This is a genomic window from Mycolicibacterium fluoranthenivorans, from assembly GCF_011758805.1.
Lineage (GTDB): Bacteria > Actinomycetota > Actinomycetes > Mycobacteriales > Mycobacteriaceae > Mycobacterium > Mycobacterium fluoranthenivorans.
This window is the reverse complement of sequence record NZ_JAANOW010000001.1, coordinates 2,114,770-2,172,440: the sequence shown is the minus strand read 5'-3', so window position 1 is coordinate 2,172,440 and position 57,671 is coordinate 2,114,770. Positions and strand designations below refer to the sequence as shown.

44 protein-coding genes (2 of these 44 only partly in view) are annotated in these 57,671 nt (G+C 67.8%); 21 read left to right on the top strand and 23 right to left on the bottom strand.

All coding sequences use genetic code 11. The features are described 5' to 3' along the window. The 3 genes from FHU31_RS10500 to FHU31_RS10490 all read right to left on the bottom strand — a co-directional run. Window positions 1-298 carry the 5' portion of an enoyl-CoA hydratase gene (locus tag FHU31_RS10500; RefSeq protein WP_167158037.1) on the bottom strand. 515 nt of this gene lie to the left of the window's left edge, so 298 of the gene's 813 nt are visible here — the first part of the coding sequence; its start codon is at window positions 296-298; the stop codon falls past the left edge of the window. 153 nt (window positions 299-451) lie between these two features. Next, complete coding sequence (locus FHU31_RS10495) at window positions 452-1,249, bottom strand: SDR family NAD(P)-dependent oxidoreductase (RefSeq protein ID WP_167158035.1); 798 nt, start codon at window positions 1,247-1,249, stop codon at window positions 452-454. Between the two features lie 45 nt (window positions 1,250-1,294). Then, the gene (locus FHU31_RS10490; protein WP_208410190.1) at window positions 1,295-2,062 is read right to left on the bottom strand and encodes a crotonase/enoyl-CoA hydratase family protein; all 768 of its coding nucleotides are present in this window, start codon (window positions 2,060-2,062) and stop codon (window positions 1,295-1,297) included. 171 nt (window positions 2,063-2,233) lie between these two features. On the opposite strand from FHU31_RS10490, the gene FHU31_RS10485 reads away from it, so the two are divergent. Next, window positions 2,234-2,971 (top strand): TetR/AcrR family transcriptional regulator, encoded by a 738-nt coding sequence (locus FHU31_RS10485; protein WP_208410840.1) that lies wholly within the window; start codon window positions 2,234-2,236, stop codon window positions 2,969-2,971. Window positions 2,972-3,005: 34 nt separating this feature from the next. Here the strand turns inward: FHU31_RS10485 and FHU31_RS10480 are convergent, their stop codons facing one another. The 3 genes from FHU31_RS10480 to FHU31_RS10470 form a co-directional block, all read right to left on the bottom strand. Further along, entirely contained in the window at window positions 3,006-4,181 is a 1,176-nt protein-coding gene (locus FHU31_RS10480; protein ID WP_167158031.1) for a thiolase family protein, read from the bottom strand. 74 nt (window positions 4,182-4,255) lie between these two features. After that, the gene (locus tag FHU31_RS10475; RefSeq protein ID WP_167158030.1) at window positions 4,256-5,131 is read right to left on the bottom strand and encodes an enoyl-CoA hydratase/isomerase family protein; all 876 of its coding nucleotides are present in this window, start codon (window positions 5,129-5,131) and stop codon (window positions 4,256-4,258) included. Further along, window positions 5,124-5,870, bottom strand: coding sequence for a FadR/GntR family transcriptional regulator (locus FHU31_RS10470; RefSeq protein ID WP_167158028.1), 747 nt, complete (start codon window positions 5,868-5,870; stop codon window positions 5,124-5,126). The genes FHU31_RS10475 and FHU31_RS10470 overlap by 8 nt, the downstream gene beginning before the upstream one ends. Before the next feature lie 109 nt (window positions 5,871-5,979). Between FHU31_RS10470 and FHU31_RS10465 the strand changes: the two genes are divergently transcribed. Genes FHU31_RS10465 through FHU31_RS10435 form a run of 7 tightly spaced genes read left to right on the top strand, consistent with a single transcriptional unit; the run spans window position 5,980 to window position 13,014 of the window. Beyond that, window positions 5,980-6,762: an enoyl-CoA hydratase/isomerase family protein gene (locus tag FHU31_RS10465; RefSeq protein WP_167158026.1), complete on the top strand. Its 783-nt coding sequence runs from the start codon at window positions 5,980-5,982 to the stop codon at window positions 6,760-6,762. A 30-nt stretch (window positions 6,763-6,792) separates the two neighbouring features. Next, window positions 6,793-7,608: an enoyl-CoA hydratase/isomerase family protein gene (locus FHU31_RS10460; protein ID WP_167158024.1), complete on the top strand. Its 816-nt coding sequence runs from the start codon at window positions 6,793-6,795 to the stop codon at window positions 7,606-7,608. A gap of 6 nt (window positions 7,609-7,614) precedes the next feature. Beyond that, window positions 7,615-8,388 (top strand): enoyl-CoA hydratase/isomerase family protein, encoded by a 774-nt coding sequence (locus FHU31_RS10455; RefSeq protein WP_167158022.1) that lies wholly within the window; start codon window positions 7,615-7,617, stop codon window positions 8,386-8,388. Beyond that, window positions 8,388-9,857, top strand: coding sequence for a class I adenylate-forming enzyme family protein (locus tag FHU31_RS10450; RefSeq protein WP_167158020.1), 1,470 nt, complete (start codon window positions 8,388-8,390; stop codon window positions 9,855-9,857). Before FHU31_RS10455 ends, FHU31_RS10450 begins: the two co-directional genes overlap by 1 nt. Further along, window positions 9,850-11,289, top strand: a complete 1,440-nt coding sequence (locus FHU31_RS10445; protein WP_167158018.1) for a class I adenylate-forming enzyme family protein — start codon at window positions 9,850-9,852, stop codon at window positions 11,287-11,289. The genes FHU31_RS10450 and FHU31_RS10445 overlap by 8 nt, the downstream gene beginning before the upstream one ends. Next, entirely contained in the window at window positions 11,282-12,736 is a 1,455-nt protein-coding gene (locus FHU31_RS10440) for a class I adenylate-forming enzyme family protein (RefSeq protein WP_167158017.1), read from the top strand. The genes FHU31_RS10445 and FHU31_RS10440 overlap by 8 nt, the downstream gene beginning before the upstream one ends. Beyond that, complete coding sequence (locus FHU31_RS10435) at window positions 12,733-13,014, top strand: alcohol dehydrogenase catalytic domain-containing protein (RefSeq protein ID WP_167158015.1); 282 nt, start codon at window positions 12,733-12,735, stop codon at window positions 13,012-13,014. The genes FHU31_RS10440 and FHU31_RS10435 overlap by 4 nt, the downstream gene beginning before the upstream one ends. A 7-nt stretch (window positions 13,015-13,021) precedes the next feature. Here FHU31_RS10435 and FHU31_RS10430 read toward each other — a convergent pair whose 3' ends face one another. Next, window positions 13,022-14,209: a CaiB/BaiF CoA transferase family protein gene (locus FHU31_RS10430; protein ID WP_167158013.1), complete on the bottom strand. Its 1,188-nt coding sequence runs from the start codon at window positions 14,207-14,209 to the stop codon at window positions 13,022-13,024. Window positions 14,210-14,286: 77 nt separating this feature from the next. Between FHU31_RS10430 and FHU31_RS10425 the strand changes: the two genes are divergently transcribed. Then, window positions 14,287-14,721, top strand: coding sequence for a VOC family protein (locus FHU31_RS10425; protein ID WP_167158011.1), 435 nt, complete (start codon window positions 14,287-14,289; stop codon window positions 14,719-14,721). A gap of 1 nt (window position 14,722) precedes the next feature. On the opposite strand, the gene FHU31_RS10420 is transcribed toward FHU31_RS10425, so the two are convergent. The 7 genes from FHU31_RS10420 to fabG are packed head-to-tail and all read right to left on the bottom strand — an operon-like array spanning window position 14,723 to window position 21,471. Then, window positions 14,723-15,619, bottom strand: coding sequence for an alpha/beta hydrolase (locus FHU31_RS10420; RefSeq protein ID WP_167158009.1), 897 nt, complete (start codon window positions 15,617-15,619; stop codon window positions 14,723-14,725). Then, window positions 15,616-16,239: a TetR/AcrR family transcriptional regulator gene (locus tag FHU31_RS10415; RefSeq protein WP_167158007.1), complete on the bottom strand. Its 624-nt coding sequence runs from the start codon at window positions 16,237-16,239 to the stop codon at window positions 15,616-15,618. The genes FHU31_RS10420 and FHU31_RS10415 overlap by 4 nt, the downstream gene beginning before the upstream one ends. Continuing rightward, window positions 16,236-17,561, bottom strand: a complete 1,326-nt coding sequence (locus tag FHU31_RS10410) for a flavin-containing monooxygenase (RefSeq protein ID WP_167158005.1) — start codon at window positions 17,559-17,561, stop codon at window positions 16,236-16,238. The genes FHU31_RS10415 and FHU31_RS10410 overlap by 4 nt, the downstream gene beginning before the upstream one ends. Window positions 17,562-17,613: 52 nt before the next feature. Continuing rightward, window positions 17,614-18,327, bottom strand: coding sequence for a GntR family transcriptional regulator (locus FHU31_RS10405; protein WP_167158004.1), 714 nt, complete (start codon window positions 18,325-18,327; stop codon window positions 17,614-17,616). Further along, window positions 18,311-19,504 carry an acyl-CoA dehydrogenase family protein gene (locus tag FHU31_RS10400; protein ID WP_167158002.1) on the bottom strand — a complete coding sequence of 398 codons (1,194 nt, stop codon included), beginning with the start codon at window positions 19,502-19,504 and terminating at the stop codon, window positions 18,311-18,313. The genes FHU31_RS10405 and FHU31_RS10400 overlap by 17 nt, the downstream gene beginning before the upstream one ends. Beyond that, window positions 19,501-20,730: an acetyl-CoA C-acetyltransferase gene (locus FHU31_RS10395; protein ID WP_167158000.1), complete on the bottom strand. Its 1,230-nt coding sequence runs from the start codon at window positions 20,728-20,730 to the stop codon at window positions 19,501-19,503. The genes FHU31_RS10400 and FHU31_RS10395 overlap by 4 nt, the downstream gene beginning before the upstream one ends. After that, window positions 20,731-21,471, bottom strand: coding sequence for a 3-oxoacyl-ACP reductase FabG (gene fabG, locus FHU31_RS10390; RefSeq protein WP_167157998.1), 741 nt, complete (start codon window positions 21,469-21,471; stop codon window positions 20,731-20,733). It lies immediately after the preceding gene. A 102-nt stretch (window positions 21,472-21,573) separates the two neighbouring features. Here fabG and FHU31_RS10385 point away from each other — a divergent pair, with 102 nt between their 5' ends. Beyond that, window positions 21,574-22,764, top strand: a complete 1,191-nt coding sequence (locus FHU31_RS10385; protein ID WP_167157996.1) for an acyl-CoA dehydrogenase family protein — start codon at window positions 21,574-21,576, stop codon at window positions 22,762-22,764. Here the strand turns inward: FHU31_RS10385 and FHU31_RS10380 are convergent. Beyond that, window positions 22,757-23,212, bottom strand: a complete 456-nt coding sequence (locus FHU31_RS10380) for a MaoC family dehydratase (protein ID WP_167157995.1) — start codon at window positions 23,210-23,212, stop codon at window positions 22,757-22,759. The two genes, FHU31_RS10385 and FHU31_RS10380, sit on opposite strands and share 8 nt — an antisense overlap. 400 nt (window positions 23,213-23,612) lie before the next feature. Here FHU31_RS10380 and FHU31_RS10375 point away from each other — a divergent pair, with 400 nt between their 5' ends. From FHU31_RS10375 to FHU31_RS10365, 3 genes are read left to right on the top strand one after another with little or no spacing between them, the layout of a single operon-like run. Next, complete coding sequence (locus FHU31_RS10375; RefSeq protein ID WP_167157993.1) at window positions 23,613-24,356, top strand: hypothetical protein; 744 nt, start codon at window positions 23,613-23,615, stop codon at window positions 24,354-24,356. Then, a complete protein-coding gene (locus FHU31_RS10370; protein WP_167157991.1) occupies window positions 24,353-26,476 on the top strand; it encodes an Rv1355c family protein in 2,124 nt (707 codons plus the stop codon). The genes FHU31_RS10375 and FHU31_RS10370 overlap by 4 nt, the downstream gene beginning before the upstream one ends. Further along, on the top strand, window positions 26,473-28,347 hold the full coding sequence (locus FHU31_RS10365; protein WP_308206729.1) for a putative bifunctional diguanylate cyclase/phosphodiesterase: 1,875 nt from the start codon (window positions 26,473-26,475) through the stop codon (window positions 28,345-28,347). The genes FHU31_RS10370 and FHU31_RS10365 overlap by 4 nt, the downstream gene beginning before the upstream one ends. Before the next feature lie 15 nt (window positions 28,348-28,362). Here FHU31_RS10365 and FHU31_RS10360 read toward each other — a convergent pair whose 3' ends face one another. Further along, window positions 28,363-29,109, bottom strand: a complete 747-nt coding sequence (locus FHU31_RS10360) for an FAD-binding protein (RefSeq protein WP_167157989.1) — start codon at window positions 29,107-29,109, stop codon at window positions 28,363-28,365. Between the two features lie 396 nt (window positions 29,110-29,505). Between FHU31_RS10360 and FHU31_RS10355 the strand changes: the two genes are divergently transcribed. Both FHU31_RS10355 and FHU31_RS10350 read left to right on the top strand, forming a co-directional pair. After that, window positions 29,506-30,738 carry an acyl-CoA dehydrogenase family protein gene (locus FHU31_RS10355; RefSeq protein WP_167157988.1) on the top strand — a complete coding sequence of 411 codons (1,233 nt, stop codon included), beginning with the start codon at window positions 29,506-29,508 and terminating at the stop codon, window positions 30,736-30,738. After that, window positions 30,739-31,845 carry an acyl-CoA dehydrogenase family protein gene (locus FHU31_RS10350; RefSeq protein ID WP_167157986.1) on the top strand — a complete coding sequence of 369 codons (1,107 nt, stop codon included), beginning with the start codon at window positions 30,739-30,741 and terminating at the stop codon, window positions 31,843-31,845. On the opposite strand, the gene FHU31_RS10345 is transcribed toward FHU31_RS10350, so the two are convergent. Beyond that, the gene (locus tag FHU31_RS10345; RefSeq protein ID WP_167157984.1) at window positions 31,846-33,438 is read right to left on the bottom strand and encodes an FAD-dependent oxidoreductase; all 1,593 of its coding nucleotides are present in this window, start codon (window positions 33,436-33,438) and stop codon (window positions 31,846-31,848) included. A gap of 180 nt (window positions 33,439-33,618) precedes the next feature. Between FHU31_RS10345 and FHU31_RS10340 the strand changes: the two genes are divergently transcribed. Together FHU31_RS10340 and FHU31_RS10335 are read left to right on the top strand one after the other, a co-directional pair. Further along, on the top strand, window positions 33,619-34,212 hold the full coding sequence (locus tag FHU31_RS10340; protein ID WP_234901181.1) for a TetR/AcrR family transcriptional regulator: 594 nt from the start codon (window positions 33,619-33,621) through the stop codon (window positions 34,210-34,212). Window positions 34,213-34,382: 170 nt separating this feature from the next. Beyond that, entirely contained in the window at window positions 34,383-35,840 is a 1,458-nt protein-coding gene (locus tag FHU31_RS10335) for an AMP-binding protein (protein ID WP_167157980.1), read from the top strand. 6 nt (window positions 35,841-35,846) lie between these two features. Here FHU31_RS10335 and FHU31_RS10330 read toward each other — a convergent pair whose 3' ends face one another. Both FHU31_RS10330 and FHU31_RS10325 read right to left on the bottom strand, forming a co-directional pair. After that, window positions 35,847-36,614 (bottom strand): DUF2127 domain-containing protein, encoded by a 768-nt coding sequence (locus FHU31_RS10330; protein ID WP_167157978.1) that lies wholly within the window; start codon window positions 36,612-36,614, stop codon window positions 35,847-35,849. Window positions 36,615-36,624: 10 nt separating this feature from the next. Beyond that, window positions 36,625-37,680: a LacI family DNA-binding transcriptional regulator gene (locus FHU31_RS10325; protein WP_234901180.1), complete on the bottom strand. Its 1,056-nt coding sequence runs from the start codon at window positions 37,678-37,680 to the stop codon at window positions 36,625-36,627. A gap of 180 nt (window positions 37,681-37,860) precedes the next feature. Between FHU31_RS10325 and FHU31_RS10320 the strand changes: the two genes are divergently transcribed. Beyond that, window positions 37,861-38,781: a sugar phosphate isomerase/epimerase family protein gene (locus FHU31_RS10320; protein WP_167157976.1), complete on the top strand. Its 921-nt coding sequence runs from the start codon at window positions 37,861-37,863 to the stop codon at window positions 38,779-38,781. Window positions 38,782-38,794: 13 nt separating this feature from the next. Further along, complete coding sequence (locus FHU31_RS10315) at window positions 38,795-39,826, top strand: Gfo/Idh/MocA family protein (RefSeq protein WP_167157974.1); 1,032 nt, start codon at window positions 38,795-38,797, stop codon at window positions 39,824-39,826. Window positions 39,827-39,866: 40 nt separating this feature from the next. On the opposite strand, the gene FHU31_RS10310 is transcribed toward FHU31_RS10315, so the two are convergent. Then, window positions 39,867-40,130: a hypothetical protein gene (locus FHU31_RS10310; RefSeq protein ID WP_167157972.1), complete on the bottom strand. Its 264-nt coding sequence runs from the start codon at window positions 40,128-40,130 to the stop codon at window positions 39,867-39,869. A 200-nt stretch (window positions 40,131-40,330) separates the two neighbouring features. Here FHU31_RS10310 and poxB point away from each other — a divergent pair, with 200 nt between their 5' ends. Together poxB and FHU31_RS10300 are read left to right on the top strand one after the other, a co-directional pair. Continuing rightward, window positions 40,331-42,061: a ubiquinone-dependent pyruvate dehydrogenase gene (gene poxB, locus FHU31_RS10305; RefSeq protein WP_167157970.1), complete on the top strand. Its 1,731-nt coding sequence runs from the start codon at window positions 40,331-40,333 to the stop codon at window positions 42,059-42,061. A 191-nt stretch (window positions 42,062-42,252) separates the two neighbouring features. Beyond that, the gene (locus FHU31_RS10300; RefSeq protein ID WP_090355121.1) at window positions 42,253-42,402 is read left to right on the top strand and encodes a hypothetical protein; all 150 of its coding nucleotides are present in this window, start codon (window positions 42,253-42,255) and stop codon (window positions 42,400-42,402) included. A 52-nt stretch (window positions 42,403-42,454) separates the two neighbouring features. On the opposite strand, the gene FHU31_RS10295 is transcribed toward FHU31_RS10300, so the two are convergent. The 3 genes in view from FHU31_RS10295 to FHU31_RS10285 are tightly spaced (at most 10 nt apart) and all read right to left on the bottom strand, a layout consistent with a single transcriptional unit that may run on beyond the window. Next, complete coding sequence (locus FHU31_RS10295) at window positions 42,455-43,267, bottom strand: hydroxypyruvate isomerase family protein (RefSeq protein WP_167157968.1); 813 nt, start codon at window positions 43,265-43,267, stop codon at window positions 42,455-42,457. A gap of 3 nt (window positions 43,268-43,270) precedes the next feature. Continuing rightward, entirely contained in the window at window positions 43,271-44,005 is a 735-nt protein-coding gene (locus FHU31_RS10290) for an SDR family oxidoreductase (RefSeq protein ID WP_263987945.1), read from the bottom strand. A gap of 10 nt (window positions 44,006-44,015) precedes the next feature. Next, window positions 44,016-57,671, bottom strand: partial view of a non-ribosomal peptide synthase/polyketide synthase gene (locus tag FHU31_RS10285; RefSeq protein ID WP_263987946.1) — the 3' portion only. Its footprint extends 8,886 nt past the window's final position; the window shows 13,656 of its 22,542 coding nt (coding positions 8,887-22,542); its start codon lies off the right edge, out of view — the gene reads right to left on this strand; its stop codon occupies window positions 44,016-44,018.

Below are 57,671 nucleotides of genomic sequence, written 5' to 3'. Positions count from 1 at the left end.
AGTGTGGATGACGCTCCCCGACGATCTTGCTGACGTCGGTGTCGCCGCTGATCGATGCACCCAGATCCTGCATCGCACCCATGTGCGCGCCGGCACAGAACCCGCGGCCGGTGCCGGTCAGCACGATCACCCGGACCGCCGGATCGGCCTCGGCGCGGTCGAACCTGGCGTACACCCCGGCGGAGATATCGGCACCCCAGGAGTTCAGCCGCTCGGGCCGGTTCAGGGTGATGACCGCGACGCCGGTATCGGTGACCTCATACAGGACCGCATCACTGTGCGACGTCTCACTGGCCATAGATACTGTATACCTATCGGTAATACATTCCGCAAGCCGCTGCATGCCCCGCTACCAGCGGAAAACTCCCGTCATGCCGGGGCTTCGCCACGACCGGAGGTTTGGCTTGGAGCGGGCGCGAACACGGGTGGTCACCGCGTTGGGTGTGCCCGGTCAGACGAAATCGCTGCCACCGTCGACGTTGACGTTCGCCCCGGTCATGTACGAGTTGCGCTTTGACGCCAGAAAGGCTGCCACCGGGCCGATTTCGTCGGGCAGGCCCGCGCGCGGCAGGTGCGCCGGGTGGCCGAAGTGCTCGTCGATGGCCGACATCAGCCGGTAGGGGTCGGTGCCGTCGATCCCCACCGAATCGGCCCAGTGCAGCAGCGCTTCCGACGAGATACTGCCCGGGGACAGCACATTGACCATGATCTCGTCCTTGGCCAGCAGCAACGACAGGTTTTTCGACACGCTGTTCACCGCGGCCTTGGCCGCGGTGAAGGCCGGCAGCCGGGTGCTCTGCCGCTGTGTGGAGTGTGCGGAGAAGTTGACGATACGAGCCCACTCGGCACGGCGCAGCAATGGCAGGGCGGCCCGCACGCAACGCACCATGCCCATCACGCCGGCGTCGAACGCGGCCTGCCACTCGTCATCGGTGAGTGCCTCGAAATCGCCTGCCGCAGCAGGGCCGACGGTGTTGATCAGAGCATTGAGCGTGCCGTCCCAGCGTCGGCCGATCTCGTCGAAGGCCCGATGCACATCGGTGTCGTCGCCGATATCGGCGACGACACCCACCGCATCCGGACTGCCCAAACGAGTCAGCTCGCGCGCGGCGGCATCGAGGACGTCCCGGGATCGCCCGACGATCGCGACCTTCGCGCCGTCCTGCGCCAGGCACCTGGCCGTGGCCAGCCCCATGCCGCGACCGCCGCCGACGACGACAGCACTCGCCCCGTCAAACCCGAGATCCACGTTGAACCGATCCCCTGGTCGCTTCGCTCCCGCCCGCCGGCGGCGCTAGCTACCGGTCCAGTTCGGGGCGCGCTTCTGCGCGAACGCGGTGGCACCCTCGATGGCGTCCTTGGACCCGAACACCGGCGCCATGATCTCGTTCTGCTTCTGCCACATCTCGGCCCGGCTCCACTCGCCCGACTTGACGATGATCTCTTTGGTGGCCGCCACCGCCAGCGGGCCGTTGGCGGTGATCTTCTCCGCCAACTCCAGCGCCCCGGCCAGAGCCTGGCCGGGTTCGGTGAGCTTGTTGACCAAGCCCCACGCGGCGGCCTCCTCGGCGGTGAAATTCTCGCCGGTGAGCGCCAATTCGAGCGCCTTCTGATACGGGATGCGGTGCGGTAGACGAAGCAGTCCGCCGCCGCCGGCCACCAGACCGCGCTTGACCTCGGGGATACCGAACTTGGCGGTGCGCGAGGCCACGATCAGATCGGTGGCCAGCACCATCTCGGTGCCGCCGGCAAGCGCGTAGCCCTCCACCGCGGCGATCACCGGCTTGCGCGGTGGGCGTTCGGTGAAACCGATTCCGCGACCCTCGACGTAGGGCAGCTCGCCGGATGCGAACGCCTTGAGATCCATACCCGCACTGAAGTTTCCGCCTGCTCCGGTGAGGATCGCCACCGACAGCTCCGGGCTGTCGTCCAGCTCGTCCATCGCCGCCGCCAAACCCTGGGCCACCGCCAGGTTGAACGCGTTGCGCGCCTCGGGCCGGTTGATGGTGATCACCAGGGTGCGCCCCTGCCGTTCGGTGAGGATCTCGTCCGCCACGCTCATCCCTCGCTTATCGCCTTGATTCGGTCACCGAAAATGCCGGCTCAGCCGACACCCGGAAAAACTTACTATAGCCATTTCGGTAACCGGGCCGGAAGTGTGCGAACCCCGCATCACGGTATGCCTACCGGTAAGCTTGACGGTCTCGCACCGCACGTGGTGGCGGGAAAACAGATGGAGGTGTCTGCGGTGGCAAAGCAACCGGTGGCCGAGAAGCGGCAACGACGGGAACGCGGGTCCATCAATCCGGACGACATCATCAAAGGCGCCTTCCAACTCGCCGAGCAGGTGGGCATCGACAACCTGAGCATGCCACTGCTGGGCAAGCACCTCGGCGTCGGCGTCACGAGCATCTACTGGTACTTCCGCAAGAAGGACGATCTGCTCAACGCCATGACCGACCGGGCACTGAGCGAGTATGTCTTCGCGACCCCGTACGTGGAGGCCAAGGATTGGCGCGAGACGCTGCGCAACCATGCCCACACCATGCGGAAGACGTTCGTGGGCAACCCGATTCTGTGCGACCTCATTCTGATTCGGGCCGCGCTGAGCCCGCGCGCGGCCAAGCTCGGCGTGCTGGAGATGGAGAAGGCGATCTCCGGCCTGGTCGAGGCCGGCCTGAGCGCCGAAGAAGCCTTCGACACCTACTCCGCGGTGACCCTGCACGTTCGCGGATCGGTGGTACTGCAGCGGCTGGCCGAGAAGAATCAGGCCGACGAGGAGGACGGACCGGGAGCCTTCGACCAGGCGTTGATCATCGATCCCGAGGTGGCGCCGCTGTTGGCGCAGGTCACCGGCGAGGGACACACCTTCGGTGCCGCCGACGAAGGCAACTTCGAGTACGGGCTCACATGCATCCTGGACCACGCCGCAGCCAAGCTCAGCCCGCCGAAGGCGAAACGTCGAACGTGAACTCCCGTGCGAGTTCACGTTCGACGTCCGGTGCCTAAACTTCGATGACGAGCCCGCCGCCCTGACCGCCGCCGGCGCACATCGCCGCCACGCCGATACCGCCGCCGCGACGCTGCAGTTCGTAGATCAGCGTCGTGATCATCCGGGCACCGGAGGCCGCGATCGGGTGGCCCAGGCTGCAGCCGCTGCCGGAGAAGTTGACGAGTTCCTCGTCCAGACCGTATTCACGCACCGCCGCCAAGGGCACCGACGCGAAGGCCTCGTTGATCTCCCACAGCGTGACATCGGAAGGCTTGAGGCCGGCGCGGTCGAGCACCTTGCCGATCACCTTCACACCGCCGAGTCCGGTGTCTTTGGCGGGCACACCGACCGAACCCCAGGCCCGGACCTTCGCCAGCACGTTGAGGTTTTCCGCGGCCGCGTAATCGTCGGCGACCACCGCGACAGCAGCGGCAGCATCATTGGTGCCACTGCTGTTGCCCGCGGTGATGGAGAATCCTTCGATCTCCGGGTGCAGGACCTTGAGGCCGGCGAGCTTCTCCACGGTGGTGTCCCGGCGCGGATGCTCATCGACGCTGAACTCGATGACCGAGCCGTCGGCCTGGGTGATCTTGAGCGGCACGATCTCATCGGCGAACTTGCCTGCATCCTGCGCGGCGACGGCGCGCTGATGGGAGCGCGCCGCCCAGGCGTCGAGCTCCTCGCGGGTCAGGCCGTACGTCTGTGCGGTGTTCCATCCGACCGTGATGGACATATCGCGCGCCGGCGCATCCGGGGCCTCCGGGTGGATGGGCGGTAGCCAACGCTCTTCGAACTTCAGTTCCGGGCCGGGAATGCGCTGGTTCATCAGCGGCGTCATCGACAACGACTGCACGCCACCGGCGATCAGCGAGCGCTCCATCCCCGAGCCGATCTGGGCCGCTGCATTGCCGATCGCCGTCAGGCTGCCTGCGCAGTGCCGGTTCACCGCCTGGCCGGGCGCATTTTCGAACCCCGACAACAGTGCGACGTACCGTGCGAGGTCGCCACCGCCGTAATGCGATTCGGCGATGATGATGTCGTCGATGACCGATGGATCGATACCTGCGCGCCGGACCACCTCGGGCAGGACCGCGCCGAGCAGTGCCTCTGGCGGCGTGTTGACCAGCGTCCCCTTGAAGGACCGGCCGATGGCGGTGCGGGCAGCACCGACGATCACGGGTTGGGGCATATCTGTCCACCTTTACGATATCCGTTGGTTATGTAAACGTAGCACCCACTGTAGGTGCCCCGATGCGAGGTTCGCTACTGCGGTTCGGGCACGTGAAAATGCTCGTCACGCAGCCGGAACGCCTCCTTGGTCCCGTGCTGGGCCCGGGTCTTGACGAAGTTGAACTCCCCCGGCGAGAACTGCAGGTTGGTGCCGTAGGCGTGAAACACGTAGCTGGCCACCTCTTCGCCCTGATAGGCCTGACTCTGCTCGACCCACCGGAAGGCTTCCTTGGCGATGACCACGCCGTCGGCCGGCATCTTGGCAGCTTTCTGCGCCCAGTACTGCGCCCGGGCGTGCACCTGGGTGGCGTCGCAGGTGTCGGTGAAGATGCCGAGGTGTTCGATCGAACCCGCGTCGATGATGTCGCCGGTGAGCAGCATCCGGCGTGCCAGCACCGGGCCCAGCCGGTGGAAGAACATGTGCAGACTGCCCAGCGCCGGACCCAGGAAGCGGGTGGCGGGCATACCGATCTTGGTGTCGCGGGCGATGACCGAGATATCGGTCATCAACGCCATCTCGAAACCGCCGCCGAGGGCGTAGCCGCTGATCTCCCCGACCGTGACCTTCGGGAAGCCCAGGAAGTTGTGATAGAAGTCGAACGACTTGCGGTCCACGGTAAGTCGGCGACGTTGGCTGGGCCGGGACTTCTTCGGCGTCTCGTCGGTTCCCTCTTTTTGCCCGTACCAGCCGTAGGCGTTGTTCATGTCCGCACCAGTGCTGAACACACCCTCCGCGCCGCGCAACAACACCACGGTGATGTCATCGTCCTCGGCGACGATGTCGAGGTAGCGGGCGATCTCGTCACGCATCGCGGCATCGTAGGAGTTGCGCTGCCCGGGGTTGTTGAAGGTGATGGTCGCGATACGGCGGTCCGCATCGACCTCGAAGAGCACCCTGTCATCAGTCATGCGAAATCAGCCTCGCTTCAATGGTTTTGTCGGTTCCGGCGGCGAGCGTGGAGCGCCGAGCCGCCGCGAGATGGTCGGCGGCGAGTTTGGTGGCCCTGGCCACGTTGCCATCGGCGATGGCGTCGAGCAGACGCTGATGGTCACGCAGGGCGGCTCGCATGGTGCCCTCGTGCACATCGTCACCCCATACCTGCGATTCATGGGTGGACCAGATGAGTTCCAGGGACCCGATGAGCAGGATCATCGGCTCATTGCCGCAGCGCGCCACCAGCACCTCGTGGAATCGGCGGGCATTGGGCACATACTGGGCCGGGTCACCGAATTGCGCAGTCTGCAGTGCGATCTCGTCCTGTAGGTATGGCACCACCTCGATGCCGCGGTCCGGGCGGGCGGCGCACATCCCCGCGCAGATCGGCTCCAGATGCAGCAGCGCGCCACTGACGTCGGCCGGGGTGGCCGCGCGGGTCTGCAGCACCATGCTGATCATCTGGGCGGTGCGCTCCGGGGACGGCAACCGAACCACCGCGCCGCCCATGTTGCCGCGGCGCACCGTGATCAGGCCGTCGGTCTCCAGCAGGTGGACGGCCTCCCGAAGGGCGGGCGGGCTGACCCCGAACTCGGCGAACAGGCTCTCCTGAGTCGGCAGGATGTCGCCCTCACGCAGCCGCCCGGACAGGATGTCATCGCGCAACTTGGCCGCGACGATCTCGGCGACCCTCGGCTGGCGGATGCGTGGCACCGAACTCTCCTGTTCCCCTTGGAGGCTTTCCTTGCTAACTTGTACAGGATAGTAACCGGATGACCTACTGTATGGTCAACTGTATATACCTTGAAAGGCCGGACCCCAGGTGCTCACCACCTCTGTCGACAACGCGGTCCTGCGGATCACACTCGACCGCCCCGACCGGCGTAACTCACTGAGCCACAGCATGATCGACGATCTGGTCAGGCTTCTGGGCGCCGCCGCCCATGACGACGCGCTGCGCGCCATCGCGCTCACCGGCGCCGGCGACCACTTCTGCGCCGGTGCCGACTGGGTGGCCACCAACACCGACGGCAAACGGCCCCGCACCGGCGACCTGGTGCGCCGAATCCCCCATACCGCCAACCGGCTCGTCGAACTGATCGCGACCATCCAGCTGCCGGTGGTGTGCGCGGTACGCGGCTGGGCCGTCGGACTGGGCTGCAATCTGGCGCTGGCCGCCGACTTCACCCTCGCCGACACCGCGGCCACCCTGTGGGAGCCGTTCGTCCAGCGCGGGTTCAGCCCCGACTCCGGCGCGACCTGGCTACTGCCGCGACTGGCCGGTGTCGCCCGCGCCAAACGCATGCTGCTGCTCGGTGAGAAGGTCACCGGCGCCGACGCCGCCGACTGGGGGCTGATCCACGCCGCGGTCCCCGCCGACGAACTGACCGCGGCCGCCGACGAGTTGGTCGCCCGGCTGGCCGCCGGCCCCACCGTGGCGATCGGGCTGGCCAAGCAGGCCATCGCCTACGGCCAGTCCGCGACCCTGTCGCAGTCCATGAACCAGGAACTGTCCAACCTCGAGCTGTCCTGCCGTACCGCCGATTTCAAGGAAGGCCTGGCTGCCTTCCGGGAACGCCGCGACCCCGCCTACAAAGGCCTCTGAAAGCCCAGAAAGCCCCTGAAAGGGAACGACTTGTCACCCACACTCTCGTTCGACACGATCATCTACGAGGTGGACGGCCACAAGGCCACCATCACCCTCAACCGCCCGGACGCCCTCAACGCGCTGTCGCCGCACATGATCACGGAGTTGCGGTCGGCCTACGATGCCGCCGAGAGCGACGACGACATCTGGCTGACGATCGTCACCGCCACCGGACGGGCGTTCTGCACCGGCGCCGACGTCAAGGAGATCCCCGGTGACGGCAAGGTCGTCAACGAGCGGCCCTACCTGTCCACCTACGAGCAGTGGGAGGCGCCGCAGGAGGGCACCCCGCCGTTTCGCACCATGACCAAACCCGTCATCGTGGCGGTCAACGGAATCTGTTGTGGCGCAGGCCTGGACTGGGTCACCACCGGAGACATCATCATCGCCTCGGATCGCGCGACGTTCTTCGATCCGCACGTCAGCATCGGCCTGGTGGCGGCCCGTGAGATGGTGCGACTGGCCCGTGCACTCCCCCGGTCGGTGGCCCTGCGGATGGCCCTGATGGGCAAGCACGAGCGGATGACGGTGCAGCGCGCCTACGAACTAGGGCTCATCACCGAGATCGTCGAACACGCTCACCTGCTGGAACGCGCGCACGAGATCGCCGACACGCTCAATCTCAATGCGCCGCTCGCGGTCCGCGGAACGCGGCTGGCCATCCACAAGACCCTGGACCTGCCGCTGCACGAGGGCGAGATCCTCGCCGAGACGTTCCGCGAACGGGTCACCCGCACCGAGGACGCACTGGAGGGACCGCGGGCGTTCGTGGAGAAGCGCAAGCCCAACTGGCAGGCGCGGTAATCGACGATGGACACCATCCTGCTCGATCTCGATCACGAGGCCCGGGTCGCCACCGTCACCCTGAACCGCCCCGAGGCGATGAACTCGTTCAACCGGGCGATGTGCCACGAGATGCGCGACGCCTGGCACACCGTCAAGGAGGACGACGGCGTCAACGCCGTCGTGTTGCGCGCCGCGGGCGACCGCGCGTTCAGCGCGGGCCTGGACGTCAAATCGTCCTATGGGCAACCCGAGATCGTCTGGAACCACGAGGATCCCGGTGAGCTGCTGAGCCCCAAATGGCAGAAGATGTGGAAGCCGGTGGTGTGCGCCGTCCAGGGCATCTGCACCGCCGGTGCCCTGTACTTCGTCAACGAATCCGATGTGGTGATCTGTTCGCAGGAGGCCACCTTCTTCGACTCGCATGTGAGCGCCGGCCTGGTGTCGGCACTGGAGCCGATCGGGTTGATGCGTCGCATCGGCCTGGGTGACACGTTGCGGATGGCCTTGATGGGCAACGACGAACGGGTCGGCGCCGACACCGCACTGCGAATCGGACTGGTCACCGAGGTGGTAGCCCGCGCCGACCTGTGGGCCCGCGCCCACGACATCGCCGCCACCATCGCCGCCAAACCACCAACCGCGACGCAGGGCACCGTGAAGGCCATCTGGGAGTCACTGGACAAGCCCTACCGCGCGGCGATGGACCAGGGTCTCATCTACACCCGGCTGGGCAACCCGATCGCCAAGGACGAACTGGCCGCCCGCCCGGTCGCCAAGACGACGCCGCGGATCCGCTGATGCCCCATCCTCTTTCCCGGCGCATCGGTCAGGTTCTCGACCTCGACTCCGCTGCCCGGGCCATCCAGTACGACGGTCAGTGGGCCAGCTGGGGGCAGATCGGCAGGGCAGCACGGCGGATCGGCGCACTGACCGGCGCGCGCCGGATCGGGGTGATGCTGCGCAACACACCGGCGCACGTGGCGGCACTGCTCGGCATCCTGGAGGCCGGCGGCACCGTTGTGGTGATCAACCCCTCCCGCGGTGACGAACGCACCCGTGCCGATATCGCCGCGCTCGCCCTGCCCGTCATCGTTGGGCTCGCCGATGATCTGGCCAACCTGGCCACCCCGACCGACGGCACCATGCTGGTCACCCTCGCCGGTCTCGACGCGCAGCCGTCCGTTACCGGTGCGCCCGCCGCGGACCCCGGCCGCCCCGGCGTCGCGGTGTGGATGCTCACCAGCGGGACCACCGGACCGCCGAAGCGCGTCGACCTGACCTACACCATGCTGGCCCGCAGCGTGATGGGCCGCGATCCCGAGAACCTGCCCGCCCCGACTCGACTGCGCACCGGCGTGGCGATCGTGAACTCACCGCTGGTCCATGTCGGCGGCGTGTTCCGGATCCTGTTGTGCATCGCCGAGGCCAGGCCGTTCGTGCTGCTGCCGAAGTTCGAACTGGACCGGTGGGCCGAAGCGGTACGCGCGCACCGGCCCCGCGCGGTGTCCCTGGTACCCGCGGCCCTGCGCATGGTGCTGCACTCCGATCTCACCCGCGATGATCTGGCCGGTGTCCGTGCCGTCACGTCGGGGACCGCTCCGCTGTCGGCCGACGACGCCGACGCGTTCACCGCGAAGTTCGGCATCCCGGTGCTGACGTCGTACGCGGCCACCGAGTTCGGCGGCGGGGTGGCCGGCTGGACCCTGACCGACCACCAGCAGTACTGGGCGGCCAAGCGGGGCAGCGTGGGCCGGGCCAACCCGGGTGCTCGACTGCGGGTCGTGGACGACGACGGCACGCCGGTGGGACCCGACGAACAGGGTCTGCTGGAAGTCATTCCCGCCCAGATGGACACCGCGGACTGGCTGCGCACCACCGACCTCGCGCGTATCGACGCCGACGGCTTCCTCTGGATTCTCGGTCGCGCCGATCAGGCCATCATCCGCGGCGGATTCAAGGTGATGCCCGACGATGTCCGCACCGCGCTGGAGGCCCATCCCGCGGTGCGCGGTGCCGCAGTGATCGGGCGCCCCGACGAACGGCTCGGCGAGACACCCGTGGCCATGGTCGAACTGCACGGGCAGGCCACCACAGCGGACCTGTCCGAATTCCTCGCCACCCGGTTGGCCCGCTACGAGATCCCCACCGATATCGCCATCGTCGACGTGATCCCCCGCACCCCGTCCGGCAAGGCCGATCTCGGTGCCGTCCGAGAGCATTTCGCAGGCACACATCCCGTCGCTCCGCCCGCCCCGCATCGTGCCTAGCTCGCTGGTCGAACTGCTCCGCCGACGCGCGGACCACCCCCTGCTGGTCTGTGACGATGAGCGACTCGGCTACGTCGAGGCCGATCGGCGCTCCGCAGCGGTCGCACGCGGACTGGTCGGCATGGGCGCCGGCAAAGGTACCCACATCGGGTTGCTGTACCCCAACGGCGCGGACTTCGTGGTGGGCATGCTGGCGGCCGCCCGGATCGGCGCGGTGGTGGTGCCGTTCTCGACGTTTCTCACCACGGCCGAACTGCGAACGCAGCTGATCGACAGCGATGTGTCGATCCTGTTGACGGCGCGCTCTTTCCGCGGCCACAACTACGTCGAGCGGCTGGACGGCGTGCAGACGCCCTGTCTGCGGCAGGTGCTCTTCGAGCCACCCACGGCCGACGAGCCGGATCTGACCGGTCTGGAAGCCGATGTCGACCCCTGTGACCCGCTGGCCGTCATCTACACCTCCGGATCGACGGGGCCGCCCAGGGGTGCGGTCCACACCCATGGAGCACTGCTGGCGCAGCAGCGCCATCTCAACGCAATCCGCGGGCTGACCGCCATGGACCGGTTGTACTGCAATTCGCCGTTCTTCTGGATCGGCGGATTCGCCTTCGGCCTGCTGGCCACCATCACCGCGGGCGCCACCCTGATCTGCTCCAACACTGCCGACGCGGCCGCCACCCTGGACCTCCTCGACGCCGAAGCGCCCACCGTGACCAACGGATTCGTCTCCGGTGTCACCCACCTGACCCGGCATCCGAGCTATCCCACCCGCCGGTTCACCGCGCGGCGGGGCAATCTCTACCCCATCATGGCGTCCGACGTCCAGCCCGCCGATCCGGAACTGCGCCACAACATGCTGGGCATGACCGAGGCGGGAAGCGTGCTGCTGCTCGACGGTGACGAGACCGATCAACCCCCGCACCGGCGCGGCTCCTACGGACGGCCCGCCCCCGGTTTCGAGACCAGGGTGCTCGGCAGTGGCGAACTGTGCATCCGGGGCCCCTTCCTGATGCAGCACTATCACGGGCACTCGCGCGAGGACTGCTTCGACGCCGACGGCTGGTTCCACACGGGCGACATCGTGCGGATCGACGACGACGGCTACGTCTACTTCCAGGGCCGGGCGGGCTCGATGATCAAGACCGCAGGCGCCAATGTGACACCATCCGAGGTGGAAAAGGCCTTGGCCGCACTGGGGTTGACGGCGCATGTGCTGGGCCTGCCCGACCGCGAACGCGGGGAGGTGGTTGCCGCGGTGATCGTCACCGACGGCGACGTCGATGCCGGCGCGATCCGCACCGCGCTACGGGACACGTTGTCGGCGTTCAAGATCCCGCGGGTGGTCACCACCTGCCGGGCATCGCGGGTCCCGATGCTCGCCAGCGGCAAGGTCGATCTCGGCGGCCTGCGGAAGTTGTTCACCGATGTCTGACACCATCGGCACCGTCCTGCGGACCCGGGCCGGACTCGACAAGGCCATGGTCGTCGACACCGCCACGGCCCTGACCTACGCCGAACTCGACTCCGGCACGGCGACGGTGGCCGCCGGTCTGGTCGGCACCGGCATCACCAAGGGAACCCGGGTGGGCCTGCTCATGCCCAATGGCACGGACTGGGTGCTGCTGGCGCTGGCAGTAGCCCGGCTCGGTGCAGTGCTCGTGCCTCTCAGTACCCTGCTGACGCCGGACGAACTGCACGCCCAGCTGCGGATGGCCGCCGTCGAACACCTGATCGCCGTCGAGGAGTTCCGGGGCCGTCGCTACCCGATTCGGCAGGAGACGCTCCCCGCGCTGCGTCGCATCTGGGGTGTGCGGGATGCGTTGACCCTCAACGGTACCGGCCCGCTACCGCAGGTACGGCCTGCCGATCCACTGGCCATCATGTTCACCTCGGGCAGCAGCGGCGCCCCCAAAGGGGTGCTGCACTCGCACGGCAACGCCCTGGCCGCCGTGCGCTCCGGTCTCGCGGCGCGATGCGTGACCGCAGACACCCGGCTGTATCTGCCCATGCCGTTCTTCTGGGTGGGTGGGTTCGGGGCCGGGATCCTGTCCGTGCTGCTCGCCGGTGCGACGCTGGTGACCGAGGCGCTGCCGACTCCGCAGAGCACCCTGGCGCTGCTGCAGCGTGAGCGGGTCACCCTGTTCCGCGGCTGGCCCGATCAGGCCGAAGCACTGGCCAGGCACACCGGTCCACTGCCCACCTTGCTGCCCGGCAGCCTGGAGGCACTGCTGACACCGGACCTGCGGTCGCGGCCGGGCGCGCGGGCGTCGCTGTTCGGGATGACCGAGTCCTTCGGCCCGTACTGCGGATACCCGGCCGACACGGATATGCCGGAATCGGCGTGGGGCAGTTGCGGGAAACCGTTCACGGGCATGGACGTCCGCATCACCGACCTGGACACCGGCGCCCCCGCGCCCGTCGGAACAGTCGGGCAGATCCAGATTCGCGGGCCGCATGTACTGCGCGGCATCTGCCGGCGCAGCCGGGAGGACACCTTCACCCCGGAGGGCTTCTACCCCACCGGCGATCTCGGGCATCTCGACGCAGACGGGTTCCTCTTCCACCACGGCCGCTGCGATGACATGTTCAAGGTCAGCGGGGCGACGGTGTACCCCAGCGAGGTGGTGCGGGCGCTGCGGGGCATCGACGGCGTACGCGCCGCCCACGTCACCGAGGTGCGCGGCCGTGTCGGCGCCGCGGTGGTGACCGACCGCACCGTCGAGCACCTGCGCTCCGCGGCGCGGGACATGCTCAGCCACTTCAAGATTCCGACAGTCTGGCTGGTGCTGACCGATGAGGACGACCTACCCCGCGGCGCCACCGGCAAGGTGGACGTCACGGGCCTGCGCGCGCTGCTGAGCAAAAGCCAGGAACCGTGAAGACAAAAGGCGCCCTGGTATGGGACTTCCACACGTCGTGGTCGGTGGAGCCGATCGAGATCGGACCGGGGGTGGACGATCTGGTGGTCGGTGACCACGTGGCGATGTCCGTCATCCCCTCCTGCGGGACCTGCCCGGCCTGCCAGTCCGGCGTACGCAACCTGTGTGACCTCGGCATGGGGCTGCTATCCGGGCCCCCGGTGTCCGACGGTTCGTTCGACATGCTCGAAGGCAGGAATCTTCGTGGCGTCATCCGGTTCACCGAAGCCGACCGGTGACCCGGTCCTAGACGATGCCGCCGGCCCGCAGCCGATCGATTTCCGCAGCGCCGTAGCCGATCTCACCGAGCACCTCATCGGTGTGCTCACCGAGCAGTGGCGCGCGGCGCCGGATGGTGCCGGGGGTGGCCGACATCCGGAACGGGGTCTCGATGATCGGCACCTCACGGGAGGCCCCCGGGAATGGCACGCGCTGCAGATATCCCATCGCCCGGATGTGCGGATCGTCGAGCACCTCTTGGGGAGAATAGAGCGGCGCGGCAGGCATTTTCGCCTTCTCCAACAGCCCGAGCACCTCGGCCTTCGTCTTGTCCGCGCACCAGTCGGCCATGATGCCGTTGAGCACGTCGCCGTGCTGCCAGCGGGAGTCGTCGTCGGCGAAGCGGGGATCGGTGAAGAGCTCCGGGCGATCGACCAACCGGCACCAGCGTTTGAACATGGGTTGGCCGGCGACCTGCAGCAGCACCCATTGCTCATCGGCGGTCTTGTACAGGTCACAGGGGGCGACCGAGGCTCCCTGGTTACCCATCCGGGGTTTGTCCACCTGCAACAGTTCACGCTCGATCAGGAAGGCGTTCGACAGCATCAGGGCGGTCGGCAGCAGCGCGCCCTCCACATGTTGGCCCACCCCGGTGCGGTCGCGGTGATACAGCGCCATCATCACCCCGATCGCCAGCGTCAGCGCAGTGCCGAAGTCGGCATATGGCACCACCGTGCGAATCGGCATGTCGGGCAGGCCCTGTCGGTACACCGCGCCGGACATCACCTGCCCGGCCCCGTCGAATCCGATCCTGTCGCTGTAGGGCCCACCCTCGCCGTAGGCGGTGGCACTGGCCAAGATGATGTCGGGTTTGACTGCACGCAAGGTCTCGTAATCCAGACCATTGGCTCGCATCCCCGCGGCGGGCATATTGGCGAGGACGATATCGGCCCGCGCCACCAGACGGCGGGTGATCTCCGTTCCCTCGACCGTGGTGGAATCCAGCGTGAGGGAGCGCTTGTTGCGGTTGCATTGCAAGAACGTGCCGCCCTCCCCGCTCTCGGTGACGGCTTGGACCCAGCGATCCTCGCCGCCTTCGCGCTTTTCCACCCGTAACACCTCGGCGCCCATATCGGCCAGGATCGCGCTGCACCAGGGCGCGGCGATGAAGCGCCCGTAGTCGAGCACCCGGATCCCATCCAGCACACCTGGCATCGCGCCGTCACCTCCATCGAAGTACAGACTGTAAGTATTACAGTACGGTCTCCCCGGCCCCGCGCTACCGTCGTGCCATGGATCAGCAGCTCAATTTCGTCACCATTGCCGCCGCCGACCTGGACGCCACCCGCCGCTTCTACGGCGCACTCGGCTGGCTTCCGCTGCTGGACGTGGCGGGCGAGATCGTCTTCTATCAGACCGCGCCCGGTCAGGTGCTCGGATTCTTCCTCGCCGAGAAGTTCAACGCCGACCTCGGCCTTGCACCCGATGACGCGGCCGTTCACGTCTCGGGAATCACGTTGGCGCACAACGTGGCCAGCCGCGCGGATGTGGCAGATATCGTCGCGGTGATGGCAGGGGCCGGCGGCACCGTCCTGAAACCACCCCAACCCGGACAGTTCGGTGGCGTCTTCCACGCGCACGTCCGCGACCCCAACGGAGCGATCTGGGAGATCGCCCACAATCCGGGCTGGCGTGTCGAGGCGGACGGCACGGTCCGCCTCGGCTGATTCACACGGTACGGGCCAGAAACGCGAGTTGGTCACCCACCGCGTGGTCGAACCAGTCATTGCCCGGCCACACGTCGAAGTGGTCGCACGGATAGTGATGCACCTGGGCGCGGGCCTGCTCCGCGGTCTTGGCCGCCGCCGATGCCGGGGCGAACCGGTCGAAGTCGCCGATCTGCACCAGCACCGGGACTCCCAGCCTACGGGCCGCGGCCTTGGTGCTCATCCGGCTCAGTTCCAGTCCGACCGAGGCGTCGATCTCATTGCGCCACGTCGGCCCGGCCATCGCCAGGTAGCTCTCGTAGGCTCCGGCCAGGGTCAGGGCTCCGGCCTCGCCGGGCCTGCCGACGATCGGCATGAACGTCGCTGCCGCGCCTCGGGTCACCGCGACCTTGTTACGCAGTCCGGCCGCGGTCCAGCGCACCACGGGCAGCAGGTCCTTCGGCCCGGCGATCGCGGTTCGCCCCGCGGCCAGGCCGTCGGTCATCGGGGTCAGCGCGATCACTGCGGCGATATCCTCGCGCTCGGCTGCCACCCGCAGCACATGGCAGCCCGACATCGACACTCCCCACAGCACGATGCGGTCCACGTTCGGCAGCGCAACGGCTGCGTCCACGGCGCGGTGGTAATCGCGCACCTGCCGCTCCAGTGAGATCGTCTGTCGTGGGTCGCCCCCGGACGCACCGAATCCTCGGTAGTCAAAGGCCAGCGCGTCGATACCGGCTGCGGCGAACCGTTCCGCGAACTGCTGCAGACCCGAATCCTTGGTGCCCCCGAAACCATGGGCCATCACCACGGCCGGCCGCGGCGCGGAACCTTCTGCCGGGAAATGCCAAGCGCTACAGGACGTTCCCTCAGAGTCGAAGGTCAACTCGCGAAAGGACGTCTCCTGGACGGTCACCGGCCCACTCCGTACACCGTGGACAGCCACACCGCGGCAGCCGCATCCGTCAGCTCCTCGCGCGACAGCGGACCACCCAGGATGAACCGTTCGATGAGCCGGTCGTTGAACTCCAGCAGCACCAACGCGAGCACCCGCGGGTCCGGTGCGACCTCCAGGGGCGAGCGAAACGACGGGGAATGACGCTGTGCGGCGATCAGATCGGCCACCGACGGGCCGAACGATTCCCGCGCCGAATCCCAGATCTCGCGCACCGCCGCGCTGGAACCCCGGGCCTCCAGCATGGCGGCGAACACGTGACGGTACCGGTCGCAGGTATCGAACAACCCGTCCAGCATGGCGTTCACTCGGTCCCTGGGGTTCGCCTCACCCGCGACGAATTCGGTGTTGACCATGTCGACTTCGTCGATGATCCGCTCCATCAACGCCGCGACGGCGGCTGCCTTGTTCTCGAAGTAGAAGTAGAACGCCGACCGCGACACCCCGGCCTGTTTGGCGATCTCGGCGATGTTGACGGTCTCCAGGCTCGATGCCCGCAACCATTCGTCCAGCGCGTCGAGGATGGCCTCGCGGCGCATATCGCTGCGCACGGCGGGCCTGCGGTCGGTCGGTGATCTCATACTCTCGCAGCCCGTTTCATCCCCGCGGGCAGCTCCCGCGTACGCAGATCATGTTCATAGACGAAGTAGTCCACCTGCTGGGTGTGCCGGGGGCGATCGGTACAGTGCCCCGCGTGCAGCTGCTGATCGGCATCGATGACCCGCTCCATCTCGTCTGTGGGCGGGAGGGTGTAGCGCCCCACCGCGTAGGCGGCCAGGAGCCGAGCCTGGCATTCGACGAAGGGGAACAGGGTCGGCACCGCCTGGGCGAAACCCATGAAGACCACATCGTCGAATCCCGGCTTGAACATGCGCTTGTAGAGCCGGATCTGGTTTCCGGGGGCGCTGATCACCTCCGGGTCGAAGAACGGAAAGGTGATGTTGTAACCGGTCGCATAGACGATGACATCGAACTCGTCGAAGGTTCCGTCCTCGAAATGCACGGTGGCGCCGTCCAGTCGCGACACATTCGGCTTGGGGATCACGTCTCCGGAGCTCAGCCGCAGCGGGAGTTCCACCGATTGGGTGGGATGCGCCTCGAACAGCCTGTGATTGGGTGCGGGTAGCCCGTACTTCGTGGGGTCGGCGCCTACCAGCGGTACCAGCAGCTGTGCCATCTTGCGCTGCCAGGACAGCGGCAGGTGCGGTGAGGTCTTGAAGATCTTGTCACCCGGTACGCCGGCGAGGAACTTCGGCACGATCCAGGCACTCGACCGGGTCGACAGGGTGACCTTGTTCTGCAGTGTCTTCGACGAGAGTTCGACGGTGATGTCGGCGGCGCTGTTGCCGATACCGACCACCAGGATCCGCTTGCCGGTCAGCGCCAGCGGCGTCTGCGGGTCGATGTAGTGGTGCGAGTGAATCGACTCGCCGGCGAACGTGCCGGGGAATTCCGCCCACCGCGCGTCCCAATGATGGCCGTTGCCCACCACCAGCAGATCGAATTCCCGACTGTTCCCGGCCTGGTCCTCGATCAGCCAGCCGCCACCCGGGCGCCGTCGGGCCGACACCACCGCATTGGTGAATTCGATGTGCTCCAACAACCCGAATGCGTCGGCGTAGGAATCCAGGTAGGCCTTGATCTGCGAATGATGGGGGAAGGCCGGGTAGTCCCGCGGCATCGGAAAGTCTTTGAAGGACAAGCGATGTTTGGACGTGTCGATGTGCAGCGAGCGGTAGGCGCTGGACAGACCGTTCGGATTGCCGAACGCCCAGTTACCGCCGATGCGATCGGAGATCTCGAACGTGGTGTACGGGACGCCGTAGTCCTTGAGCATCTTGCCGGCCGTCAAGCCGCTGATGCCCGCACCGATCACCGCGGTGCGTGGCTGCGCTCGCTGCATGGCGGGGACCCTACCCAGCCACCTGACACACGTCAACGACTTCTGACACTTGTCAATCGGGTGCGATGACGCCCCGTCCGATCAGATGCTCGATCAGCGGCTGCACGCCGATGGTGAAGTGCTCGGCCATCGCCACCCGGACCCGTTCACCGTCCCGGAGTCGCAGCGCGGCGATCACGTTGCGGTGGTCCTTGATCGACTGGGCCGGCCAGCCCTCCAGCGTCGGGAACACCGACTCCGGTGCGTAGCGGGTAACCCCGGACATCACCTGGGTGAGCTTCGGCGAATCGGCGACGACGTTGATCAGCCGGTGGAACTCATGGTTGAGCCGCACCGTCCGGTCCAGATCGTTGTGTTCGTAGGCCTTTTCCAGCTCGTCCTGGATACCAGTGAGCTCGGCCAGCTGTTCATCGGTGATGTTCGCGGCCGCCCGCGCACCGAGCTCCCCACCGACGTAGGCCTGCACGTCGGCCACATCGGCGATATCGCGAGCGGTGACCTCCAGCACCATGAACCCGCGCCGCGGGTGCTGCACCAGCAGTCCCTCGGCGCGCAGGTTCAGCAGCGCCTCGCGCACCGGCGTGACGCTGATCCCGAGGTCGTCGGCCAATTGATCCAGGCGCAGGTACATCCCGGCTGGATAGGTGCCGTGGAAGATACGGCGCCGCACCACCCGGGCCACATCGTCGGACAGCTGCGGGCGGACCGCGAAGTCCGGTTCGCCCCGTCGCTTCGCTCGCCCGCCGGATTCAGATGCGGTACTCATCGAGCAGATTCTTGCTGATGATGGTCTTTTGGATCTCGCTGGTGCCCTCGCCGATCAGCAGGAACGGAGAATCCCGCATGAGCCGCTCGATCTCGTACTCCTTGGAGTAGCCGTAACCCCCGTGGATCCGGAAGCTCTGCTGAGTCACCTCCGAACAGAATTCGCTGGCAAGGTATTTCGCCATCCCGGCCGCCACGTCGTTGCGTTCACCGGAATCCTTGAGTCGCGCGGCATTGACCATCATCAGATGCGCGGCCTCGACCTTGGTGGCCATCTCGGCCAGCTGGAAGGCAATCGCCTGATGCTCGGCGATCGGCTTGCCGAAGGTGGCTCGCTGCTGGGCGTAACGCGCCGCCAGTTCGAAGGCCCGGATGCCCACACCGCAGGCCCGCGCCGACACGTTCACCCGACCCACCTCGATGCCGTCCATCATCTGGAAGAAACCCTGCCCGGGCGCCGCACCGAGCACGTCCTCGTCGGAGGCGACATAACCGTCGAAGATGAGCTCGGTGGTGTCGATGCCCTTGTAACCCATCTTGTCGATCTTGCCGGGGATGGTCAGGCCCGGCTTCACCTCGCCGAACCCGGCCGGCTTCTCGATCAGGAAGGCCGTCAGGTTGCGGTGCGGTTTGGCCGCTCCCTCATCGGTTTTCACCAGCGCGGCCACCAGTGTCGAGCTGCCCCCGTTGGTCAGCCACATCTTCTGGCCACTGATGGTGTAACCACCACCTGGATTGCGCACGCCCTTGGTGCGGATCGCCGCGACATCGGAACCGAGCTCGGGCTCGGACATCGAGAAGGCACCGCGCACCTCGCCGGTGGCCATCCGCGGCAGATAGCGCTGCTTCTGCTCGTCGGTACCGTGCTGGCGCAGCATGTAGGCGACGATGAAGTGGGTGTTGATCACCCCGGAGACACTCATCCAGCCGCGAGCCAGCTCCTCCACGCACAGCGCGTAGGTCAGCAGGGACTCCCCCAGCCCGCCGTACTCCTCCGGAATCATCAGTCCGAACAATCCCATCTCGCGCATACCATCGACGATGGCCTGCGGGTAGGTGTCGGAGTGTTCCAGCTCCTGGGCGTTCGGGATGACCTCCTTGTCCACGAACTGCCTTACCGTGGAAACGATTTCGGCCTGCACCTCGGTCAGTCCGAGGGTCTGTGCGAGTTTGGTCATGACGTGATCCGTTCGAATACGGCGGCCAGCCCCTGCCCGCCTCCGATGCACATGGTTTCCAGTCCGTAGCGGGCACCGCGGGCGTCCAGTTCCCGCGCCAGCGTGGCGAGCATGCGGCCGCCGGTGGCGCCCACCGGGTGCCCGAGCGAGATTCCGGATCCGCGCACGTTGGTGCGCTCCAGGTCCGCCTCGGTGAACTTCCATTCCCGCAGCACCGCCAGTGCCTGTGCGGCAAAGGCCTCGTTGAGCTCGATGATGTCGATCTGCGAAAGACTCAGCCCCGCCTTGCGCAACGCCACCTCGGTGGCCGGTACCGGCCCGATACCCATCACCTTGGGTGCGACCCCGGCCACGCCCCAGGAGACCAGCCGGACAAGAGGTTTGAGGCCCAGTTCGGCGGCCCGCTCGGTGGTCGTCACGATGCACATCGACGCCGCGTCGTTCTGCCCGCTGGAATTACCCGCGGTGACGGTGGCGTCCGGGTCGGTCTTGCCGAGAACGGGACGCAACGTGCTCAGCGTCTCCACCGAGGTGTCGGCACGCGGATGCTCATCGGTGTCGATGACCTGCTCGCCGGACCTGGAGCTCACGGTGACCGGAATGATCTCCTCGGCGAGTACCCCGCTGGTCTGGGCGGCAACCGCCTTCTGGTGCGAGCGCACCGCCAGCTCGTCCTGTTCCAGACGCGAGATGCCGTACTCGCGGCGCAGATTCTCGGCGGTCTCGAGCATGCCTCCGGGCACCGGGTAGTTCTTGCCGCCGGCGGTGACCCGCCCACGGGCCAGGCCGTCGTGCACGGTGACACCGCCGCGCGATCCGCCCCACCGCATATCGGTGGAATGGAACACCACATTGCTCATCGACTCGGTGCCGCCGGCGATGACGAGTTCATGTGCGCCGCTGCCGACCTGCAGACACGCCTGGATGACGGCCTGCAGGCCCGATCCGCAGCGACGGTCGAGTTGCATGCCGGGCACCGTGATCGGCAGACCGGCGTCCAAGGCGACCACCCGGCCGATGGCCGGTGCTTCGCTGGACGGATAGCAATGGCCGAGAATGACGTCCTCTACCGCGTCGGCGGGTACCCCGGTGCGCTGCAGCAGGCCCTGCAATGCCGCCACGCCCAGGTCCACGGCCGTCAGCGACGCGAACATCCCGCCGTAGCGGCCGATCGCGGTGCGCACCGGTTCACAGATGACCACCGTGTCATTGAGCGAGTGCGCCATCTAGATATGCCGCCCGCCGGTCACTTCGAGCACACAGCCGGTCATGTAGGAGGACATGTCCGAGGCCAGGAAGGCCGCCACCGACGCCACCTCGCTGGGCTCCGCGGCGCGTGCCATCGGAATCTCCGCCAGCTTCTGATCCCAGATGCGTTGCGGCATGGCCTCGGTCATCGCCGAGCGGATCAGTCCGGGCTGGATCGCGTTGATCCGGACGCCCAGATGCGCGACCTCCTTGGCCGCAGCCTTGGTGAGGCCGACGATGCCGGCCTTGGCCGCCGAGTAGTTGGTCTGACCGATCAGGCCGACTTTGCCCGAGATCGACGAGATGTTGATGATGGCGCCGCCCTTGGCCTCACGCATGATGTTCGCGGCCAGCCGGGTACCGTTCCAACAGCCCTTCAGATGGACGTCGATGACCTGATCGAACTGCTCCTCGGTCATCTTGCGCATGGTGGCGTCCCGCGTGATTCCGGCGTTGTTCACCATGATGTCCAGGCCACCGAAGGTGTCGACCGCGGATACGACGAGCGCCTGCACCTCGGCCGCCGAGGTGACATCGGCACGCACCGCATGTGCGACAGCGGTGCCGCCGAGCCGCGCCACCGCCGCTTCGGTCGCTTCGAGATCGAGGTCACCGAGGACCACGCGGGCCCCCTCGGCGATGAATCGTTCCGCGATTGCGTATCCGATCCCCTGAGCACCACCGGTGATCACCGCGGTGCGTCCGTCTAACAGGGCCATCGCGCCCGCTCCTTCCTCTGCAGCTGTCGAACTCAACATAAAATATGATATTTCTTGCATCGAGTCCGAGTTACCCCGGGTAGCAGTCAAGGAGATCGACCCATGTCATCAGCCGTCACCAGCGAGGTCAGCGACAAGGATTTCGCGGATATCCATACCGCCACCCGGCAGTTCATCCGCACTCAGGTGGTACCCCGCGAGCTGGAGATCATGGCCGCCGACAAGGTGCCGGACGATATCCGCCAACAGGCCAGGGACCTCGGCCTGTTCGGCTACGCCATCCCCCAGGAATGGGGCGGCCTGGGGCTGAACCTGGCCCAGGATGTCGAGTTGGCGATGGAGTTCGGCTATACCAGCCTGGCGCTGCGGTCGATGTTCGGCACCAACAACGGCATCGCCGGACAGGTGTTCGTCGGCTTCGGCACCGACGAGCAGAAGACCCGCTGGCTGGAGGACATCGCTTCCGGTGCGGTGGTGGCCTCCTTCGCCCTGACCGAGCCCGGAGCCGGGTCCAACCCGGCCGGCCTGCGCACCAAGGCGGTCAAGGATGGTTCACAGTGGGTGATCAACGGCCAGAAGCGATTCATCACCAATGCTCCGACGGCTGACCTGTTCGTGGTCTTCGCCCGCACCCGTCCGGCCGATGCCGACGGCGCCGGGATCGCGGTATTCCTGGTCCCCGCCGCCACACCGGGCGTGGCGATCGGGGCCAAGGACGCCAAGATGGGCCAGGAGGGCGCCTGGACCGCCGACGTCAGCTTCGACGACGTCCGTGTCGGTGCGGACAGCCTCGTCGGCGGCAGCGAGGACATCGGCTATCGCGCTGCCATGACGTCACTGGCCCGCGGCCGCGTTCATATCGCCGCACTGGCGGTCGGCACCGCCCAACGCGCACTCGACGAATCGGTGTCGTACGCCGCCACCGCCACTCAGGGCGGGACGCCGATCGGCAATTTCCAACTGGTACAGGCGATGATCGCCGACCAGCAGACCGGCGTGATGGCCGGCCGTGCCCTGGTCCGCGACGCCGCTCGGCTGTGGGTATCCGGCGAGGACCGACGCATCGCACCGTCGGCAGCCAAGTTGTACTGCACCGAGATGGCCGGACAGGTCGCCGACTCGGCTGTCCAGATCCACGGTGGCAGTGGCTATATGCGCGAGGTGGCAGTGGAGCGCATCTACCGCGAGGTGCGGTTGTTGCGCCTGTACGAGGGCACCAGCGAGATTCAGCGGCTCATCATCGGTGGCGCCCTCGTCAAAGCCGCCGCTCGTCGGCGCGCCTCGCTCAGCTGATGTAGCGGACGATCGACTCGACCACCGCGGCAGGCTTGTCCGACCCCTCGATCTCGATGGTGACGGTGACCGTCGCCTGCGCGGTGCCCTGGGCGGGTACGGCGACATCGGTGAGCACGCCACGCGCGCGGATCTTCGCACCCACCTTCACGGGGCTGATGAAGCGCACCTTGTTGTAGCCGTAGTTGACCGCCAGCTTGACACCCTCGACGCCGTAGAGCTGATGGGAGAAGTGCGGCAACAGCGACAGCGTCAGCAGGCCGTGGGCGATGGCCCCGCCGAACGGCCCGGCAGCAGCCCGCTCCGGATCGACGTGGATCCACTGATGGTCCTCGGTGGCGTCGGCGAACAGATTCACCCGGTCCTGGGTGATCTCCAGCCATTCGGTGGGCCCGAGTTCAGTGCCGACACCGGCCACCAACTCGGCGAGATCCTTGAAGACTTTCACTATTTCTCCTCTCGAGTAACGCTTCATACATAGCCTCTTGTGAGGACGGCCCGACCACCGGGTCCGAAGCGCGAACTCGTCGCCTTCGGCCAAATACGGCAATCCGGGCCCCGAGACGGCCAGCCGGCCGCGATCACGCAGGCAATTATTGACACAATGCGAAATTTTTGCCGTATCCTATGCTTCGTCCCCATTAATTGACGCAAAACATAATAAATAGCCATGGCCGGGTCATTGCTGTTCAGTCCGGGTTTTCGCTACAGCAAATGGTTGGCATTTACGGTCAAAAGATTCCTCTGGAATAACCCCAGGATATGGCGATACTTAATCGACCTATTTGAAATGGCATGAAAATGCACGCATCGCAGCAGCGATGCCGGCTACTCGATCGGGGTTCACGATGAGCACTTCCTTGGCCGAGGTGACTACCGCACCGGGCGCAGTCGAAACCGCGCAATGGTGGGACGTCGGCACCGACTGCACCCTCGTGATGAGTACGCCCGGAGCCGAGCCCGAACTGTGGGACGACTTCATCGACGGCGCGCTGTACAGCTACCGGGAGCACGGTGCCGAACGCGCGATCGACGAAGATGTCCTGCGTGATCCGGCCATGACGTCGCTCTTCCTCACCGCACTCGACTCCACCGGCACGGTCGTGGGTGGGGTGCGCGCCCAGGGTCCCTACGGTGCGGTCGAAGAGTCGCACGCCGTCGTGGAGTGGGACGGCCAGCCCGGGCTGACGGCCGTCCGCAAAATGATCGGCGACCGCCTACCGTTCGGCGTCGTGGAGATCAAGACGGCCTGGACCGCCAAGCACGACCGAGGACGAAATCTGACCGCCGCGCTCGCACGGATGCCGCTACACGCCACCGCGATACTGGGAGCCAAATTCGCCATGGCGACGGCCGCGGCGCATGTACTGGACCGCTGGCGGTCCTCCGGCGGTATCGTCGTGTCTCGCATACCCGCCACCCCCTATCCCGATGCCAGGTACCAGACGAAGATGATGTGGTGGGATCGCGCCGAGTTCGCCCGCTCGGCCGAACCGCAGCAGATTTCGACGATCTTGGCCGAGTCGCGAATTCTGTTGCCGCTCATGGCCGGGCTGGATGCCGACGACACCGCAGCTGGGAGCGACGCGTGACGGAAACGGGCAATGCGATCATTCTGTCCGATGACGAGGCCGGCCATGCCGAGTTGCTCTGGCAACTGCGCGCCAGGCCGGATATCGAGTTCATCGACAATCTGGCCGGACAACGCGCCGCTCTGCTCAAGCTGACGCCCGAACCGACCGAGGACATCCTCGCCGAGTCCCCGCACTGGATCTACTTCCCGTGGCGACGATCAGTGTTGGCGATGCTCGGCCCGCGGGCGTTCCGCCGGCTCCGGCTGGACCGTAACCGCAATCTCATCACCCTCGACGAGCAGAACCGGCTCGGGGAGCTGCGCATCGGCATCGTCGGACTCAGTGTCGGTCACGTGATCGCGCACACTCTTGCCGCTCAGGGCATCTGCGGCGAATTGCGGCTCACCGATTTCGACGATCTGGAGCTCAGCAATCTCAATCGGGTGCCCGCCACGGTGTTCGACGAAGGCCACAACAAGGCGATCGTCGCCGCGCGCCGGATCGCCGAACTGGACCCGTACCTGCCCGTGCGCGCCGAAACCTCCGGGCTCACCCCCGAGACGATCGACGCCTTCCTCGACGGCCTCGACATCGTCGTCGAGGTCTGTGACTCCCTGGACACCAAGGTGCTGCTGCGCGAGGCTGCGCGGGCCCGCCGCATCCCGGTGCTGATGGCCACCAGCGATCGCGGTCTCGTCGATGTCGAGCGTTTCGATCTGGATCCGGCCCGACCGATTCTGCACGGGCTGCTCGGTGACGTGCAGACCGCTGGCCTGGCGGGTCTCACCAGCGCCGACAAGGTGCCCCATGTGCTCGGCATCCTCGATGCCGGCCAATTGTCCGCGCGGATGGCGGCGTCGTTGTGCGAGGTGGGCGAGACCCTGTCGACCTGGCCGCAACTGGCCGGTGAGGTGACGCTCGGCGCGTCACTCGTCACCGAAGCGGTGCGACGGATCGGCTTGGGTGAAACCCTGCCGTCGGGCCGGGTGCGCATCGATATCGGGGCGGAGATGACGCACTCCACCGACCCCTATACCGCCCAGCGGGATCACGTCGACGAGGTGGTCCCCGACCTCGACCAGGGCGAGTTCGCGTCCGTTCCGACCGTCATGGCGGCGGCCGCCACCCGCGCCCCGTCCGGCGGCAATGCGCAACCCTGGCAGATCGAGACGGGGCGGGACACGCTGACGGTGCGCATCGATCCGGCCCGGACCACCATGATGGACGTCGAATTCCGCGGCAGCGCGGTCGCCCTCGGCGCCGCGGTGTTCAACGCCAGGGTGGCCGCCGCGTCGCGCGGCCACGGCACCGAGGTGACCGTTACCGGCGGCGGCAAGAGCTCACCGCTGGAAGCAGTCGTGTCTCTGTCCGGCGCGGCCGACCCCGAGCTGGCGGCGCTGTACGCACCGATGCTCGACCGCGCCACCAACAGACATCGGGGCTCCGGCACCGAGATCTCGCCGCACGTTGCAGAACTGTTGCGGGCCAAGGCTTCCCACTTCGGCGTCCGGCTGCACCTGCTCACCGCCAGAAGTGAAATCGAAGCGGGCGCAGCGGTTCTGGCCGCCGCGGACCGCCTCCGGTATCTCACCCCGACATTGCACGCGGAGATGTTCTCCGAGCTCTGGTGGCCGGGGGATCCCGCTCCGGAGTATGGGATCGACGTGCGCGGCCTGGAGTTACCGGCGTCGGATCTAGCGGTTCTAGACGTGCTGCGCCGCGCGGACGTAATGGCACAGCTGGCCCGCTGGGACGCCGGTGGTGTGCTCGGCACTGACACCCGCGACCGCGTCGTCGCCGGTTCGGCCCTGGCGGTGGTGTCGTTCGCCGGAGGCACGCTGGCCGATTACGCCCGGGCCGGCGAGGCCGTCGAGGCGGTCTGGATCGCCGCCCAACAGCACGGACTGGCGGTGCAACCCGTCTCCCCCGCCTTCCTCTACGCCCACGATGACAACGAACTGGCATCCTTGACCCCCACCTTCACCGGTGAACTGCGTTCCCTGCAATACACTTTCCGCAAGCTGATCGGCGCCGAACCGCAGGAGGCACAGGCATTGGTGTTGCGATTCACCGAGGCCCCGCCTCCGTCGGTGCGGAGCCGCCGTCAGAGTCCACCCCGCCAGACCGTGTCGCCGTGACGGCGACGCCCGGACAAGAGGTAGAGGTGTCGCCCCCCAGTCTGGAGCTACTCGTCACAGCGGTCGCCACCCGACTGATCGCCGTCGACGCCGCTACCGCCGCCTCGGTCAGCAGGCAGGTCCTGGCCGAACTGGTCAAGTACTTCGACGTCGACTTCAGCTTCCTGCGGCACAACGACCACACGATTCATGCGACCCGCTTGATCGCCGAATGGCCGCCGAGGCCGGAGAGCGAGGGGCCCGATCCCCTCGCGCTCGTCTACTTCGCCGATGCCGACCCGGTGTTCAAGCTCGCCGAAACCCTCAAAGCGCCCAAGGTATTCGATCCCAACAGCACGCTCGACTACCAGCGGACCATCGAGTCGGGGCGGCATATCCCCACCACGTCGATGGCGTGCGTGCCGTTGCTGTCCGGCGAGGTGACCACCGGCGTCCTCGGCTTCGTCAAGATCGGTGTGCGGCAGTGGAGTGACGAGGAACTCAATGCCCTGATGGCCATCGCCTCGCTGTTCGCGCAGGTGCAGGCCAGGGTCGCCGCCGAGGACCGGCTGCGCTTTCTCGCCGAACACGACGACCTGACCGGGTTGCACAACCGGCGGGCCCTGACCGCGCACCTGGACCAGCGGCTACGAGCCCGACGACCGGGTCCGGTGACAGCGCTGTTCCTGGATCTCGACCGGCTCAAGGCGATCAACGACTACCTCGGCCACATCGCCGGTGACCGGTTCATCCGGGTGCTCGCCGAGCGGCTGGCCGCGGCAGTCGGACCCGCCATGATCGCGCGGCTCGGCGGCGACGAGTTCGTGGTGATCCCGGCGGCGGCGATGTCCACGGTCGAGGCAGAAGAGCTGGCCTACCGGCTGCAAGCCGTGTTGGGCGAACGGGTACCGATCGACGGTGAAATGCTCACGCGCACCGTGAGCATCGGCGTCGCGCTCGGCTTCCCGGGTCGCGACACCACCTCGGATCTGCTCCGACGCGCCGATCAGGCGGTCCTGACCGCGAAAAACTCCGGCGGCAATCAGGTGGCGGTGTTCTCCGACGCGATGGAACTGGAAAACGAGTTCCGCAACGATATCGAACTGCACCTGCAGAACGTGGTCGAGACCGGCGCACTGTTCCTGCGCTACCTACCTGAGATCGATATGCGGACCGGGAGGATTCTCGGCGCTGAGGCGCTCGTGCGCTGGCAGCATCCGACGCGTGGTTTGCTCGCCCCCGACTCGTTCATCGGGGTCGCCGAATCCATCAATCTCGCCGGCGAACTCGGCCGCTGGGTGATGCGTACCGCGTGCGCCGACTTCGCCCGATGGCAGGCCAACGGCGTCGGCCAGGACACCGTGTTGCGGATCAACGTCTCACCGGTGCAGTTGGTCGCCGACGGGTTCATCGAATCGGTCGCCGGCATCCTGCACGAGTTCGGACTCGAACGCAGCTCGGTGTGCCTGGAGATCACCGAGAGCGTCGTCGTCCAGGACATCGATACCGCACGGATCACCCTGGCCGGACTGCGCGATGTCGGGGTGCAGGTGGCCATCGACGATTTCGGGACCGGTTACAGCGTGCTGTCGCTGCTGAAGTCGCTGCCGGTGGACGCGCTGAAGATCGACAAGAGCTTCGTCCAGGACCTCGGCGCCAGCCCGGGTGACCTCGCCATCGTGCGCGCCATCATCGCGCTCGCGGAGGCGTTCGGGCTCGAACTGATCGCCGAGGGGGTGGAGACGGATTCGGCCGCGGTGACGCTGCTGCGCCACGGTTGCCACCGCGCGCAGGGATTCCTGCTCTCGCGCCCGATCTCCAGCGACGCCATGGAGGCGCTGCTGCGCCAGCGCCGGGTCTCGGTCGATTTCTCGACGGGCCTGCGGCCCTAGACGCTAGCTGCGGCCTCAGTCCGGGGCATCCTCGGTGTGCACCAACTCAACCCGCACGAATCGACTCCCCGCCAGCCCCACCAGCGCGATATCGCCGCCGGCGGGGACCGGCGCGGTCGGCGTCGGCTCGGTCGGCGTCAACACCACGCCATGGCGGGCCTGCACCGCGTACTCGCCGTCAGGCGTGTCGAAGACCACGCCGATCACCCGGCCGTCCTCGAACACCAGGCGCTGCAACGTCGCGTCGTCGAGGGTGGAGATCTCCCGCTCGTGCACCGCCTCGGCCAGCCAATCGTCCAGTGCGCGGCCGTCCGCCGCGCCGATCGGGGCGACTCCCACCGAGAGACCCTCGGCTGTGCGCATGGTGGCCGGCCAGTGGTCCACCGTCGTCAGCACCGCGCCGAACGAGGACGCCAGGCAGGCGCCGGCCCAGACGGACAGCCGAGGACCGACGAAGGTCTCCACGACGGATTTTCGCGTGCGCTGCACGGGCGGGCTGTACAGGGTGCGCACCGGCAGATCGGGAGCGCCGGCAACGGCCGGCGGAGTCGCCCCGGCGACCAGTTCGGCCAGGTACTCGTCGGTGGCAGGATCGCCGACGGTGGGCAGCCAGCCGCGCGCAGCGTCACCGGCGTGGACGTCCGTGCGCCGCGGCGGCGCCGCGATCAGGACGTCCAGCCCGGCGTCGGCGGCGGCCGCCACGTAGGCCAGGCCCCCCGGACCCGCACCTACCGAAATGACTTCGACCTCGTCGTCCCACATGGCTCGTTAGTGACCTCACCGTTGCTCAATCTTGAACCGCCGCGTACGCAGTGTGGCTGTGAGCAACAGAGGCGATGCGTTCAGGCAGACCCGGAAGTCGGGGCTCCCCACAGTATTGACACTTGTGGAAGTAATCAACCGAGACGCACACAGCCCCGCACCAGCACACTTTCGCAAAGAGGAGCCGCGGTCCACGCGAGGGATCGAGGGGGTTTGCCAGCATGGACCGCGGCAACCAGATGAAGATAGCACCCGACCCATCGGAACAGCTGTGCAGAATTCTGCGCCGACCCGTGTCCGCAACCCTGTCGACCCGATCACACCCTTCGGTACCGTCCGGGGCGAAGGCTCCAGTTATATTACGTAGTTAGATAGCCGAGGGAAGGTTACGCAGATATGGACCTGAGTTGGTCGGAGGCGGATGCCGCCTTCCGGGACGAGGTGCGCGAGTTCCTCGCGGCCCGGCTCACACCCGAACTACGGCGGGCCGGCCGCCTGATGACCAGCGTTTACAGCGATCACGAGGCCAGCATGGAGTGGCAGCGGATCCTGCACGAACGCGGCTGGGCCGCTCCCGCCTGGCCCGTTGAGCACGGCGGGTGCGACTGGACGCTGACCCAGCACTACATCTTCAGCCGGGAATCCCAGCTCGCCGGTGCGCCGTCGTTATCCCCGATGGGAATCCGCATGGTGGCCCACGCCATCGTCAAGTTCGGCACCGACGAACAGAAGAACTTCTTCCTGCCGCGCATCCTCACCGGCGAGGTGTTCTTCTGCCAGGGCTATTCCGAACCCGAGGCCGGCTCCGACCTGGCCGCACTGACGATGGCCGCCGTGCACGACGGCGACGACCTGGTGTGCACCGGCAGCAAGATCTGGACCACGCACGCCACCGAGGCCAACTGGATGTTCGCCCTGGTGCGCACCTCACGCACCGGCAAGAAGCAGCAGGGCATCACGTTCGTGCTGATCGACATGACCACCCCGGGGATCGAGATCCGGCCGCTGGTGATGACCTCCGGCGAGGAGGTACAGAGTCAGGTCTTCTTCGATGAGGTCCGGGTTCCGAAAGCCAACGTCATCGGACAGATCGACGACGGCTGGACCGTCGCGAAGTATCTGCTGGAGTTCGAGCGCGGTGGCGGTGCCACCGCACCGGCGCTGCAGGTGATGGCCGAACAGGTGGCCGAGGCAGCGGCCACCCAACCCGCGCCGGCCGGAGGCTCACTGATCGACGACCCGTCCTTCTCTCGCAAGCTCGCCGATGCCCGGATCCGCACCGAGGTGCTCGAGATCCTGGAGTACCGGGTCCTGGCGGCGCTGGCCGGTGGCGGGCATCCCGGTGCGGCGTCCTCGATGCTCAAGATCATCTCGACCGAACTGAGCCAGATGCTCACCGAACTCGCCATGGAGGCGGCCGGGCCGCGAGGCCGGGCCTACCAGCCGCACGGAACCTGCCCGGGCGGACCCATCGCCGACTTCCTCGTGCCCGAGGACGGCTACCTCACCGGCGAGCCGTGGCAGGCGGTCGCACCGCTGCGCTACTTCAACGATCGGGCCGGCTCAATCTATGCCGGTAGCAACGAGATTCAGCGCAATATCCTCGCCAAGGCAGAGTTGGGACTGTAGATGGACTTCACACTGACCGCTGAGCAGGAACTCCTGCGCGACGGCCTGACCAAATTCCTGTCGACCCGTTACCAGCTGGAGTCCAGCCGGGCTGCGGCGAAGATCGGAGCCGGTTGGCAACCCGAGATCTGGCGCGCGTTCGCCGACGAACTCGGCATCCTCGGCGCCGCGCTGCCCGAGGAGGTCGGCGGAATCGGCGGCGGCCCGGTCGAAGTCATGGTGATCGCCGAAGCGCTGGGGCAGGCACTCGTCGTCGAACCGTACGTGGACACCGCGGTGGTGGCGGGCGGGCTGTTGCTGCGGGCCAGGGAACGTGCGCTGCTGGAGCAACTCGTCGCGGGTGAGGCTGTCATCTCGCTGGCCGCCACCGAGGCACAGTCCGGGGAACGTTGGCAGGACGCAGCCACCACGGCCCGCCCCGACGGCGACGGCTGGGTGCTCGACGGCGCAAAGATCATGGTGCTGGGGGCACGGCTGGCGACACACCTGCTGGTCACCGCGACGACGACGGCGGGGCTGTCACTGTTCCTGGTCGACATGGCCGACCCGGCGGCCGGTCTCACCGTGCACGGGTACCGCACTGTCGATGACCGTTGGGCGGCCGATATCGAGTTCGACGGGGTTCCGGCGACTCTGCTGGGCGAGGACGGGGCCGCCTGGCCGTCGTTGGCCCAGGCCCGTGACGAGGGCGCGGCCGCGGTATGCGCCGAAGCGGTGGGCAATATGCGCAAGGTGCTGGCCGACACCGTCGAATACAGCAAGCAGCGTCAGCAGTTCGGGACCGCGATCGGCAGTTTCCAGGCCCTGCAGCACCGCATGGTCGACATGCACATGGAGCTCGAGCAGTCGGTGGCGGCGGTGTATCTGGCCGTGCTCAATCTGACGGCCGACGCCGACCAGCGGGCCCGGGCGGTATCGGCGGCCAAGGCCACCATCGGTCGCGCCGCCCGGTTTATCGGCCAGAACGCGGTGCAGTTACACGGCGGGATGGGCATGACCGAAGAACTCGCCATTGGCCACTACTTCAAGCGGCTCACCGCGGTGCAGTACGAGTTCGGCTCCACCGACTACCATCTGGCGCGCTACGCCGAGCTCACGAGGCGCTGATCAGCTGTCGGCCAGCGCCGCGGCATGCAGGTCCTCGATGGCGATGAACTTGACCCGGGGACGTGATGCCGCGGCGCCGCGGTCACGTTCGGCGCCGTCGATCGCCCGCCATCCCGACCAGTCCAGGGGCCGGATCCCGCGGTCCGCCAGCAGCTTTCGCAGTGCCGCCGGTTCGGCCACATCGCGTGGCAACGCACCGTCGAGGTGGTCCTGCCAGAGCGCGTCCACGGTTTGCACCGCGCAGGTCCGGTTGGTGCCGATGACGCCCCGCGGACCGCGTTTGATCCAGCCGGTGACATAGCTTCCCCGCACACCGGACACCCGACCGTCCTCGTTGGGCACCACGCCGGCGGCCTCGTCGAACGGGAGCCCGTCGACCGCGAGCCCGCGATAGCCGATGGACCGCAGGATCAATCCGGTCGCCAGTGTCTCGGTGCTGCCGCCACGGGCGACCCGCAACCCCTGCGCGACGCCGCTACCGAGGATCTCCTGCGGAGTCGTGTTGAAGCGGAACATGATTCGCTTGTTCCCAGGTGTCTGTGCCCGACCCGCGTATTCGCGGGCGATGTCGAGCTTCAGCGCCGCGCCGAATCTCTCTCCGTCGCTTCGCTCGCCGTCGGCCGGATCGGAGAGGTCGCCGTCGATGACGATATCGACCCCGTCGAGGTGCCCGAGCGCGAGGAACTCCCCCACCGAGAAGGCGGCGTCGGCGATTCCACGCCGTCCCAGAATCACCACTTCCCGGATCGCGCTGGTACGCAGGACTTCCAGGGCGTGCTCGGCGATGTCCGTGGCCGCCAACGCGTCCCGGTCCATCAGCAGCATGCGTGCGACGTCCAACGCGACATTGCCGTTGCCGACGATCACGGCACGTTCGGTGTCGAGATCGAAGACCCGGCCGGCGTGATCGGGATGGCCGTTGTACCAACCCACGAAATCGGCGGCCGGGTGGCTGCCGGGAAGGTCCTCACCGGGGATACCGAGCGCACGACTGGTCGCGGCACCGACCGCATAGATGACGGCGTGGTGATGCGCCAGTAGATCCTCATGGGTGAGGTCACGGCCGATCTCGACGCCGAGATGACAACCGAACCGCCGATTGGTGAAGACCCGCTCGAAGAGGTTCACCACCGACTTGGTGTGCTGGTGATCGGGCGCCACCCCCGCCCGGATCAGACCGAACGGTGTCGGCAGTCGTTCGAAGAGGTTGACCTCGACACCGTCGATGGCGATCAACTCGGCCGCGGCGTAGCAGGCGGCCGGCCCGGCACCCACGATCGCGACCCGCAGAGCGCCGGTCGGGACGGCGGGCCGGGAAGGCCGCAGCGGCGCGGTGTCGGGCTGCAGCGGATACCGCTCGAAGTACGCGGCGTTGATCTCCCGGAAGCGCTCCTGCCCGGGCGGCAGGTCGTCTTCGTAGTGGATGGCATCGACGGGGCACTCGTCGAAGCATGCGCCGCAGTCGATACACGAGTCCGGGTCGATGTAGAGCATGTCCGTGTCATCGCCCTCGACGGGACGGATGCAGTCGACCGGGCAGACCGGTATGCAACTGGCGTCCTTGCAGCAGTTCTGCGTGATCACGTAGCTCATGGCATCCCCTTCAGCGTCACCCGAATGTTACTGGACACTTGTCCGGTAATCCTAGCTGGATGTCACCTACGACACGGCGCAGCAGAGTCGAGATAACAAGAGGGGTGCCTAAAGAGGCACGTAAGGATGTCTTTTTGGCCAGCGATTGCTAATCAGACGGTGCGCCTATACCCTGGACACATGTCCAGCCCAGCGGTGGCTGATGTCACCTTCCTGCAGGATCGCGTTCACGATCCGGTCGTTCGGCTCAAGCAGACACACCAGCAGGTGTTCGGCGCCGCTGCCGCGATCCTCGATGCGCGCGCCGAGCTGTCACTCAGCGAGCTGGCCACCCGCGCCCGCATCGCGCCGTCGGCGGTGTCCGCACATTTCCCGTCGGTCGACGCGATGTTCGCCCAGCTGTATCTCGCCCGGGTGTACGAACTGCCGCTGATCGTCGATCCCGACGCCGACGTCCGGACCCGGGTCGGCACGCAGCTGCGCGCGCTCACCTTGGTGCTGGCCGAGGAACCTCTGTTGGCCTCGGCCTGTGCCCGCGCTTTGTTGCGCGATGACGACGATGCGGTGGCAGCTATTCGCACCCGTGTTGCCGCCGAAGTGCGCCGGCGCACGGCCGCGGCCCTGGGGATGGGCGCGTGGCCGGAGGTCATGGACACCTGCGAGACGCTCTTCTGGGGCGCGCTGCTGCAGGTGCAGACCCGCGTCATGAGCTATCACGCCATGGCGGACCGCCTTGACACCATGCTGTCGTTGCTGCTGCCCGACAGCGACTGACGAGCCCGATTGCCCCTGCACCCGAGCTCCGGCTCCGTCAGAATGCAGCGCAGCATGGACACCTCATTCGAGAGCAAGGATCTGGTCGCCGGTCGACTCAACATCGCCCCGGCCAAGGCCGTGTTGGCGGCCCGCGCCGTTCAGGACAGCATCATCAGCATCGGTGACCTGTGACCGCCCTCCTGCACGAACTGATCACCGCGGTCGCCGCCGAGACACCCGACCGGCCCGCCCTCATCGGCCCCGACGGGACCTCGATCAGCTTCGCGCAGTTCGACACCCAGATCTGCCGCACCGCGGCGTGGGTGGCGGCCCACAGCAGCTCCGGTGACCGGATAGCCGTCATCGCCGACAACGGCGCCGACTATGCCAGGGTGTACTACGCGGTCCCGCGCAGCGGTCGCGTGCTGGTGCTGATCAACCAACGGCTCGGCAGCACCGAACAACTCGACCAGCTGGCATCGGTCCGGCCGGCCCTTGTGCTCGGCGATCCCGGCTACCTGGCACCGCTGGCCGGCAGCGGACACCGGTTGGTGCCGTTCGACAGCATGCGGTGCCACGATCTTCCGGATCCGCCGGCCACCCCGGTGGTCGCGCCGGACGACGCCGCCTGGCTGCTGTTCACCAGCGGCTCGACCGGAAAACCCAAGGGTGTCATACATACCCACCGTTCACTGCTGGCCGCCGCGCGCGGGACCATCGCCGGTCGGTCGGTCCGTGCCGACGGGGTCTACCTGTTGCCCTTCCCCATGTGTCACATCGCCGGCTACAACATGCTGGTGCACCATGCGGCCGGCTCGACAGTGCTCCCGGTACCGGCGTTTCGGCCGGACGCCTTCACCGATGCGGTCAACACCCACGGTGTGACGTCCTGCTCGCTGGCCCCGACGATGCTGCACGCCCTGCTGGCCCATCTCGAGGACACCGGGACCGAGCTGCCCACCCTGCGCGATATCGCCTATGGTTCGGCCGCGATCCCGGCCGACCTGTTGCACCGGGCCGTCGCCCGCCTCGGGGTGGGATTTCATCAGGGTTACGGGATGACCGAAACCGGCGGCAACATCACCTTTCTCGGACCCGACGAACACCGGTCCGGGGACGCGGCGATTCTGGCGACCGCCGGCCATCCGCACTCCGGGGTGCAGATACGCATCGCCGGCCCCGGGCCGATCGGTGAGATCCTGGTGCGCGGCGAACAGGTCGCCGCGGGTTACTGGCCGGATCTGCCGGCCACGGTCGACGGCTGGTTGCACACCGGGGATATCGGCCGGCTCGATGAGAATGGTCGCCTGGTGGTATCCGATCGCCTCAAGGATGTGATCATCACCGGTGGGGAGAACGTGTCCTCCCGGGAGGTCGAGGACGTGCTGTCGCGGCATCCGGACGTGGAGCAGGTTGCGGTGGTCGGCGTACCCGATCCGTATTGGGGCGAGGCGATCTGCGCGGTGGTCGTGGCCCGGTCCGGCAGCCCGGTGAGCGCCGCGGATCTCGTCGAGCTGGTGCGCGGCAGCCTCGCCGGATTCAAACGCCCCCGACATGTCCTGTTCGTCGAGGCCCTACCGTTGACCAGCAACGGCAAGATCGCGAAAGAAGCTGTGCGGCAGTATGCGCGGCGCCAGATGGGCTGAGCCCTGCTACTGCGTCGCACCTTCCAGGCCGGCCCGCTCCACGCTCATCAGGCTCTCGGTGTGGTGCTCGGCCCAGTACGCCGCGGCCCCGCCGTTGAGGCCGAACAGCCGCTTGCTCCACAGCAGCCACACCACTGCGATCACGTTGATGACCACCGCCGCCACCCGCAGCACGGTCACCTTCTCGGTCAGTTCATAGATCTCCAGCGGCAGGAAAGCACTGGTCGCCACGACCGCGAAATACTCACCCCAGCGCTTCATCAGCCACAGACCGGTCGCCTCGACCAGTTGGGTGCCGGCGTAGGCGGCCAACCCGATCGCGATCCACAACAACGTGGTCGACGACAGGGAGAACGCGTCGCCGATATGACGGATGATCTTGGAATCGTCCAGATTCCAGCCGATCTGATCGGCCAAGGGGCGCAGCAGCGGAAGCTCGTCCTCGAAGGCCTGCTTCAGGTGCTCCCGTTCACCGCGAACCTTGAGCACCCCACCCGCGGCCAGGAGCAGCAGCAGCGCGCGGATCACCCGTTCGGCGGCCAGAATCCGCATCAATGTCCGGTCCCGGAGCAGGCGGCCACGCGGCACCTCGGGCGCGGTGTCGGCGGGACCGTGCCCGCGCGGCGGGCCGACCACGAACGTCTCGCAGCGCAGGCATCGCCAGGCCTCACCGACCGGGGTGTCCACCCGAAGCCGTTCCCGCAATTCGGGCTCATCGGGCGCGAACGTCGCGTGCCCGCGCAGGCCACAGGACCGCAGCGCGAAGTTCACCATGGCAGGGACACTACCGCCGGGCTCGCGAGCGCGGCACGCCGCTGGTACCGCGGACGACGAGTTCGGCTTCCAGCACAATCTCTTTGGGCCCGCCACACCGCTGCTCCAGGAGCTCGACCGCCAGCCGCACCGCGTGCCGGGCCAAGCCGGGGGCATCCTGATGCACCGTGGTCAGGTCGATCCGCGGATAGTCCGAGAGCCGGCTGTCATCGAATCCCACCAGTGAGAGATCGCCGGGGATGTCGACGCCGGCGCGGGTCAGGACGTCGAGCAGGCCCAGTGCACTGCGGTCGTTACTGGCCAGCACGGCGGTCGGCAGGTCCGGGCGGGCGAGCAGTTCCCGCGCGGCGGCGGCGCCCCCCTCCTCGGTGTGCGCGCCGGCGATGACGTCGATTCGGTCGCCGAGACCGTGCGCCTGCATGGCGGCACGGTAACCACGGCGACGCTCAGGCGAGCCCGCGTCCTCGCCGCCGTCGACATGCACGATGTCCTTGTGCCCCAGGGCGACCAGATAGTCGACCGCTTCCCTCGTCCCCTGGGCGTCATCGGTGCGCACCGAGGCCAGATTCAGCCCGTCGCGCAGCGCTTCGGCAGGAAGCCGGGGGCCCACCACGACGACGGGCACCTCGGACGCCAGGGTGGTCAGATAGTCGACTCCGGACGTGGGCGCCAGTAGCACCAAGCTGCCGCACCGGTGACTCAGCAGCGCATTCACCGGGACCGATTCGGGGCGGTCGGACAGGTTCGTCGTCAGCAGCACCTCATAGCCCAACTCTTCGGCGGCCGGGTAGATACCGGTCACCAACTCGGCCTGGAACAGCTGACGGACATCGGTCAACACGCCGAGCGTGCGACTACGCCCGAGGGCGAGGCCGCGGGCCGCCGAGTCGGGCCGGTAACCGATCTCCTCGGCGATGGTGAGCACGCGCTGCCGGGTCTCCTCGCTGGCGCCCGGTTTGCCGTCCAGGATGAAGGACACCAGAGTCCGGGACACACCGGCGCGAGCGGCGACCTCGGCCATCGTCGGGCGGCGCGGCGATGCGCCGTGGCGCGGCGCAGTGGGCATCGCACCTCCTATCCGACGTGACGGTTGACACACCCCCATCGAAGGACCCATAGTAGCCCTAACGCGCGTTACTAACGCGCGTTAGATCGGCGCAGCGCGGCGCCCCGCAAGCCGGCCACAGACGATCGCCTCCTGGGCCGGTACACCCGCCGCGACTGATCAGCGAAAGGACATTCCCCGATGGGCACGATTCTTGTCGGCTCCGCACCGGATTCCTGGGGTGTGTGGTTTCCCGACGACCCGAATCAGACGCCGTACACCCGATTCCTGGACGAGGTCGCCGAATCCGGTCACCAGTGGATCGAGCTGGGCCCGTTCGGCTACCTGCCCACCGACCCGAAGCGGCTCTCCGACGAACTGGCCGAGCGCAACCTGAAGCTGTCCGCCGGCACGGTCTTCGAGCATCTGCATCGGGACGGACCTCGTGCGGCCGAGAATTGGGACTCGGTCTGGCGCCAGGTCGAGGATGTCGCGAAACTGACCGCCGCCGTGGGCGGTACGCACGTCGTCGTCATTCCCGAGATGTGGCGCGACCCGGCCACCGGAGCGGTGCTCGAGGATCGCCACCTCACCCCCGAGCAGTGGCACCAGAAGACCCGCGGAATGAACGAGCTGGGCAAGGCCATGTTCGAGAAGTACGGCGTGCGTGCGCAATACCACCCGCATGCCGACAGCCACGTGGACACCGAGGAGAACGTCTACCGCTTCCTCGACGGCACCGACGGCGAGTTCGTCAACCTGTGCCTGGACACCGGGCATATCAGCTACTGCGGCGGTGACAACATCGCCATCATCCGGCGAGCCCCGGAGCGGATCGGCTACCTGCACCTCAAGCAGGTCGACCCCGAGGTGCGCGCCAAGGTCGAGGCCGAGGACCTACCCTTCGGCGAGGCCGTCAAGCTCGGCGCCATGACCGAACCACCGCTGGGCATTCCGGAGATGCCACCGCTGCTCGCCGAGATCGACAAGCTCGGTATCGACGTCTTCGCGATCGTCGAACAGGACATGTACCCCTGCGAGGTCGACGCTCCCCTGCCCATCGCCACACGCACCCAGAGCTATCTGAGCACGTGTGGCATTCCCTCCGTCCGTTTCCGCTAGGAGTCGAAAGATCGTGTCCGATATCAAGATTGCCGTCCTCGGCGTAGGGATCATGGGCGCCGACCACGTCGCGCGGATCACCTCCCGTATCTCCGGGGCCGCGGTGGTCGTGGTCAACGACTACCTCGCCGAGAAGGCCGAGACCATCGCCGCAGGCATCCCCGACTGCCGTGCAGTCGGCGATCCCCTGGACGCCATCGCCGACGCGCAAGTCGACGCGGTCGTGATCGCCAGCCCGGGACCCAGCCACGAGAAGCAACTGTTGGCGTGCCTGGAGCATGGCAAGCCGGTGCTGTGCGAAAAGCCGCTGACCACCGATGCGGAGACCTCGCTCGCCGTGGTCAAGCGCGAAGCCGAACTGGGCAACCGACTGATCCAGGTCGGCTTCATGCGCCGTTTCGATCGTGAGTACGCGCAACTGAAGTCCATGCTGGACGCCGGCGAGTTCGGCCGCCCACTGGTGCTGCACTGCGTGCACCGCAATCCCGCGGTTCCACCGACTTTCGATTCGGCGATGGTGGTCCGCGATTCACTGGTGCACGAGGTGGACGTCACCCGCTTCTTGTTCGACGAGGAGATCACCTCGATCCAGATCATCCGCCCGGCCACGAATCCCGGAGCACCCGAAGGTATCCAGGATCCGCAGATCGCCATCATGCGCACCGCATCGGGAAAGCACATCGACGTCGAACTGTTCGTCACGACCGGGGTGGCCTATGAGGTGCGCACCGAACTGGTCGGCGAAAAGGGTTCGGCGTTCATCGGTCTCGACGTCGGCCTGGTCCGCAAGACGGCCACCGGTATGTGGGGCGGGCAGATCACCCCGGGCTTCCGGGAGCGGTTCGGGCAGGCCTATGACACCGAATTCCAGCGCTGGGTCGATGCCGTGCACGCCGGAGCGACCACCGGTGATTACACCGACGGGCCGGTGGCGTGGGACGGTTACGCCGCGGCCGCGGTCTGCGAAGCGGGCGTCCGGTCACTGAACAGCGGTGAGCCTGTCGACGTCCGCATGGTCGCCCGCGAGTCCATCAAGGGAGCATGACGGTGAAGATCGCGCTGGATCAGCGTCGACCTGACCGGCGTTACTCGGGTTGCTTGTAGCGATTCAGGAACGCCAGGGCGGCGATCGCCGCGGTGACGCCGATGGCTGTCCACAGAATGAACGGGAAGACCAGTGCGATAGGCGACCAGCCGACACCGGCCAACACGGTGGCGGAGTAGACCAGCCAGACGAGCCGGTAGACCGACCACAGCACGGTCAGCCCGGCGACGATGCCGAGCACCATGGCCCGGGAGCGGTCGACGCGGTTGATCTGTTCCTGGATACGGGCGGGCACGATGTTCATGTCTTCGGACTTCCTCTCACGTTGCGCCGCCCCGATGGCGTCGCTGTGAGACCAAGTACAGGGCGCGCCGATCGCTACCGATCCCAAGATTCGTCCGCCGAACGGCGGGATATCGCGCGTGTGCGCTGCTCGGCGCAAGCGATGGACCGGCTCCGAAGTGGCCCGCCCGTCAGGTGCGCACGGCACCTAGGGTTGACGCCATGACCACCGTCGCCGATCACGTCATCACCACCCTGCGCGCCAGCGGCGTGCAACGGGTCTATGGATTGCCTGGAGACAGCCTCAACGGATTCACCGATGCGATCCGGCGCTCGGAGGACTTCACCTGGGAGCATGTGCGGCATGAGGAAGCGGCCGGATTCGCCGCCGCCGCCGACGCCGCGCTCACCGGACGACTCGCGGTGTGTGCGGGCAGTTGTGGTCCGGGCAACCTGCATCTGATCAACGGGCTGTTCGATGCCCAGCGCAGCCGCGTTCCGGTACTGGCCATCGCCGCGCACATCCCTCAGGCCGAGATCGGGTCACAGTATTTCCAGGAGACCCGCCCGCAGGAGCTGTTCCGAGAGTGCAGCGTGTACTGCGAGCTGGTCACCACCGCCGAGTCCGCACCGCGTGTCCTGGAGATGGCGATGCGGGCGGCGGTCGAGGAGAACGGGGTGGCCGTCGTGGTCGTCCCCGGTGAGATCTTCCTGTCCAAGATCGGCGATGTGCGCGTCACCCCGGTGTTGCCCACACATCCCGTGATCCGGCCCTCCGACGACGAGCTGCGCCGCGCGGCGGCAATCCTGAACGGCGCCAACAACATCACCATCCTCGCGGGCGCCGGTGTGCAGGGCGCCCACGATCAGCTGGTGGCGCTGGCCGAGACCTTGCAGGCACCGGTGGTGCACGCCCTGCGCGGCAAGGAGTTCGTCGAGTACGACAACCCGTACGACGTCGGGATGACCGGCCTGCTCGGGTTCGCCTCCGGTTACAAGGCCATCAAGGAAGCCGAAGTGCTTCTCATGCTCGGCACCGACTTTCCCTACCGGCAGTTCTATCCGGAGAACGCCACCGTCATCCAGGTGGACATCCGCGGCCGGAACCTGGGCCGGCGCACGCCGATCGATCTCGGCCTGGTTGGCACCGTCACCGACACACTGGCCGCGCTGGCGCCGCTGCTCACCGCCCGGCACGACCGCACCCATCTGGACCGGTCTCTGAACCATTACCGCAAGACCCGGCGCCGGCTCGACGAGTTGGCGGTCAACGACCGGGACCGCACCCCCATCCGCCCCGAGTACGTGGCGGCGGTGGCCGACCGGCTGGCCGCCGACAACGCGGTGTTCACCGTCGACGTCGGCTCGCCGGTGGTGTGGGCGGCGCGGTACCTGACCATGAACGGCAAGCGCCGGCTGCTCGGGTCCTTCAACCACGGCACCATGGCGTGCGCACTCCCGTTGGCGATCGGCGCGCAGACCGTCAACCGGGACCGCCAGGTGGTCGCGTTCGCCGGTGACGGCGGGCTGACCATGTTGTTCGGCGAGCTGATCACGCTCGTTCAGAACCGGCTCCCGGTCACACTCATCGTGTTCAACAACTCGTCGCTGAACTTCGTGGAACTGGAGATGAAGGCCGCGGGCATCGTCACGTTCGGCACCGACCTGAAGAACCCCGACTTCGCCGCGGTGGCCGAGGCGCTGGGACTGTTCGCGCGCCGGGTGGAGCACCCGGCAGACCTGGAATCCGCCCTGGAAGCGGCGTTGGCTTACGACGGCCCGGCCCTGGTGGATGTGGTGACCGCCCGCCAGGAACTGTCGATCCCACCGGCCATCACCGTCGAGCAGGCAAAGGGCTTCTCGCTGTACGCCATCCGCACCATCATGGCCGGGCGCGCCGACGAACTGCTCGACCTGATGACCACCAATGTGGCGCGCCGCATCCTCGACTGAGGATTGTGGCGGGCGCCACGTTTTCGCACCCAAATCGCCTGGGCTGTAGCGAATCTCACACCGAGAAAGTTGCGTTACACAGAATTAACAAGGAGCATCGAGGTGTTCCACATATCGGGTGATCCCCGACCGGTGGGCACCGACAACAACTGAGTCCCCGCGACCCGGGGAACTTTCGAGGAGTGAAGAAAATGTCTTTCGCGCAGTTTCGCGCCGATGTGAAGCGGGCCAACAGCCGGCGACGCCTCTACGCGCGGATCAACGCAATGCCCGATTCGACGGTTCGTGAAGAACTGATCGCCGTGGCTCAGCGGTACGAGTTCGAGGACTCGCTGCGCTGATCCGATTTCACAGAACAGAGCCGGTGGCCTTCGGGCCCCGGCTCTGATTTCTTCAGCGCTGGCCCCACGGGCTACCGCCACGTCGGGCGGGCGGCAGCCACCCGAAGGGGTCGGGGCCGTCCGCGCGGTATTCGAGGCTGACGTGTCCGCGGTAACCGCGGGCGGCAAGGTGCGTCAGGTGACCGTGAAAGTCGATTCCACCCGTTCCGGGAGCGCCGCGGCCGGGGGCATCGGCGATCTGGACATGCCCGATCCGCTCGGTATACGCCTCGATGACACGGGCGAGATCATCACCGTTGACGGTCAGGTGGTACAGATCCGCCAGCATTCGCACCGTCGGCATGCCGACGCGGTCGAGGACCGCGATCACGTCGGCGGCCGTCCGCAACGGGTAACCGGGCACACCGCTGAGCGGTTCCACGAGGATGTCCGCACCGATCGGGCCTGCCCGCTGGGCCGCATGGGCCAGGTTGGCCGTCGCGTTCTCGTCTTGAATCGCGGGCGGGACACCGTCGACACGGTTGCCGTAGAGCGCGTTGAATGCCTTGGTGCCCAACCTTTCCGCAATACCGACGGCCACATCGACGTTGTCCCGGAACTCCTGTCCACGGCCGGGAACGGATAACAGCCCACGCTCCCCCGCCGCCATGTCACCGCCGGCGAAGTTCAACGCGACCAGCCGCACCCCGGCGTTGGCGACAGCCCGGACAAAGGCGTCGACCTCGGCATCGGCCGGCACGGATTCGGTGAACGGCCACCAGAATTCGATCGCCTCGAAGCCCGCGTCCCGGGCCGCCTGCGGGCGGTGCAGCAGCGGGTGTTCGGTGAGCAGTATCGAGCAGTTCACGACGTAGCGCGCCGGCATGGTTCACCCCCGCCCGAAATACGGCATGGCGCGCGCCATCACGGTCAGCTCCGGTACCGACACCTCGAGCGGCAGATCGACGATATGCGCCACGGCCCCCGCCACGTGCTGCACATCGAAGGTCGGCTCGGCGGCCAGCCGTCCGTCGGCCTGCAGTGTCTCGCTGAATCCGGCCGTCATATCGGTGGCCGCGTTGCCGATGTCGAGTTGCGTCACACAGATATCGAGGGCACGTAGATCCAGCAACATCGAGGCGGTCAAACCGCTGATGGCGTGTTTGGTGACGGTGTAGGCCAGGCTGTGCGGGCGTGGCCGGTGTGCGGACAACGAACCGTTGTTGATGATCCGCCCGCCCCGCGGCAGCTGCGCGGCCATGATGCGGGCGGCCTCGCGCGCGCAGAACACCGACCCGTCGACATTGGTCCGCCAGACCGTGTGCCACTGCTCGACGTCGATCTCGGTGATCGAGGCCGCGGGCCCGAACACTCCGGCGTTGTTGAACAGCACATCGACCCGTCCGAAGGTGGCGACGGTGTCCCCGAACAGCGCCCGCACCGACTCCGCGTCGGTGACATCGGTCGGCACCACCCGGGCGTTCGGCCGGCCGGCGGCCGCCTCGGCCAGCTGTTCGGGTCTGCGACCGGCCAGCACGACCTGATGACCGGCGTCCAGCAGCACCCGCGCCGTGGCCCGGCCGATACCGCTACCGGCGCCTGTGATGACGACTACTTTCCCCACCGGGAGATTGTCACACGTCCCGATCGCCGTGCAGTCGCGCCGCGATCAGCGGACCGAGATGTTCCAGCGTGTCGGCGTCCAGCAGCTCGGAATGCCGGCAGTTCAGCGACACCACCTCCAACCGCCCACCGACGTGCGCGAACCAGCCGTGTGACGCGACGCCGTGCAAGTCCATCTCCAGGATGGCGGCATCCACGAAGAACACGTCACCGTCGAACCGGCCGTAATCGGCTCCGGCAGTGAAACGCTCTGCGGCGACGTAGTTCTCGATCACCTGCGCGATCCGCGTGTCATCGAGCATCGCGATGGCGTCACCGCTCTCACGTACCAGCGTCACCGCATCGGCCACCGTCAGCCGCACACCGGGTGCAACGGCGAAGCCCATCTCACGCAACAGGCTGCCCAATACCGCGTCGGCGTCGAAGGCGGTGTCCGGGGTGACGTCGGTACGCGCATCGAGCATGCCGACGAAGCCGACCTCGCGGCCCCGGCGGCGCAGCTCACCGGCGATCAGGAGCGCCATCGAACCGCCGAACGACCAGCCGAGCAACCGGACCGGCCCGTTCGGCGCCACCCGCTCCACCGAATCGGCGTAATCACTGGCGAGTTCGGCGATGGTGCCGGGCAACCGACCGGTGGAGAACAGTGGGGACTGCAGTCCGTAGAGGGGAATGCTTTCCGGCACATATCGTTTCAATCCGGCGAACTGCCAGCTCAGACCGCTGGCCGGATGCACACAGAACAGCGGCGGCTCTGATCCGTTCGCGCGCAGGGGCAGCACCGCCGCCAGGCCGGCCGAGTCACGGTCCGCGTCGCCGCGCAACAGCGGCGCGATATCGGCCACGGTCGGACTCACCATCAGGTCCGCCACGGCAACGTCGACGCCGAACTCGCGCCGGATCGCCGCCGCCAGACGCACCAGGAGCAGCGAATGGCCGCCGAGCGCGAAGAAGTCGTCGTCGATGGTGGTGATTGCGCCGCCGAGGACATCGGCGAACAGCGCGCACAGCCGGTGTTGTTCCGGTGTCTGCGGCGGGCGTCCGGTGCCCGCGGTGATCTGCGGCTCGGGCAGCGCATTACGGTCCAGCTTGCCGCTGGGGGTCAGTGGGAACTCGGTCAGTTCCACGAATGCCGAGGGCACCATGTGGATCGGCAGGGCGGCCGCGGCGTGTTCGCGCAGCGCGTCCGGGGTCGACAGGGCGGCCCGCAGGTAGTACGCCACCAGCCGGTCGTGGCGGACCACCACCCGCGCCGAGGCCACCCCGGGATGGGCGGCCAGCACTGTCTCGATCTCGGTGGGTTCGATGCGCACCCCGCGCAGCTTGATCTGATCGTCGCTGCGGCCCAGATATTCCAGCTGGCCGTCGCCGCGCCAGCGCACCACGTCGCCCGTACGGTACAGCCGAGCGCCGGTGCCCAGCGGGTCGGCGACGAAGCGTTCTGCGGTCAGGCCCGGGCGGTGCAGATACCCGTCCGCCAACTGCACACCGGCCAGATACAGCTCTCCCGGCGTGCCGTCCGGGACCGGGTTGAGGTAGCCGTCGAGTACGTGGGCGCGCACATTCCAGCCGGGAACGCCAAGGGCCACCGGACCGCCGTCCGCGGTCCAGCCCAGGACGTCGACGGCCGCCTCCGTCGGGCCGTAGAGATTGTGCAGCGGCACCCCGAGGGCGGCGCCGAACCGGGCGGCCAGGTCATCGGTGAGCGCCTCGCCACCGACCGTCACCCGGGTCAGTGTCCCGCACTGCGCCGCGCGCGGCTCGTCCAGGAACAGCTCGAGCATCGACGGCACAAAGTCGACCGCCGTGACATGTTGGGAGACAATGGTTTCCGCGAGGTAGGCCGGGTCCCGGTGGCCGCCGGGCCGGGCGAGCACCAGCGTGGCGCCCACGCTCAGCGGCCAGAACACCTCCCACACCGAGGTGTCGAAGCTGATCGGTGTCTTCACCAGCATCCGATCCTGATCCGTGAGCGCATAGGCGTCCTGCAGCCAGGCGATCCGGTTCACGATGCCGGCATGCGTGACGGCCACGCCCTTGGGCCGGCCCGTGGATCCGGACGTGTAGAGCACGTATGCCCATGCCGCCGGGTCGATCTCGGGTAGCGGCGGGCGCGCCGGTTCGGTGCGCACGAGCCGGATCACCGCGGGGTTGGCGAGCACGACGGCCGGCTGCGCATCCGCGACCATGTACTGCAACCGATCCGGCGGGTAGTCCGGGTCGAGCGCCAGATAGGACGCGCCCGACTTGGCCACCGCCACCAAGGCGACGATCAGTTCCACCGACCGTGGCAGTGACACCCCGACGATACTGTCCGCCCCCACATCCAGGGTGGCGGCCAAGCGGTCCGACCAGGCATCCAGCTCCGCGTAGCTCAGGTCCTCACCCTCGAACCGGACGGCGACGGCATCGGGGGTCAGCGCGGCCTGCCGGGACACCAATCCGCCCAGCCCGATCCGGGTGATCGCATGGTCGGTGGCGTTCCGGGCCGCCAGGGTCGCGCGTTCGTCATCGTCGAGCAGATCGACCGCGCCCACCGCAAGTCCGGTGTCCCGCGCGAACTGTCCGAGGGCGGCGACCAGTCGGCCCGCCAGGGTACGGGCCGACGAGGCGTCGAACAGGTCCGCGCTGTATTCGGCCATGATCGCGGCGCCACCGTCGGCCCGGTCGTCGATCAGGGTGAACCCGAGATCGAACATGGCGGCCGCCACATCCGGTTCGCTCCACCGGGTCGGCAGCCCGAACATCTCGGTGCTGTCACCGTCGCGCAGGTGGTAGCCGACGAACACGTTGAACAACGGGTTCCGGCCCGCCACCCGAGGCGGATTGAGCAGTTCGACGAGCTGATCGAAGGGCAGCTCTTGATGCGCGAAAGCGGCCAGGTCGGCGGTGCGGACCCGGGCCAGTAGTTCCGCGAAGGTCGGATTGCCCGAGATATCGGCCCGCAGTACCAGCGTGTTGACGAATAAACCGATCACCTCGTTCAGTGCGGCTTCGTCACGCCCGGCCACCGGCGTGCCGACGACGATATCGTCGCCGGCACCGAGGCGGTGCAGCAGCGCGGCGACACCGGCGTGCAGCACCATCAGCGGGCTGACCTGATGCCGCGCCGTCAGATTACGCAGCGCCGCAGCGGTGTCCGCCGGAACGTCGTAGTACGTGACACCGCCGGCCCCGCTGGGGTGTACCGGCCGGGGCCGATCGGTCGGCAGGGTCAGCTCATCGGGTGCGCCGCTCAGCGTGGCGCGCCAGAACTCGCGCTGCCGGGAGCCGACCCGGTCCAGCAGTTCCCGCTGCCACAACGTGTAATCGGCGTACTGCACCGGCAGGTCGGGCAGTGGGGCGGCGGCGCCGCTGCGCCTGGCGGCGTAGGCGCGGTTGAGGTCCGCGAGGAACGGGCCGTCGGACCATTCGTCGGTGGCGATGTGGTGCAGCAGCAGCACCACGGTGTGGTCCTGCGGTCCGGTTCGCAGCACGGTGACCCGCAGCGGGATTTCCGCGCTCAGGTCGAAAGGCCGAGCCACCGCAGCGGCCACTCTCTCGTCGAGGGCGGTTGCCGCACAATCGATCACCTCCAGGGGTGCCCGCGTGCCGGCCGCCAGGATCTGTTGGACGTAGCGCCCGTCGTGTTCGGCGAACACAGTGCGCAGCGACTCGTGGCGGGCCAGCACATCGGCCAGCGCGTCATCGAGGACGTCGAGCCGCAACTCCCCCTCCACGCGGAAGGCCAGCGGGTAGTTGTAGGCGACAGAACCTTTTTCGGTGGTCCCGCCGAGCCTGCCCAGCATGAGCAGCCGCTGCTGAGCCGGTGACGCCGGAATCCGTGCGGGCCGTGGCATCGCGGTCAGGTCGGGACGTGGGATCACTCGCGGCCGGCCGTCCAGATGTGCCGCGAGTTCGGCGACGGTGGGTGCGTCGAAGACATCGCGGAGGGACATCTCGACGCCCAGGGCCGCGCGCACCCGGTTGATCAGCCGGATGCTGACCAGAGAATGTCCGCCCAGGTCGAAGAAGTCGTCATCGGCGCCCACCCGGTCGAGGCCCAGCACCTCGGCATACAGCGCGCACAACGTCTCCTCCGTCGCCGTCTGCGGCGGTCGGCTCCCGGACTGCTGATGTTCGAGCTCGGGCAGGGCGCGGGTGTCGAGCTTGCCGTTGTCGGTCATTGGCAGGGCGTCGAGCACCGCCAGCGCCGAAGGCACCATATAACCGGGTAGCCCGGCCTTGAGGTGGGTGCGCACCCGTCGGATCAGGTCCAGATCAGCACCGGCGGCCGGGACGAGATAGCCGATCAACCGGTGTGAGCCGGAGGTGTTCGGGTCGGGCCGCGCGATGACGGCGGCCTGGGTGACCTCTGGGTGCGCGGTGAGTGCAGCCTCGATATCGCCGAGTTCCACCCGGTAGCCACGGATCTTGACCTGATCGTCGGTGCGGCCCAGGAAGTCCAGGTTGCCGTCGGCACGGCGGACCACCAGGTCACCGGTTCGGTACATCCGGGCGTCCTCGTCGCCGGTGACCTGGAACGGGTTGGCGACGAACCGGCTCGCGCTCAGGGCCGGCTGGCGCAGGTACCCACGGGCCAGCCCCGCCCCGGCGATGTACAACTCACCCGGCGTCCCGTCCGGCACCGGCCGCAGCCAGGCATCCAGGATGTAGCCGCGGGTGTTCCAGATCGGCGTGCCGACCGTGGGGGTCGCACTGTCGTCGGTACCGCCGCCGAGGGTGTTGATGGTGTATTCGGTGGGGCCGTACAGGTTGTAGCCGTAGCTGGTGTCGCTGTCGCGTAACCGGTTCCACACGGTGGCCGAGACAGCCTCACCGCCGAGCAGTACCAGCACGGGTGCGTGCCCGGAACCATCGAGCAGGCCCTGTTCGAAGAGCAGCTGCGCATAGGTCGGGGTGACGTTGATGACGTCGATCCGATGCTCGTGGCAGTAGGCCACCAGTGCGGTGGCGTCGCGGCGCAACTCCTCATCGCAGATATGCACCTCGTGGCCCTCGATCAGCCACAGCAGCTCCTCCCACGACATGTCGAAGGAGAACGACACGGTGTGCGCGATGCGCAGGCGCCGCCCGCCGGCTTTGGCGATGGCGGGCGCGAAGATGGCCTCGCGGTGGTTCAGGTGCATATTGGTCAGCCCGCGGTGCGGGGTGACCACACCCTTCGGTTTACCGGTGGACCCGGAGGTGTAGATGACGTAGGCGGGATCGTCCAGGCCCGGCCGGAGACCGTCCCACACCGGCGGCGCCGCAGCGAGCTCGGCGGCGGTGTCGGCGTCGTCGAGGATGAGCACCGGGCAGGTCGCCGGGGCGACCGCGCCGATCCGGCCGGCCACCTCGCGAGTGGTCACGACACAGGCCGGCGCGCCGTCGGCGAGCATGACGGCCAGCCGGTCATCCGGATAGTCCAGCTCCAGCGGCAGATAGGCCGCACCGGACCGCAACACCGCGAACAGTGCCACCACGGCGGTGATGGATCGCGGGATGGCCAGCGCGACCGTCGTTTCCGGCCCGATCCCACGGGCGCGGAGCAATCCGGCCGTCCGGTTCAGCTGGGCGTCGAGCTGTCGGTAGTCGAAGCTCTCGGCACCGCAGACCAAGGCGGTGAGACCGCTCGCGGCGTCGCTGCGCTCGGCCAGCAGATCCACCACCGTCACCGCGGGCAGCGGGTGCCGAGTCGCAGCGCCGCGGCCGATGAGGGCACCGGACTCCTGCGGGAGAACCAGCTCCGCGGCGCCCAGGGTGTCCGCGGGCTCCAGGTGAATCAGGACCTGCCGCAGCCGGTCCAGCAGACGCTGCGCGTGCGCGCGGTCCACCACGTCGGGCCGGTACTCCAGCTTCATCCACAACCGGCGCCCGGGTGAGGCCACCCAGGTCAACGGGTAGTGCGAGGCGTCGACGGAGTCGTGACCGACGATGCCGTACTCGGCCTCCATATCGGTGAAAGTGTCGTCGTCCAGGAAGTTCTGCAGCACGTACAGGCTGTCGAACAGGGCGCCCTGAATCCCGGCCGCGCGCTGGATGTCTCCCAGCCCGAGGTATTCGTGATCCATCAACTGCAGGCGATCGTTCTGCACCGCACGCATGGCGTCGGCGATCGTCGTCTGCGGCCGCAGCCGGACCCGGGTCGGCACGGTGTTGAGGAAAAGCCCGATCACCGTGTCGATCCCGTCGATATCGGTAGGCCGCCCGGCCACGGTGGAGCCGAAGACCACATCGTCGCTGCCGGTTTCGTAGGCCAAGACCAACGCGAGCGCGGTACTGATCAGCGCGTTGAGCGTGACACCGCAGTCCCGCGCGGCCTGGGTGAGCCGGGCGGTCTGCTCCTCGGTGAGGAAGAAGTCCAGCCGCAGCGCCAGTGTCGGCGCGGTGCCGACCGCGTCGGGAACCAGCAGCGTGGGCGCCGGCAGATCGGCGAGGGCGCGTGCCCACTGCCTGCCGGACTCGTCGCGATCCTGTCCGGCCAGCCACCTGAGGTAGTCGGTGAACTGTGCCACCGGTTCGGGCAGATTCGCCGACGGCGCACCGTGTTTGGCGGCCGCGTACTCGGCGAACAGTTCGCGCAGCAGCTGCTCGCGCGACCAGCCGTCCAGCAGCAGGAAGTGGTAGCTGAAGATCAGCCGGTCGATGCCCGCGGTGCGGACAACGGTGAACCGGGCCAGCGGCGGCTCGGCGATGTCGAAGGTACGCAGCCGGTCCGCGGCGGTGATCTCCTCGATCCGGTCCTGCGCCTGCGCGACCGTCAGGGCCGACAGATCGATGACTTCCGGTTCACACAGCGGGTTATCGGCGATGACGGCCACCGGTTGCGCCAGGTCATCAGCCCGGAATCCCGATCGCAGCACCGGGTTGCGGCGCATCACGGCGGCGAACGCGGTGCCCAGGGCGGCGGTGTCCACCGGGTCGGCGAAATCGAACACGTTCTGCACGATGTACACCGCGGCATCGGAGTAGCGCGCCTGGAAATAGACGCCCTCCTGCAACGGCGACAGCGGCCAGATCGTCTGTACCGCAGTGCTTTCGGTGATCCGGTCGATCTGCTGTTGGGTCAGGTCGACCAGGGGCAGATCCGACGGTGTCAGCGCTCCCGCGGTGCCGGTCGTACTTTCGGCGAACTCGCGCAGTACCGCGACCCAATGGTCGGCCAAGTCGGTGACCGCAGCTTCGTCGAACTCACCGTCGGGATAGGTCAGCGTGGCGCGCAGCCGCGGTCCGTCCCGCGTCTCATCGCAGATGACGTTGATCTCCAGCAGGTAGGGCGTGCCCAGATCGGGGTTGGGCGAGACGCGCAGGGCATCGACCTCAGGCGCCGAAGCCCAGTCACCGTCGGAGTCCGACGCCCACCGACCCAGGTAGTTGAACAACACCTGCGGTGTGGCCAGCCGGCTCAGCACCGCCGAGGTGCGCGGGTTGCAGTAGCGCAGCTGGCCGAAGCCCAGCCCGTGGCCGGGGACGGCGCGCAGTCGTTCCTTCACGTCCTTGAGGACGTCGAGGAGCGTCGCGCCGTCGACCGGTTCCAGCCTGACCGGCGCGATGGCGGTGAACCATCCGACCGTACGGGACAGGTCGAGTTCTTCGCTCCATCCGTCGCGGCCGTGTCGCTCCAGGTCGAGCACCAGGGGCGCTGCCGTCCCACGCCAGCGTTGCACCGCGATGTGCAGGGCCGCGATCAGGGTTTCGTTGACATCCGCGTTCGCCGCGGCGGGCATGGTGGTCACCAGCGGCAGCGACTCGGCGGCGGTCAGCCGGATCTCGTGATCGCGGGTCGACCCGACGCTGAGCGCCACCGTGCCGACCTGCGGGTCGAGTTCGCCGCCGGGTGCCAGGGTGGCCGACCAGTGTTCGAACTCGGCCAATCGGGCTGCCTGCTGGGCGTTCTCGTTGACCGCCCGGGCGTAGGTACGCAGCGAGGTCGGCACCGGGTCGAGAACGATCGGACTGCCGTGCTGAATCTGATTCCAGCATTCGCCGAGATCGTCGATGAGGATGCGCCATGACACCGCGTCGACGGCGAGGTGGTGGGCCACCAGCAGCAGCCGGCCCTGGCGATCGGCACCGAGATCGAACCAGACGGCCTGCACCACGACGCCGGTGTCAGGGTCCAACCGGTCGGCGGCGGCGTCGGACTCCGTGCCGAGCAGTCCACGCAGCTCCTCGTCCCCGTATGCGGTGGCGTCGACATGCCGAACCGGAACGGGTTGGCCCGCCATGGTTTCCAGCGACCACAGCATCGGCGCCGGGCGGTGCAGACGCAGCCGCAGCGCGTCGTGGCGGGACACCAGGGCGTTGACCACCGTTTCGAGTTGCCGGTGGGTGGCGCCGGCGGGTGTACGCACCAGTTCACTCTGATTGAACCGCGATACGGTGCCGCCGAGCTCGGCGAGCCGTTGCACGATCGGGGTCAGCATGACCTCGCCGAGGTCGGGCCCCGCATCGTCGGATCCCGCGGGCTGCGGCGCCCGCGCTCCGGCCGCCTCGGCGAGGCCGGCCGGCGTGCGCGCGGTGAACACCTGCTGAGGCGTGATCCGCACCCCCTGCCGGCGTGCGCGGTTCACCAACTGGATGGCGACGATGCTGTCACCGCCCATGCGGAAGAAATCATCGTCGACACCGACGACGGTGCCCAGGATCTCGGTGCACAGTGCCGCGAGCACCCCGGCGGTGCCGTCGGCGGCCGGGACCGGCGCGTCCCGCTGCGCAGGTTCGGCTGGCGCCGGCAGCGCAGCGCGGTCCAGTTTCCCGTTGACCGTCAGCGGCAGGGCATCGAGAGCGATCAGCGCCGAGGGCACCATGTATCCGGGCAGCCGGGTGGCGAGTTCGTCACGCGCGGCGGCGATATCGATCTCGGCGGGGCCCACCAGATATCCGAACAGCCGGGCTCGTCCGGCCGCATCGGTGTGCACGGCGGCCGCCGCGTTGGTGATCCCGGGCAGGGCCGCCAACGCGGATTCCACCTCACCCAGTTCGATGCGGTAGCCACGCACCTTGACCTGCTGGTCGGAGCGTCCGACGTAGACCAGTTCACCGGCTTCGGTCCACATCGCGGTGTCGCCGCTGCGGTACAGCCGCTCGCCACCGAACGGGTTGGCGACGAAACGCGCCGCGGTCAGCCCGGGCCGGCCGGCATAGCCGCGGGCCAATTGCCCACCGGCGATATACATTTCGCCGACCACACCGGTGGGTACCGGCTGCAGGGCACCATCGAGCAGGTGGATCTGCAGACCGGGAATGGGCCCGCCGATCACACTCTGGGGCGCACCCGCGTCGGTCGCGGACAGCGGCCGGAACGAGACGTGCACGCAGGTCTCGGTGATGCCGTACATGTTGACCAGCTGCGGTGCGTCGCTGCGATGCCGGTCATACCAGCCCGACAGTCGGGAGGTGTCCAGGGCTTCCCCACCGAAGATCACATAGCGCAGCGACCACGCCGGCCGGCGGCGCTGGTCGGCTTCGATCAGGGGATAGAACGCCGATGGCGTCTGATTGAGCACCGTCACGCCTTCGTCGGTCAGCAGGTCGACGAAGCGGTCCGGGTCCCGGGCCACGGCCTGCTCGACGATCACCAGCCGCCCGCCGTGCAGCAGCGCGCCCCACAGTTCCCATACCGAGAAATCGAAGGCCGCGGAGTGGAACATGGTCCACACGTCCGACGGGCCGAAGTCGAACAGCGTTGCCGCCCCGTCGAATAGCGCGGCCACCTGACGGTGCGCGACGGCCACGCCCTTGGGCACACCGGTGGAACCGGAGGTGTAGATGAGGTAGGCGGGATGGTCGGCGTCGACCCGGGTGCGCGGGGTCGGGCCGGTGTGGCGGGCGGCGTCGGCGAGCAGCACCGTCCGGGCCGATCCGGTGGGCACCCGGTCGGGCACATCCGTGAGCACGCACACCGGAGCGGAGTCGGTGACGATGTGCTGGAGGCGCGCGGCCGGTGAGTCGAGGTCCAACGGGACGTAGGCGCCGCCCGCTTTGAGTACCGCGAGCAGACCGACGATCAGGTCGACCGAGCGTGGCAGTGCGACGGCGACACGGGATTCCGGTGCGACGCCGGCCTCGTCCAGGGCCGCGGCGACGGCCGAGGATCGCGCGTCGAGGTCGGCGTAGGTGAGCCGCTCGGAACCGCAACTGACGGCGATGGCGTCCGGTGCTCGGCGGACCACCTCGGCGAAGGTGTCGACGAGGGTCCGGTCCGGACCGCAACGGGCCACGTCGGCGGCGACCCTGGCCCGTTCGGCCTCGGTACGCAGGTCCACGGCGGCGACCGGGGCGTCGGGGTCCTCGGCGAAGGCGGCCAAGAGGTGTTCGACGCGTTCGGCGTACCGCGCCGCCTCGGCCTCGGTCACCACGTCGGCGTCGTATTTGATCTCGATGCCCAGCCGCTCGTCGAGATAGGCCACGAAGGACAGTGGATAGTGCGGGGCGTCGGTGCCGGTGAACCGGAGGAAGGTCAGCGCCCGCGGATCGTCCGGCGTGGCGGTGGCGGTGGCCGGGAAGTTCTCGACCACCACCATGGTGTCGAAGAATTCGCGTACTCCGGCCAGCCTGGCGAGTTCGGCCAGCCCCAGCTGTTGGGCGTCGAGCAGGGCGCTCTGCTGCTCCTGCAGCTGTGCCATGACGGTGCCGATCGGGGTGTCGTGCTGCCAGCTCATCGGCACCGGCACGGTGTTGATGAGCAGTCCGACAAGGGAATCGGTCCCGGCCAGCTCTCCCCCGCGACCGGACACCGTGGACCCGAAGACCACCTGGGTGCGGTCCAGCAGCCGGCCCAGCAGCAGGCCCCACGCACCGTGCAGCACGGTGCTCGCGGTGACGCCCCGCTGCCGGGCGGTGGCGGTGAGTGCGGTGGTCAGTTCCGGTGACAGTCGGCGCACGACACTGCGGTGTGCGCCGATGGTGTCCCGGTCGGCGGTGAACACGATGGTCGACTCGGCCCCGGCGAGCGCCGTCGACCAGGCCGCGCGGGAGGCCGCGTGGTGCTGTCCCCCGGCCGTGACCGCCTCGACGTGATCCCGCAACGTGGCGATCACCGGGGGCAACCCGGTGGCCGCGCCGAGGCCCGCGTTGTAGTGGGCGACGATATCGCCGAAGATCACCGGGTAGGACCAGCCGTCGGCGACGATGTGGTGCATCGTCTGAATCAGCCGGTGCTCGGTATCGCTGAGCGATACCAGGGTGTAGCGCACCAGCGGCGCGTCCGACAGCACGAAGGGCCGCGCCAGCTGCTGTTCGGCGATACGAGCCACCTCACCGCGGGTGGCGGTGAACTCGACCGCGGCATCCGCCCAGATGACCTGGGCGATCCGGCCGTCCCGCATCTCGCGGAATGCGGCGCGCAGTGCCTGGTGGCGGCGCACGGTCGCGATCACGCCGGCGCGCAGCGTCTCCACATCGACGGGTCCCCTGATCTCGGCGATCTGCTGCACGCGGTAGGTGTCCGTGTCGCCCGAGGCCGCATCGACGTAGGCGCTGTGGAAGTACATGCCCTCCTGCAGCGGCAGCAGCGGGAGGACGTCCTCGATCTCGCCGAGCTGCGCCCAGTCGTCCAGGTCGTCCTGGCTGACGTTGATCAGGCCGAAGTCCGACGGGGTGTGCCCGCGCAGGGCCGCACAACGGGTCAGCGCGTCCAGCGCTTGCGACCACACATCGGCCAGTTCGTGGACGTCTGCGGGCTCGATCAACCCGGCGGGCCAGGACAGTGTCATGGTCAGCACCGTGCCGTCGGCCCGATCCTCGGCCATGGCGTTGATCTCCAGGGGCATCGCCGGATTGGTGTCATCGACGCCCTCGCGCAGCGCACCGATCTCGTCGACGGGCTCCCAGTCCCGGCCCGCGCCCCCGGCGAACCGGCCGAGGTAGTTGAACAGGATCTGGGGTGCGGCACCGCTGATCGGTGCCGACGGGTCGAGATAGCGCAGCACGCCGTAGCCCAAGCCGCGATTCGGTACCGCGCGCAGCTGTTCCTTGACGGCCCTGGCCGCCGCCGCCAGCGGTGCACCGGCGGCCAGCACGTCCGCCCAGGACACCGCGCCGGGGTCGACCGCCACCGGGTAGATGGAGGTGAACCAGCCGACGGTGCGGGACAGGTCCAGCCGGCCCGGCACGAGATCGGACTCGCGGCCGTGCCCCTCCAGGCTCAGCACGGTGGCCGTGGTGTCGCTGTGGCCGCGGTCGGCGCGCCACTGGGCCACGGCCAGACCCAGACCGGTCAGCAGTACGTCGTTGACACCGCCGTACATGGCGGCGGGCACACTGGTCAGCAGTGCCGCGCTGATCTGCGCGGGCAGCGAGACGGTATGGCTGATCACCGTTTCCGCGATATCGACGGCCGGGTCGAGGGGGCGGTGGCCCAGATCGGGGTCCGAAGTGGCCAGCACCCGGTTCCAGTACTCGACCTCGTCGGTGAACGTTGCGGCACAGAGGGTTTCAGACCAGGTACGGAAGGAGGTCGGAACGTCCTCTGCGGCTGGGGTACGCCCGGCCGTCACGTCCGACCAGGCCCGGGTCAGGTCCTCGGTGAGGATGCGCCAGGACACTCCGTCGATCACCAGGTGGTGGATGACGAGCAGCAGCCGACCCTGGTCCGTCCCGGTGCCCGGGTACCAGATCGCGCGCACCATCGTGGCGGCGGCGGGGTCGAGTTCGGCGGCCGCGGCGGTCACGACGGCATCGATATCGGCTGCCGTGAGTGCACCCGTCCGGCGGGTGACCACGACCGGGAGCACCCGCTCGGGCACGGTGAGGGTCCAGCCGTCGCCGGTTCGGTCCAGCCGGGCGCCCAGCATGTCGTGTGCCCCGAGCACCGTGCCGAGCACGAGTTCGAGTTGCTCGCCGGTGATTCCGGCCGGGGTGGCCAACACCATCGATTGGTGGAAATTGTCCAGCGGGGTGCCGGACTGTGCGGTTTCGGCGAGCATCGGCGTCGCCGAGATCAGCCCCACGCCGCTGTCGGCGACGACGATATCGGGCGTGGTCTCGGTGACGGATGCGGCCAAGGCGGATACCGTGCGGCGCCGGAAGATATCCCGCGGGGTGAGGGCCAGGCCGGCCTTGCGGGCCTTCCCGGACACCGCGATGGACGAGATGCTGTCCCCGCCGAGGGTGAAGAAGTCGTCGTCGATGCCGACCTCGGGGAGCCCGAGGACGTCGGCGAAGATGCCGGCCAACAGGACTTCGCGCCCGTCACGCGGGGCACGCGCGGCACCGGCTGCCGGAGTGACGGGTTCGGGGAGTGCCTTGGTGTCCAGCTTGCCGTTGACGGTGAGCGGGACGGTGTCCAGCACGCCGTACAGCGCGGGCACCATGTAGTCGGGCAGAGTCCGGGCCAGTGCCGCGCGCAGTTCGGCGGCCAGTTCGCCTGGCTCCGAAGCGGTTTCGGGCACCACATAACCGACGAGCTGTTTGGTGGAGCCCGCCGCTCGGGCGATCACCACGGCGTGCCGGATCCCGGGCAGGGCCCGCAGCGCCGCGGCCACCTCGCCGAGTTCCACCCGGTATCCGCGGATCTTCACCTGATCGTCGCTGCGGCCGAAGAAGTCCAGGATCCCGCTGCCGTCGGCGCGCCGGGCCACCAGGTCTCCGGTGCGGTACATCCGCCCGCCCGCGACGTTCGGGTCGGCGACGAAGCGGTCGGCGGTCAGACCGGCCCGGTTCAGGTAGCCCCGCGCCAAACC

What these genes read in the sequence shown, in the direction of transcription:
- FHU31_RS10485 (WP_208410840.1), top strand. Translation starts at nt 2,234, where the DNA reads ATGGAGGTGTCTGCGGTGGCAAAGCAACCGGTGGCCGAGAAGCGGCAA.
- fabG (WP_167157998.1), bottom strand. Translation starts at nt 21,471, where the DNA reads ATGGCCCTGTTAGACGGACGCACCGCGGTGATCACCGGTGGTGCTCAG.
- FHU31_RS10325 (WP_234901180.1), bottom strand. Translation starts at nt 37,680, where the DNA reads ATGCCCACTGCGCCGCGCCACGGCGCATCGCCGCGCCGCCCGACGATG.
- FHU31_RS10375 (WP_167157993.1), top strand. Translation starts at nt 23,613, where the DNA reads ATGAGCACTTCCTTGGCCGAGGTGACTACCGCACCGGGCGCAGTCGAA.
- FHU31_RS10340 (WP_234901181.1), top strand. Translation starts at nt 33,619, where the DNA reads ATGTCCAGCCCAGCGGTGGCTGATGTCACCTTCCTGCAGGATCGCGTT.
- FHU31_RS10295 (WP_167157968.1), bottom strand. Translation starts at nt 43,267, where the DNA reads ATGCCGGCGCGCTACGTCGTGAACTGCTCGATACTGCTCACCGAACAC.
- FHU31_RS10415 (WP_167158007.1), bottom strand. Translation starts at nt 16,239, where the DNA reads ATGAGATCACCGACCGACCGCAGGCCCGCCGTGCGCAGCGATATGCGC.
- FHU31_RS10440 (WP_167158017.1), top strand. Translation starts at nt 11,282, where the DNA reads ATGTCTGACACCATCGGCACCGTCCTGCGGACCCGGGCCGGACTCGAC.
- FHU31_RS10360 (WP_167157989.1), bottom strand. Translation starts at nt 29,109, where the DNA reads ATGTGGGACGACGAGGTCGAAGTCATTTCGGTAGGTGCGGGTCCGGGG.
- FHU31_RS10410 (WP_167158005.1), bottom strand. Translation starts at nt 17,561, where the DNA reads ATGCAGCGAGCGCAGCCACGCACCGCGGTGATCGGTGCGGGCATCAGC.
- FHU31_RS10300 (WP_090355121.1), top strand. Translation starts at nt 42,253, where the DNA reads ATGTCTTTCGCGCAGTTTCGCGCCGATGTGAAGCGGGCCAACAGCCGG.
- FHU31_RS10450 (WP_167158020.1), top strand. Translation starts at nt 8,388, where the DNA reads ATGCCCCATCCTCTTTCCCGGCGCATCGGTCAGGTTCTCGACCTCGAC.
- FHU31_RS10425 (WP_167158011.1), top strand. Translation starts at nt 14,287, where the DNA reads ATGGATCAGCAGCTCAATTTCGTCACCATTGCCGCCGCCGACCTGGAC.
- FHU31_RS10320 (WP_167157976.1), top strand. Translation starts at nt 37,861, where the DNA reads ATGGGCACGATTCTTGTCGGCTCCGCACCGGATTCCTGGGGTGTGTGG.
- FHU31_RS10345 (WP_167157984.1), bottom strand. Translation starts at nt 33,438, where the DNA reads ATGAGCTACGTGATCACGCAGAACTGCTGCAAGGACGCCAGTTGCATA.
- FHU31_RS10455 (WP_167158022.1), top strand. Translation starts at nt 7,615, where the DNA reads ATGGACACCATCCTGCTCGATCTCGATCACGAGGCCCGGGTCGCCACC.
- FHU31_RS10490 (WP_208410190.1), bottom strand. Translation starts at nt 2,062, where the DNA reads ATGAGCGTGGCGGACGAGATCCTCACCGAACGGCAGGGGCGCACCCTG.
- FHU31_RS10400 (WP_167158002.1), bottom strand. Translation starts at nt 19,504, where the DNA reads ATGACCAAACTCGCACAGACCCTCGGACTGACCGAGGTGCAGGCCGAA.
- FHU31_RS10330 (WP_167157978.1), bottom strand. Translation starts at nt 36,614, where the DNA reads ATGGTGAACTTCGCGCTGCGGTCCTGTGGCCTGCGCGGGCACGCGACG.
- FHU31_RS10475 (WP_167158030.1), bottom strand. Translation starts at nt 5,131, where the DNA reads ATGACTGATGACAGGGTGCTCTTCGAGGTCGATGCGGACCGCCGTATC.
- FHU31_RS10430 (WP_167158013.1), bottom strand. Translation starts at nt 14,209, where the DNA reads ATGCCAGGTGTGCTGGATGGGATCCGGGTGCTCGACTACGGGCGCTTC.
- FHU31_RS10405 (WP_167158004.1), bottom strand. Translation starts at nt 18,327, where the DNA reads ATGAGTACCGCATCTGAATCCGGCGGGCGAGCGAAGCGACGGGGCGAA.
- poxB (WP_167157970.1), top strand. Translation starts at nt 40,331, where the DNA reads ATGACCACCGTCGCCGATCACGTCATCACCACCCTGCGCGCCAGCGGC.
- FHU31_RS10350 (WP_167157986.1), top strand. Translation starts at nt 30,739, where the DNA reads ATGGACTTCACACTGACCGCTGAGCAGGAACTCCTGCGCGACGGCCTG.
- FHU31_RS10395 (WP_167158000.1), bottom strand. Translation starts at nt 20,730, where the DNA reads ATGGCGCACTCGCTCAATGACACGGTGGTCATCTGTGAACCGGTGCGC.
- FHU31_RS10385 (WP_167157996.1), top strand. Translation starts at nt 21,574, where the DNA reads ATGTCATCAGCCGTCACCAGCGAGGTCAGCGACAAGGATTTCGCGGAT.
- FHU31_RS10310 (WP_167157972.1), bottom strand. Translation starts at nt 40,130, where the DNA reads ATGAACATCGTGCCCGCCCGTATCCAGGAACAGATCAACCGCGTCGAC.
- FHU31_RS10355 (WP_167157988.1), top strand. Translation starts at nt 29,506, where the DNA reads ATGGACCTGAGTTGGTCGGAGGCGGATGCCGCCTTCCGGGACGAGGTG.
- FHU31_RS10480 (WP_167158031.1), bottom strand. Translation starts at nt 4,181, where the DNA reads ATGCCCCAACCCGTGATCGTCGGTGCTGCCCGCACCGCCATCGGCCGG.